This is a genomic window from Microbacterium invictum (assembly GCF_014197265.1).
Taxonomy (GTDB): domain Bacteria; phylum Actinomycetota; class Actinomycetes; order Actinomycetales; family Microbacteriaceae; genus Microbacterium; species Microbacterium invictum.
The window spans coordinates 3,079,975-3,136,801 of the sequence record NZ_JACIFH010000001.1; the positions used below are offsets into that span (position 1 = coordinate 3,079,975).

The following is a 56,827-nucleotide window of genomic DNA, read 5'->3' on the forward strand; positions in this document are numbered from 1 at the left end:
GGATCCCGGCCAATCCGTGGGCCGACGACGTGCGGCGGTTCATCGGGTGGCGCGGGGCATGGCGCGCGTACCTCGACCGGCTCCGCCCCCCGCTGACCATCGGCCACGAGCAGCGACTCGGAAAGCTCGTGCGCGGACGCATGGGCGACCGCGTCGCCGACCGCATGGTCGCCCCCCTCGCGCGTGGGATGTTCGGGCTCGACCCCGACCAGCTCGATGTCGATGAGCTCGTGCCGGGCTTGAACACCGCGTTGACGCGGGTCGGCTCCCTGTCCGGCGCCGTGACGCAGCACCTGCCCGAGCGCCCCGAGCGCGCCACCCTCGCCGGCGGCATGGCACGACTGGTCGATGCGCTGGTCACCCGCATCGCCGAACTCGACGGTGAGGTGCGCGTCGGCGTGCCGATCACCGGACTCGCCCGGACGGGCAAGGGCTGGCAGCTGCGCTCGTCGGAGGCGGAAGAGCCCGTGACGGTGGATGCCGTGATCGTGGCGACCGGGGAGGCCGAGGCCCGTCGCCTGCTGGGTTCGGCCCTGCCGACCCTGGCCGAAGCATCCCGCCCCGTGTCGCTCGTCGACATCGTCACCCTCGTCGTGACCGCCCCCGCCCTCGACAAGCATCCCCGCGGCGTCGCGGTGTACCCGGTTCCCGGCACCTCCACCGCCCTCGCGGTGAACCACCTGACCGCGGCATGGCCGGCACTCGCCGACGCCGCCGGTGCGGGTCGCCATGTCGTTCGCGTGACGCTCCCCACAGAGGAGACTGTCGCACCGGAGCTGCCTGTGGGCGCGGAGCAGGCAATGCTCGCAGCGGTGGCGTCGCCCGGGACGAAGGCGCTGCCTGCGGGCAACGCAGCCGAGACGGCCGCGGCGGAATCGGCGCTCGTCGCCGAAGCGCTCGGTGCCGCTTCGTCGATGCTGGACGTCGACCTGGGGCCGGGTCACCTGAGCGCGGCGCGATGGCTGCGGACGGAGTGGGCGCCCCCGGCATCCACCCTCGGGCACGCGGCGAAGACGGCTGCGGTGCGCTCATCCGTCCACGCGGTCGACGTGCTCGCGGTCGTGGGCGCGTGGGCAGCGGGCAGCGACCTCGATGACGTGGTGGCGGACGCACGCGCGGAGGCGGAGCGTATCCGCCAGCACGTCCTGTGGGGTCGGCCCTAGCACACTCCGCTCTCCGCGTCACCCTTCAGCCGGAAGGATGCCGGAATCGGCATACGGCGTTACCCTTGACACACCAGCACCACCCACCGACTGTGAGGAGACCCCATGAGGGGCAAGATCGGTATCGTCGTCGGCTTCGCCGCGGGCTACGTGCTCGGGTCGAGGGCAGGACGCGAGCGCTACGAGCAGATCAAGACCGGAGTCGAGAAGCTCTGGAACACAGATCCGGTCCAGAAACAGGTCGGCAAGGTCAAGGATTTCGGCGCCTCGGCGGCGATGGCGTTGCCCAGCGCTCTGTGGGACGGTGCGCTGAAGATCGGCAAGGCCACCACGAAGTCGGGGAGCCCGGGCCAGAAGCTCGATGCGGCCCTGCGCGCCGGCAAGGACTCCGCCGAAGACGTCGCGCGCGGAGCCGAGACGACGGCGGACGAAGTGAAGAAGGCGGCGGAGAAGGCCGCCGACGAGGCGAAGAAGGCGGCGGACAGCTGACATGAGCACGCCCCGCGGCTTCCGCGATCGCTCCGACGACGGACTGCTCACCCTGCTGGGTGAGGTCCCCGAGCTGGTTCGCAACCTGGTCACCGCCGAGGTGGACTCGGCGAAGAAGTGGGCCAAGAGCGCCGGCAAGGACGCCGGGATGGGCGGCGCCTGGTTCCTCGTGGCGCTGTTCTTCCTGTTCTGGTCGATTCCGGCGCTGGGGGCGTTCACCATCATCGGACTCGCGTCATGGATGCCGGCGTGGCTGGCCGCGCTGATCGTCTTCATCGTGGCGCTGCTGATCGCGGTGGTGTTCGCGCTGCTGGGGGTCCTGCGCTTCCGGCGCCTGACGCGCGCTCAGAATCCGGCTCAGGCGGTCGCCGCCGATGCCCGCATCGTGAAGGACGTTGTTGATGAGTACTGACACGCCCCTGCCCCGCACTGCCGTGCCGCTGGGGATCACCGATCCCGTCGAGAAGGCCCGCGCCGAGTTGAAGGCGGCGCTGGCGGCGATCGAAGAGAAATCGAACGTCCCCAAGCGGGTCTCGCTTGCCTCGGAGCGTGGCGTGGAGACCGCGCGCCGCTTCGCGCGGCGCAGTCCGATCGCCGCGGCCGCCGCCGCAGTGGGCGCTGCCGCGGTCGTGGGCGCCGCCGTGTGGGGACTCGTGCGCCTCTACACCCGCTGATCCGGCACGCCTCTCAGCGCGTGAGCCGTCGGGGCTCGCGACTCGCGACTCGCGCGATCCATAGGCCGGATACACCGCATGGTCGTGTTCGTGTGCTAGCGGGGTATGCTCGTGGGAAGGCAGTGGCGATGATGCGGATGCTGCCGACGAAGCGAACCCGATTCGGCGTGCTTTGCACCCACGCCGGCAAAGCCTCGTCGGTCGCTCGACACGGGCGTCCGGCGTGGCACCACGAGAATGAGATGAACACACAGCCCCTGGCCGCCACAGCCGTCAAGCCCCTGCGGGGCTGGCGTGTCCTTGTGCCGCGCGGCGGCCCGTGGGGCGACACCGTCGCCGCCGGCCTGCGATCGCAGGGCGCCGTCCCGGTCATCGCCCCGCTCATCAACTTCGCGCCGTCCAACGACCAGGCCACACTCGAGCAGTCACTCGCCGACCTGGCAGCGGGTGCGTTCGACTGGATCACCCTGACCAGCGCCACGACCGTGGACGTGCTCTACGCGTATCGCGCGAAGATCCCGGCATCCACTCGGGTGGCCGCCGTCGGCGAGACCACGGCCACCGCCCTCACGGCCGTCGGCTACCGGGTCGACCTCGTTCCCGACGAAGACAACTCCGCCGCCGGCATGGCCGCCCAGATGATCGCGCTCGAGACCAGCCCCCGGCGCATTCTGACTCTGCGCAGCGAGACTGCCAAGCCCGTGCTCACCCGCCGGCTCTCCGAGGCCGGCCACGATGTGCGCAGCGTGGTCGCCTACCGCACCGTGGGTGTTCCGGCCACCGAGCGCATCGCGCACGACGTGCATTCCGGGAGGATCAACGCGATCCTCGTCACCAGTGGGTCGGTCGCCGAGCAGGTGCGCGAGCAGTTTCCCGAGATTCCCGATGAGACGGTCATCGCCGCCATCGGCCCGCGTACCGCGAAGGACGCCCGCAAGGCGCACCTGCGCGTCAACGTCGTCGCCCCCGAGCTGACCGTCGAGAGCCTCATCACGGCGGTGTCGAGGTTTCCGCTGCCGCACGCGCACGACGAATTCGCCCCCCGCACCGGCGAACTGCCGTTGCAGCGCGGCGAACGCTGATCCTCCGGATCCGTGATTGTTGCGGGTCTGTGAGCAACGCGCGCCGCTGACGCTGGCAGACTGAGGGAATGGTCACGCTGCTGCTCGACTCGACGCAGCTCGAAGTCGTGCTCTCGCCTATCGAGCGACTGCTCTCGTTCCGAAAGTCCTCGGTGCGCATCGAACGCACCCACCTGCGCAAGGTGCAGCTCACCGACGACGCGTGGACCTGGCTGCGCGGAGTGCCGAGCCCGGGAACCCACGTGCGCCCGGTCATGGCTCTGGGCACCTGGAAGTCCGCCGGCGGCGATGACTTCGTGGTGGTGCGCGGTCGCAGGCCCGCCGCCGTCATCGACCTCGACGGCGAGGCCGAGTTCCAGCGCCTGGTGGTCACCACCCGCCACGGGCTCGCGCTCGTGCAGGCGCTGCGACTCGAGACCGATTCATCGCCGACCGACGTGATCGACATCGTCACCGGCGCGATCCCCACTCCATCGGGACGCGGCGCGCGTGCACCGAGGCCCGCGACGGTCTGACCCGTGTCGGCGCCGGCGGGCTCGGCGCGCCTTTCGGCGGCTCAGCTGACGTCGCGGCGCCAGCTGAGCAGGTGTCCCAGCACGAGCAGCACGACCGCGTAGCCGAGCAGCACGAGCCCGCCGCCCCACCACGGCAGCCCGTCGCCGTCGCCGGTCATCAGGGTCGTGTAGATGCTCGCCCCGACCAGGGCGTCGGAGGCGGCGCCAGGCAGATACGAGAGCACACCCGACAGTCCGTCCACCAGTGTGGAGATGGTGCGGACGATGGGCTCGATGAACTGGGTGAACACGATCACTCCGACCACCGCGGCGACCTGATTGCGCACGAGCGCACCGACGCCGATGCCGATCAGCACCCACAGCACGTACGCGATCACGATGCGTCCGAGCATCGCCCAGGTGCCCGAGTCGCCCAGCGCAGTGTCGACGCCGAAGGCGGCCAGGATGCCGGCGCCGGGCCCGACCGTCGCGATCAGCGCGACGACGCCGTACAGCACTCCGACGGCGACACCGGCGAGGGCTTTGCCCGACAAGGCGACTCCGCGTCGGGGTGTGGCCAGGAATGTGGGGGTGAGCGTCTGATGACGGAACTCGCCGGTGACCAGCAGGGTGCCGATGAGCAGGGGGAACACGTAGCCGACGGCCGTGGCGAGGCTATAGATCAGGGGCGGAACCGCTTCGGCGGACATCGCCGGGACGCCGCCCACATCGGCGCCGATCGCTCCGCTGGCGGTACCGCCGAATGCTGCGGCGAGGCCGCCGGCAGTGGAGCCGACGTAGACGACGAGCACGATCGCCAGGATCCACCACATCGAGGTGGTGAACTGCTTGGTCAGCTCGGAGCGGGTGGCGTTCGCGAGGCTCATCGCTGATCCTCACTCTCGTCGGTCGCGGGTTCGTCGGTGGTGGCACGTCCCTCGGGGATGGATGCCGCGGCACCCGCGTCGGCGTCGGCTGCGGCCTCCGCGGCGGCGTGCGCGTCGAACCGGGAGAAGAACTCGTCGGCTTCGACGTCGGAGTCCGTCTTCGTATGGTCGGCATCCCACGTAGCCGGGATGTCATCGGGCGATTCCTCGAGGGCCGCGGCGTTCTCGAGAACTTCCGGGTCATCGGGATTCGCAGCGGGGAGGGTCGCCGCATCTTCGGGAGTCCCCGGCGGCTCCGGGGCGGACGCCGGAACCTCGGAGGGTGCCGGCACCTCGGCTGCGGGGGCCACCGGGGCCATCCCGGCGGCGGACGAGTGCACGCGGGTGCCGTTGACGAGGTCCAGGAAGACCTCCTCAAGCGCGGGTCCCCGACGCTGCAGCGTCGACAGCGCGATCCCGGCGGCAGCGGCAGTCGCACCGACGTCGGCCGGGTCCGAGCCCGGAACCGACAGGCCCGACCGCAGCACCTCGAACTCGATGCCGCGCGCGGACAGTGCCGCCCGCAGAGCGTCACGGTCGGGGGCGTCCACGACGGTCGAGTACTCATCGGGCTCGGTCAGTGCGTACAGCGGGCCCTGAAAGACGAGACGTCCGCGGCTGATGATCATCAGCGCATCGGCCTGCTGCTGGATCTCGGCGAGCATGTGCGACGACACGAGCACCGTGCGGCCCTGTGCGGCCAGTTCGCGGAGGAATCCGCGGATCCACTTGATGCCCTCGGGATCGAGGCCATTCGACGGCTCGTCGAGCACCAGCACCCCGGGGTCGCCCAGCAGAGTGCCGGCAAGGCCCAGCCGCTGCCGCATTCCGAGCGAGTACCCGCCTACCTTGCGGCCGGCCACGTCGGCGAGCCCGACGAGCCCGAGCACCTCGTCGACACGGCGCGGGGCGATGCCCGCCGCCTGCGCGTACACCGTGAGGTGATTGGCGGCCGTGCGGCCCGGGTGGAAGCTCGAAGCCTCCAGCGCCGCACCGACGGTCTGCAGCGGGTGGTCGAGATCGCGATACCGCTTGCCGCCGATCGTCGCCGTCCCGGACGTGGCACCGACGAGTCCGAGCAGGATGCGCAGTGATGTGGTCTTGCCCGCCCCGTTCGGCCCGAGGAAGCCGGTCACCACTCCCGGCTCCACCCGCGCGGTCAGACCGTCGACCGCCATCACAGGCCCGAACCGCTTGGTCACGCCGGCGAATTCGAGCACATGTCCTACTGGCATGGCGGGCCTCTCGTTGTGGGAGTCGTCCGTACCTATCCTGGCGGAACCGGCGGCCACGGACCAAGACTGCGGGGTGCGTCGCGTTCACCCGAGGGAGCGCCCGCACCGGCTCGGGTAACGTTTCGGAGGTGAACGATCCGCAGCCCGATGCCTCTGTCTCCGTCCGTGCCGACGGCCATGTGGGCCATCTGACCCTCAACCGGCCGCGCGCCATCAACGCGCTCGACCTCGGCATGATCGAGCGACTCGCCGCGGCCCTGGACGAGTGGGAGCGCGACACCGACATCGAGATCGTCCTGCTCGACGGCGCGGGCGACCGCGGCCTGTGCGCCGGCGGCGACGTCCGCGGGCTCTACGACCAGATCGTCGCCGGCCACCCCGACGACACCGGCGCGTTCTTCCGCGCCGAGTACGCGCTCAACGCCCGCATCGCCGAGTACCCGAAGCCGATCGTCGTGCTCGCCGACGGCATCACGATGGGCGGCGGCATCGGCCTGGCCGGTCATGCCGCCGTCCGCATCGTGACGGAACGCTCGAAGCTCGCGATGCCCGAGACCCGCATCGGCTTCACCCCCGACGTCGGCGGCACGTGGCTGCTCGGCCGCGCCCCGGGCCGGATCGGCGAGTACCTGGGGCTCACGGGTCAGTCGATGGATGCCGCGGATGCGATCTACGCGGGCTTCGCGGATCATCTGGTGCCCAGCGGCAGCCTCGCCGACCTGCATGATGCACTGGTCACGCGCGCCGATCCCGAGACCCCCACCGAGCTCGTCCTCCTGTTCGACGAGACCGCCGGGCCGTCGCGCCTGGAGGCTGCCCGCCCCTGGATCGACGACGCCTTCGCCGCCGACACCGTCGCGGAGATCATCGAACGACTGCGGGCGCGGCCCGAGCCGGATGCTGCGGCCACGGCATCCATCCTCGAAGAGCTCTCGCCGACGGGTCTCGCCGTCACCCTCGCCGCCGTCCGCCGGGCGCGCGACCTGCCGGACCTGCGCGCCGCGCTCGGCCAGGAGTATGGGCTCGTGCTCTGGTTCGCCACGTCACAGCCCGACCTCGTCGAGGGTATCCGCGCGCAGCTTGTCGACAAGGACCGGAGCCCGAAGTGGCAGCCCGCCGCGCTCGCCGATCTGCCGGATGACATCGGCGCGCAGGCGCTCGGGTACGTGCCGCCGACGCCGCTCTGGAGCTGAGGTGTTCGACTCCCCGCTGTCGGCCTCGGCGTACGAGGTGCTCGCGGTGGCGCCCGATGCCGACGACGACACCCTGCGCAAGGCGTACCGGCGGCGGCTGCGGCAGTCGCATCCCGACACCGGCGGAGACGCCGCCGTGTTCGTGCAGGTGCAGCGCGCGTGGGAGCTGGTCGGCACGCCCGATGCCCGCGCCGCGTACGACCGCGGGCACGGGTTCGGCGCGGCTGCCACCTCGTTCGCCCCGGATGCGCCTCTCTGGCGTCCGCCCGACCGCCCCGCCGACACCCGGCCCCGCGCGCGCTCCTTCGGCCATCCCGGCGGGTGGCGCCGCGAGCGGTACCTCACGCTGATCCGCGAGTGGGCGGGCCGCGGGGTGACGCTGGAGGACCCGTACGACCCGGCGCTCGTGCGCACGGCACCCCGCGAGGTCAAGCGGCTGCTGGCCGACGCGCTCGCCGAAGAGGCGACGGCGCGCATCGTCGGCGATCTCGGCATGGGCTACACGGTCTGGCACGACGTCGCCGCCGACCGGCACGATCCCGAGGTGAAGCTCGACCACATCGTGCTCGGCCCGAGCGGGCTCTACGCCGTGCGGTCTGATGACCTCGGCGGCCCGGTGCGCGTGCGCCGCGGCGAGCTGATCGGCGATTCTGTCGGCGGCGCGCCGATCGCCGAGCTCGTGCGGTCGGCGCGCGCGATCGCGCGGAGCGCCCGGGTGAAATTCAGCGGCGCGCTCATCGTGCTGCCCGACGACGACGTCCCCGCCGCGATCGACGAACTGGGCAAGGTGCGCGGGCTGCCCGTCGCGGTCGTCGCGCGTGGCGCCCTGGCCACCGTGCTGCGGCGCGGCGTCACCGGCGCTCGCGATATCGGTGGCAACGAGCTGTTCGACGTCCGCACCCGGTTGCAGCAGACGGTCCGCTTCGTCTGAGCCGCGGCACTCGCAGCACGCGTGCTACTTCAGGTGGCGCGTGGGTCGGGAATCCGGCATCCATTCCCGGCGTAGGCGCCAACTTTGCGTGTGCGCCCGCACTCAAGGTGGCGCGTGGGTCGGGAATCCGGCATCCATTCCCGGCGTAGGCGCCAACTTTGCGTGTGGATCCCGCCGTCGGCGCCACCTATGCGCGTGACTGGGCTCCATCGCGCGCCCGGTGGCCCACCGGGCGCCCAGAGCACCGCGCGCAATAGGGTGAACGCATGGACCCCGCCGCGTGGACATTCGTGATCCTGGGCCTCGCCATCGTCGCGTTCGTGAGCGGCCGGGTGCCGATGGCCGTCGTCGCGATCGGCGTCGCTCTCGCGCTGTGGGCCACCGGCGTGCTCACCCTGACCGAGGCGTTCGCGGGGTTCGGCGATCCGACGGTGCTGTTCATCGCCTCGCTGTTCGTGGTGAGTGAGGCTCTGGATGCCACGGGGGTCACCGCCTGGGTCGGCCTTCAGGTCGTGTCGCGCGCCGGCCGCGGTCGCGCCCGGCTGACCGTGGTCGTCGGGGTCATGGTCGCGCTGCTGTCCGCATTCATCAGCATCAACGGCGCCGTCGCGGCTCTGCTGCCGGTGGTCGTGGTCGTGGCGGTGCGGGCCGGGATCATCCCCGCCAAGCTGCTCATTCCGCTGGCCTTCGCCGCGAGCGCCGGATCCATGCTCACTCTCATCGGCACCCCGGTGAACATCGTCGTCTCCGATGCGGCGGTCGCGGCCGGAGGGCGGGCGTTCGGCTACTTCGAGTTCGCGCTCGTCGGCATTCCCCTCGTCGCGCTCACGGTGCTCGTGCTGGCGCTGTGGGGCGACCGCCTGCTGCCCGACCGAGTGCCCGACCGCTTCGCCGATGTCGCGCCCGACCCGCGGGAGCACGCCCAGAACCTGCGCAGCAGCTACGCCGTCGACCTCGACACGAACACTCTGTTCAGCGTCAGCGAGGGTGTGGCCGAGGTACTGGTCGCGCCGCGCTCACAGCTGATCGGACGCACCATCTACCCCGGTATGACCACTCGCGACGAGAACCTGGTGATCCTCGCGGCCCGGCGCGGCGAGGACGAGGGTCCGAACGCCTCGCGCGGCAACGCGACGCCCGGTGAGCTCACCCTGCAGGCCGGCGACGCCGTGCTCGTCCAGGGCCCGTGGGAGGCGCTCACTCGTTACACGGCGTCGCCGGACGTGATCGCGGTCACCGCCCCGCAGTCGCTGCAGCGTGCCGTTCCGCTCGGGCGCGGCGCGAAGCGGGCGATCGTCATCCTCGTGCTCATGGTGCTGCTGCTGGCGACCGGTCTCGTGCCGCCGGTCGTCGCCGGGCTGCTCGCCGCCGGAGCCCTCATCCTCACGCGCGTGCTGACGCTGCCGCAGACGTACCGGTCGATCTCATGGACCACCGTCATCCTGATCGCCGGCATGGTGCCGCTGTCGGCCGCGTTCATCTCGACCGGCGCGGCCGGCATCGTCGCGGACGCCGTGCTCTCGGTCATCGGCACCGCGTCGCCGCACCTCGCGCTGCTCGTGCTCGGCGTGATCACCATGGTGCTCGGACAGTTCATCTCCAACGTCGCCACCGTGCTCGTGGTCGCGCCCATCGCCGTGGCGATCTCGCGGGCGCTCGAGGTGAGCATCATGCCGTTCATGATGTCGCTGACCGTCGTCGGTGCCGCTGCCTTCCTCACGCCGATCGCGACGCCGGTGAACCTCATGGTCATGCAGCCCGGCGGCTACCGGTTCGGCGACTACTGGCGGCTCGGGCTGCCGCTCATGGCCGTCTACCTCGCCATCGGAGTGCTCTACGTGCCGCTGATCTGGCACTTCTGAAGAGTGGATGCCGGGGCGGCGTCTACGGGCTCCCGCGTCGAGCGGCTGGTCAACCGAGCAATTCGGGGTCGCTTGTGGTCGCCTCGCGGCGCGGGACCCCGCGACATGTGACCACGTTCCGTTCGCTTGAGATCGCATCGCAGGGTTCGGGGTCGCTTGTGGTCGTCTCGCGGCGCGGGACCCCGCGACATGTGACCACGTTCCGTTCGCTTGAGATCGCATCGCAGGGTTCGGGGTCGCTTGTGGTCGTCTCGCGGCGCGGGACCCCGACACATGTGACCTCGTTCGAAGCCGGGCCGTGCGCACCGGAGCCGCTCAGCCGGCGAGGCCGAACAGTTCCAGCGGGTGCGTGAGGCGCCACCAGGCATCGGGCGGCTCGATGTCGTCGGCCAGCGTCAGCTCGAGGACGTCGGAGTCGAGGGGTCCGGCGTAGGTGACCGATCCGGCCACGTCGCCGGCGGTGCGTGCGTCGTCGAGCGCGAAGGCGGCGTCGATCTGCGCGGTGGCGCCGTTCCACAGCACGATCGAGCCTGCGGCATCCGTCACCAGGTCGGCGCTTTCGCCCCACGCCGTCGACACGGTCCCGGCGACGGTGCCCGCCGGCAGCACAGCGGGTACGGAGACCTCGGCGGCGAGCGCATCGAGCAGTCGCTCGCTCTCGCTGTCGCGCAGCGCGTCGGTGGGCTGACCGAGCACCGCCGCGTACAGGCGCACGGTGGTCTCGTCGACGGTGACCTCTTTGGCCGACAGCAGGTTGTACCACTCCCACAGTCCGCCGGTCTTGACGCCCAGCACCGACGGGTCGTCGAGCAGGTCGTTGGTGTTCTCGACCTCGCCGGCGCCCGGAAGCTCGACCGCCTGGGTGCGCACGATCTCGGCCACCACGGGGTTTGCCAGGGCCAGGTCGGCCAGGGGGAGCAGCGCCGCCGGGTCGGCGGCATTGGCCTCGAGGATGCCGGTCGGCTCGACGACGGTGATCCCGTCGAGGCCGTGCTTGCTGAGCCACTCGCGCGCCGCGCCGGCGAACACCTCGTCGTTCGGCCACAGGTCGGACGCCAGCCGCTCGGCGTAGTTGCCGGCCGACCCGAGCAGGATGCCCTGCAGCAGCTGATACTGCGTGAGGGTGCCGTCGACGGGCACGTCGAGCGCCGATTCTCCGCGGGCGAGGAAGTTCCAGTACTCCACCCGGTCGTCGTAGGTGAAGTCGTAGTCGCGCCCCGGTTCGCCGGGTGCCAGCGGCAACTGCTCGAGGGCCATGAGCACGGTGACGACCTTGGTGATGCTCGCGATCGGAGAGACGTCGGCGGTGGATGCCACGGGCGAGCCGATCCCGTCGACTCCCGCGGCCGCGGACCCGTCCTCGGGCCAGGTGAGCGTCGAGACCGGGGCGGTCACCGGGGCGATCTCAGCGGTGGTGACCGTGGGGGCGACGGCCGTCAGCGGCCAGAGGAGCGTCGCGGCGGCGTAGCCTCCGGCCAGGGCGAGCACCGCGCCGATCGGGACGAGCACGGAGGGTCGCAGTGGTGAGCGGCGCGGGCGCCGCGCCAGCAGATCGGGGCCGCCGGGGGCAGGCGGCCGCAGCGGGCCGAGCGTGTCGACGTCGACCCATGTCAGCGCAGACGACGCTGCCGGCGACGTTCCGGCATCCACCGTCGCAATGCCGAGCGCGTCGAGGTCGTCGGCAGGCGGGGGAGTGGATGCCGCGGCCTCGCGGCGCGCACGCCGCGACAGAGGGGGCGCGTCTTCCAGGGTCACCCATACAAACTACCGTCCCTGCAGAGGCGGCTATACTCGATCCGACAACCACGGGAGTCCGGTGAGCCGGGCTGAGAGGAAGCGATCCACGCTTCGACCGTCGAACCTGATCCGGATCATGCCGGCGCAGGGAGGAGAGAACATGCACGCTGCTGCGTCTGAAACCACCGTCCGCCCCACGGGGAACCGCTTCCGCTGGCGGGTCGTCGACATCGTCGTCGCCAGCGTCCTGGGTGTCGCCTCGGGACTGATCTTCCTGCTGTGGAACATCGGCTACCTCGGGCCGAAGGCTCTGCTCGAGCCGCTGCTTCCCGGTCTGCAGGGACTGCTCGACGGTCCGTGGCTGTTCGCCGGGGTGCTCGGCGCCCTCATCATCCGCAAGCCCGGTGCGGCGATCTACACCGAGACTCTCGCCGCGGTCGTCTCGGCGCTGGTCGGCAACCAGTGGGGCGGGTTCCTCACGATCGAAGCCGGCCTCGTCCAGGGTCTCGGTGCCGAGATCGTGTTCCTGATCGTCGCGTACAAGCTGTGGTCGTTCCCCGTCGCGATCCTGGCGGGCGCGGGCGCGGGCCTCGCCGGCGCCATCAACAACCTGATCCTCTGGTATGCCGGATCCGATGCCACGTTCACCATCGTCTACCTCATCTCATCGGTGGTGTCGGGGGCCGTGATCGCCGGTGGGGGTGCGTGGCTGATCGCCCGAGGGCTGGCCGCGACAGGTGCGCTCGACCGGTTCGCGTCCGGGCGCGCGGTGCGCGAACGCGTCTGACGGATGGCTGTCGACCCGGGTGAGCAGCGCCGCCCCGCGGCGGTCAGCGCCCGGGGGTGGGGCTGGCGGCACGCCTCGCGGCGCGCGTGGGCCCTGCGCGACGTCACCTTCGACATCTCGCCCGGTGAGCGGGTCCTTCTGCTCGGAGCCTCCGGATCGGGCAAGTCGACACTGCTGCACGGGCTGGCCGGCGTGCTCGGCGGCGACGAAGAAGGTGAGGCCGCCGGTGACCTGCTGCTCGACGGCCACCCCGCGGCGGCGGTGCGGGGACGTGCCGGGCTGGTGATGCAGGACCCGGACTCGCAGGTGATCCTCGCCCGGGTCGGCGACGACGTGGCGTTCGGCTGCGAGAACCTCGGCATCCCGCGCGACGAAACGTGGCGCCGCGTCGATGACGCCCTGGCGGCCGTAGGCCTCGATGTACCGAAGGACCGCCCGACCAAGCACCTGTCCGGTGGGCAGAAGCAGCGGCTCGCGCTCGCCGGCGCCATCGCGATGCGCCCCGGACTGCTCGCGCTCGATGAGCCGACGGCGAATCTCGACCCCGCGGGAGTGGTCGAAGTCCGTGACGCCGTCCGGGCACTGCTCGACCGCACCGGCACGACCTTCGTGGTCGTCGAGCATCGCACCGAGGTGTGGCTGCCGATCGTCGACCGCGTGATCGTGCTGGGCCACGGTGGGGTGGTCGCCGACGGCACGCCCAGCGCTGTGCTCGACGCCGACGGCAGACGGCTCGCGGATGCCGGAGTGTGGGTCCCCGGCATCCCTCCCGCCGTTCCGGCGACGCCCGCCCGGCCGGCGGGCGACGTGCTGCTGTCGGGCCGGGGACTGGCCGTCGAGCGGGTGCGGGGTGTGCCCGTGGCATCCGGGATCGACATGGAGGTCCGGGCCGGCGAGGCGCTCGCTATCACCGGCCCGAACGGCGCCGGCAAATCGACCCTCGGGCTCACCCTCGCCGGGCTGCTGCCCCCGGGGGCAGGCGAGTTGCGTGCGGTCGGGGAGCTCGCACGCGGGGTGGGGCACGACCCGGTGACGTGGAAGTCGCGCGACCTGCTGACCCGGATCGGCATGGTGTTCCAGGACCCGGAGCACCAGCTGCTGGCGCGCACGGTGCGGGGAGAACTCGAGGTCGGGCCGCGTGCGCTCGGGCTCGGCGAGGGGGAGACCGCCGCCCGGGTCGACGGACTGCTCGAGCGTCTGCGGCTGAGCGGTTTGGCCCGCGCCAACCCGTACACCCTCTCGGGCGGGGAGAAGCGGCGGCTGACGGTCGCGGCGGCGCTGGCCACCCGGCCGCGCATGCTCGTGCTCGACGAGCCGACCTTCGGGCAGGACGCGGTGACTTGGGCTGAGCTCGTGGCGCTGCTGGCGGGGCTGCGCGACGAGGGCAGCGCCATCGTCGCGATCACCCATGATGCCGCCGTGGTCGAGGCGCTGCATGCGCGACGAATCGAGCTGAGCGGATGACGCTGCTCGACACGCACGCGCGCACCGGCACGTTCGCGCGGATCAACCCCGTCGCCAAGCTCGCCGCCAGTGGGCTCATCGCGCTGCCGCTCATCCTCACCCTCGACGTCGTCTCGGCCGCCGTCGCTCTCGTCCTGGAGATGCTTCTCTTCCCGTTCGCCGGTATCGGCTGGCGGGAGTTCTGGCTGCGCACCTGGCCGGTCTGGCTGGCCGCGCCGCTGACCGCGCTGACGATCGTCCTCTACGGCGAGGCGTCTGGCCAGGTCTACTTCGAGTGGCTGTTCGTGCGGGTCAGCGACGGCTCGATCGCTCTCGCTGCGGCCACCTTCCTCCGCGTGCTCGCGATCGCGCTGCCCTCGGTCGTGCTGTTCATCACGGTCGACCCGACCGACCTCGCCGATGGCCTGGCCCAGATCGTGAAACTGCCGGCCCGATTCGTGCTCGGGGCGCTCGCCGGGCTGCGCATGGTCGGGCTCTTCCTCGACGACTGGCGGGCACTCGAGCTCGCACGCCGGGCCCGCGGGGTGGCCGACCGGGGCCGCATCCGGCGGTTCGCGGGGATGGCGTTCGCACTGCTCGTGCTGTCGATACGCCGCGGGTCCAAGCTCGCGACGGCCATGGAGGCGCGCGGGTTCGGTGCGCCGGTGACGCGCACCTGGGCGCGCGAGTCCACCTTCGGCGCGAGGGAGTGGCTGCTGGTCGCGATGGGTGCGGCGATCGGGCTGATCGCCGTGGGCGCGGCGATCGTCACCGGCTCGTGGAACTTCATCCTCGGGCCGTCCTGAACGGGAGGCGCCCGGGTGTTGCACGTGCCGCGGTGGATGGCGCGGTGAACGCCGGCCAGGCCTAAGCGGCGATGCAGACGCGGACGGCAGCCGGTCGCACCGTGATGCGCGCCCGCGCGACCACGCCGAAGCTGTCGCCGTCCAGCTCGATGCCGTGCGGGGTCTCGAACCGGACGTCGAACTGCCGCCCCTGCGCGTAGGCGAGTGCCTGGAGCTCCGGCGCCGATTGCAGCCAGCGACGGCCCAGACGGGAGCGGTGCGCGACCCCCTGGATCGTGAGGCGTGTGCCGATCCTCGCCCAGCCGAACCTGCCCTTCGGTCGCAGCATGACCACGTCCAGCAGGCCGTCGTCGACCTTGGCGGCCGGGATGAGGAGCATGTTGCCGGTGAGCGTGCCGCAGTTGCCGACGATGACCGTGTGGGCGCGGACCGACCGGCTGTGACCGCCGTCGACGCGGTAGTGGAGGTGGATCAGGCGGTTCGCGATGACCGATCGGGCGATCGGGGTCACGTAGGCGAGCCAGCCCAGCCGCTGCTTCGCCACGGCGCTGGTGTGCTCGGCCATCTCCGCGTCGAGCCCGATGCCGGCCATCACGAGGAACGCGTGCGTGCGCCGCTCGCCGGTCTCGTCCTCGACCTCAGCGACGGCGATGTCGACGGCCCGCGTGGCGCCCGAGAACGCGGCGGCGACGGAGCCTTCGACATCGCTCAACGTCAGACCGAGGTTGCGGGCCAGGAGGTTGCCGGTACCGGCGGGCACCAGCGCAACCGGCGTCCCGGTGGGGTAGACGACCTCGGCGACGGTGCGCACGGTGCCGTCGCCGCCGGCGACGATCACGACCGCCGGATCTTCCGCAAGGGCCGCTTGTGCCGCGCGCAGCCCGGAGTCCTCGGGACTCGTCTCGTACCAGCGCGTCTCATCCCAGCCATGCCGGCGTTCCTGTACCTGGACAGCTCGCCGCACCCGGTCAAGCGACACCTTGACCGGGTTGTACACGACCGCCGCATGGCGTGACTGCATCGGACGAGCCTATGCGGGCGGATCCAGCCGGGCTCCCGATCCGGCATCCAACTTCCGCACCAGCCGGCGCGGCGCCGTCACCCGGTACGACGACTCGATGAGCTCGGCGACCTCCTGCCAGTCGGTGTCGTCGTCGAGGTCGATGCCGAGCCATCCCGACGGGCCGAGGTAGCCGGGTACCCAGAATCGCGGGTCCTGCCGCAGGGCGGGGTCGTCGTCGGGATCGGGCTGCACCATGATCGCCGCGTCGTGCGCGACCCACTCGCCCTCAATGCGCTGCGAACCGCCGAAGTAGACGAACACCTTCTGGGTGAAGAACGCCGGCCGGCCGTGGCTGACCTTCTCGTCGGCCTCAGGCAGCGAGAGGGCGACGCCGCGCACCCGCGCCAGCAACGGGTCGTGCTCGTCGAACATGATCGGATGCGCCATGTCGCCGATTGTCCCACTGCGGCACACTGGTCGCATGACAGGCTCCGCTCGTGGGTGGGTGCTGCACGTCGACCTCGACCAGTTCATCGCCGCCGTCGAGGTGCTGCGGCGGCCCGAGCTCGCCGGCCGGCAGGTCATCGTGGGTGGTCGCGGCGATCCCACCGAGCGGGCGGTGGTCTCGACGGCGTCGTACGAGGCCCGCGCGCTCGGGGTGGGGTCGGGGATGCCGCTGCGCATCGCCGCGCGCAGGGCACCTGACGCGATCATCCTTCCGGTCGACGCCGCCGCGTATACGGCGGCGTCGGAAGAGGTCATGGCCACGCTGCGGGCGCAGCCCGGTGCCGTCGTCCAGGTCCTCGGCTGGGATGAGGCCTTCGTCGGTGTCACGACCGACGATCCCGAAGCCGCTGCGCGGCAGATTCAGGAGGCGGTGCTCGAACGCACGCAGCTGCACTGCAGCGTCGGAATCGGCGACACCCTCATCCGCGCGAAGAACGCGACCGACTTCGGCAAGCCGCAGGGCACCTTCCGGCTCACCGCCGACAACTGGCTCGAGGTCATGGGCAACCGGCCGACGATCGAGCTGTGGGGCGTCGGAAGCAAGATCTCCAAGCGGCTGGCGAGCCACGACATCCACACCGTCACAGAGCTCGCGGCCGCCGACGATGCCGTGCTGGCGGCGGAGTTCGGGCCGAAGATGGGCCCCTGGTACCGCACGCTCGGCCGGGGCGAGGGCTCCGCCGTCGTCGACGACACCCCGTGGGTGGCACGCGGCCACGGGCGGGAGACCACCTTCCAGCGCGACCTCACCGTGCGGTCAGACATCGAACAGGCCGCGCAGGATCTTCTCGCACAGGTGCTCGAGGACGTCGCCGCCGAAGGTCGCCCCGTCGTCGGTGTCGGGCTCAAGGTGCGCTATGCGCCGTTCATGACGAAGACGTTGGTGCACAAGATCGACGCGACGTTCGACCGCGCCGTGGTCACGGCCGAGACGATGAAGCTCGTCGATCGCATCGAGCCCGAGCGGCCCCTCCGGCTGCTCGGCGTGCGGGCCGAGATGGCCATGCCCGACGACGCCCGGGAGGGTCACACCCCGACCCGCGGCGGGTGGTGAACGGCCGGTGCTCGGGGCCCGATGTCAGGTCGCGTTCCACAGGTCGCGGTAGTAGGCGAGGCGCTCGCCGTCGGGCTCGACCCCGTACGCCTCGATGAGGGCGTCCTCCCACCCCGGACCGTAGTTCCACTGGGTGCTCATGGATGCCACGGCGATATCGGCCCAGCGGTCGCCCACCCCGAGGGCGCCGAGGTCGACGTGTGCGAGCCACTGTGAGTATTTGAAGGGTTGAGGGCCAGTCGATATTGGGGTTCAGTGCCACTCGATATTGCGATTCAGGGCCGCCCGGTATTGCCGGTGAGCGCCACCCGGTGATGGCAACGCTCACCGGCGCCGGTCAGGCCGTCCTGGCGGTGTGTTCGCGCATGTTGGTGCTGCCGGTCTCGATCCAGATGGTGTTGTGGACGATGCGGTCCATGATCGCGTCGGCGTGGACTCCGCCGCCGAGGCGTTGGTGCCAGTCCTTCTTCGCGTACTGGGTGCAGAACACCGTCGAGGTGGCGTCGTAGCGGCGCTCGAGCAGCTCGAGCAGCATGCCGCGAACGCTGTCATCGGGGTTGTCGAGGAGCCATTCGTCGATCACGAGGAGCGTGAACGCCGCGTATTTGCGGAGCCACTTCTCCTTCCCCGCGGGCCGGTCGCGGGCGGTGGCCCAGGATTCTTCGAGGTCGGGCATGCGGATGTAGTGCGCCCGGTAGCGGTGCTGACAGGCCTGCTTCGCCAACGCCGATCCGAGGTAGCTCTTCCCGGACCCGGTGAAGCCTTGGAAGACGACGTTCTGCTGCCGGGTGATGAACTGGCAGGTGCCGAGTTGCGCGATCACCCCGCGGTCAAGACCCCGCTGCTCGAGCAGGTCGACTCGCCGCAGGTCCGCGTTCGGGTAGCGGAGACCGGCCCGCCGGATGAGGCCTTCGACCTTGGCGTGGGTGAAGGTGGCGTGGGCGTCGTCGACGGCGAGCTTGACGCGTTCTTCGAACGCCATTCCCAACGTGAGGCTGTCGTCCTGGACCTCGAACGCGTCGACCAGCGACGTCACCCCCATCTCACGCAGCTTCCGCTTCGTCTCCGAGTCGAGCCGGCTCATCGGATGTCACCGGCGTAGTAGTCCGCGCCGCGGACGTATCCGGTCGGCCCCGTAGTCGCGGGTTCAGCCCATGGGCTCCTCCCGTCGGGTTGGTCCTGGTTCGTCTCGAGGATGGGCCGCAGATGCGCGTAGCGCGGAGATCTCACCCGGGACGCGAGGGCGATCCCGGCGGCGGCTTCGACCCGAGCGGCGGAGTAGCGGCGGGTGAGCCGCAACACCGCCAAAGCCGCGTCCAGGCCCTGCTCGTCGACGGGCACGGACTCGAAGATCCGATTCACCACGATCGTGGTGTCCTCCCCGATCCGGCCCGCCCACTCGCGAACACGTTCGGCGTCCCATTGCCGGTAGCGGGGACCGTCGGGCAGATCGCTGTCGTGGGTGCGATACTCGTTCACCATCCCGACCGGAGCGAGCAGGTGGCTCGTCAGCCGCTCCTGCCCGGCGAAGATCTCGACCGTGGTGTCGGTGACCCGCAGATCAACACTCCGACCGATGTTCGGGTAGGGCACGGAGTAGAAGTTGCGCTCGAACACGACGTGCCCGTTCTTCTGAACCCGGCGCCGGTAGAACCACCTCGAGATCTCAAACGGGACCACCGGAAGCGGCCGCAGCAGCGGCTTCTCCTCCGAGTCGAACACGCTCAGCCTTGACCCGGCGCGCTTTTGGAACGGCTCCGCGTTGTAAGCGGCCACGCGTTCGTAGACGACCGCCCGCAACTCCGCCAAGCTCGCGAAGCTTCGGTCGCGGAGGGATGCGATCACCCAGGTCGCGACGTTCCCGACCGTGTTCTCGACACTGGCCTTGTCTTTCGGCTTCTTCACCCGCCCCGGGAGCACCGCCGCGGAGTAGTGCGCCGCGAGTTCCCGATACGCATCGTTGAGCACCACCTCACCTTCCGCCGGGTGCTTCAGCACCCCGGTCTTGAGGTTGTCCGGGACGACACGCGGGACACTCCCGCCGAACCAGTCGAACATCGACACGTGCGCGCGCAACCAGGCGTCCTGCTGCATGTCCAGCGTCGGCTCCACGAACGAGTAGCGGGAGAACGGCAGCGTCGCAACGAACAAGTAGACCCGCGTCTGCTGCCCGGTGACCGGGTCGGTCAGCTGCATCGTCTTGCCCGACCAGTCGACCTCGACCGTCTGCCCCGCCTTGTGCCCCACCCGCGACGCCGCCCCGGAGATGAGGACGTGCTGCTGGTAGGCCTTGCAGAACCTGTCGTATCCCATCGCCGTCGATCCCGCCGCCCGGCAGGCGTCGACATACTCGCCATGCAGCAGCTTCAGCGTCACCCCGACCCGCGCGAGCTCCCGGTGCACCCTGTCCCAGTCCGGCTGCGCGTGAACGCTGTCATGTTCACCACGACCAGGAAACAGCCGCGCATACACGTCCGCTTCCTCGAGCTTGGCGACGTCGTCCCAACCGATCCCTTCCCGGTCGGCGGCGTCGATGACCGCCGCCACACTCGTCCGGGACATGCCCTGCGCGGCGATCTGCCTCCCCGTGAACCCCTCCGCGCGAAGCCGAAGCACCAGCTTCGCCTTGATCTTGCGTACCATCCGAATCACTCCTTCTGCCGTGTGATTGGCCACGCGGCAGAAGGAGCCTAGGAACGGTGGCCCTCAACCCCAATATTCGGTGGCCCTCACCGACACGATCGCGTCGATGAGCGAGTGGCCCTGAACCGCAATATCAGTGGCCCTCAGAGGAGCGAATACTCACCACTGGCCGTCGTCGCCGATTGCTGGTAGATCGCGAAGTTCGTCGGTGTGAAGATCCGGGATGATCGGCCCTTGTAGGGAGTTCATCTCACCCCTTCGTCGGTCGCCACTTGCTCCTCGCAATGTAGTCATCAGCGCTGACACGCCCGCTCGTCGTGAGCGCTGCTTGTCTCTTTACAGCTCCCTGTCGGCGTGCTGTGCTACGTTTGCGGTATCAGACATCGCCCCCCTCTGAGCTTCGGCTCAAGGGGGCGATTTTCATTGTGCGGTATACGTTGAGTTGTGGAGTACACCAAGGATTTCAAGGAACGCGATGAGTTGTTGGATCAGCTTGTCGAGCGTGGTCTCGAGGTCCCAGACCCATCCGCTGCCCTGCGGTTCCTGACCCGCGTTGGCTACTTTCGCTCGGGAGCGTACCGCTACGTTCTGCGCGAGCTCCTGCCTTCTGAGCAAATCAACCCGAAGCTTCGGGAGTTCCGCTCGGACCGGTACGTGGCGGGCGCCAGCTTCGATCACGTCGTTCAGCTCGAGGCTTTCGACTTCAAACTTGCGCGCGTCTGTCTTGAGGGTCTGCTCGACTTCGAAGTACGCGTTCGTGCGGCTATCGCCCACACGCTGGCGGCGCAAGACATCTCGGCGCACACTCGCATCGACTGCCTCGACGAACGGATGTGCAGTCGGCCAGCCAAGGACGGGACGAAGTTCGAGGCGTGGATGGAGACGTGCGAGGCCGCTATCACCGCCGCGGCCGAGGATGAAGATTTCATCGCTCATCACCTTCTCAAGTACCCGGAGCAACCGGTACCGATCTGGGCGCTCACCGAGGCCCTGAGCTTCGGAAAGCTGCCGTTCCTTTTCGAACTGATGAAGACGGAGGATGCGCGCGAGGTCGCCCGATCCTTCGGTTTCGAGCACCCGCGCCCCTTTGGGGCGGTACTCCGAATGATGGTTGATCTTCGCAACACGTGTGCTCACGGTTCCCGCTTGTTCAACCGAGCTTTCAAGCGATCCCTCTCCCTGAAGGTTCACGAGACCAAGGGCGATCTGCTCGACCACGTCGTAGGTGAGTCCTTCACGACGTCGCCCAAGCCGCAGCAGCGTGTGTATATCTATGCCGCGGTGCTCGCTTTCATGCTTCGCTCTCACGACGCCGGCACGAACTGGCATATGACGTTCAAGACGCAGGCGAAAAAATTGGACATCGAGCTGCATGCTCCGGACGGCACGGGCGTGGTCTCGCGAGAGCGGAGCATGGGATTCCCTGTCAATTGGGAGCAATTGCAGCTCTGGAGTGGCGCCAACGCCGCATCGCGGTAGGAGGTCCTCACGCCCGTCTAACAAAGGTTGAGTGGTGGGGCTGGGAGCTTGGGTTCATGTCGCGGTTTCAGATGCTCTCGGATGCGCAGTGGTTGTTGATCGAGGGATGTTACCCCGTCCGACTGGTCGGCCTGGGCGGACGTTTGTCGACGACGCTCGAATTTGAGGCCGATGTGACAGTGGGAAGCGAAGCGCCTGTAAGTCTGTGATTGGCCGACCGGGGGTTGGCTGGCAGGGTTGGTGCCGGTGCGCTTCAGTACCGTCACAGCTGCGGCGCTGGTCGGCATTGGGGCTGCGGTGTTTGCCGCTCTCGGATTGCTGCGTGCTTTCTGCTGTGTCCAGCGCGCGCTATCGCGCCGCACTTGAGGCGCGGGGGATGAATCGCGTGGGTACGCGTCGAATCCCACCGGGACCTCGGCCCTCGGTCACCGCTCGGAGAAGTTCGTTCGCGGCGGCGTGACCGACATCGGTGAGGTTCAGATCGACGGTAGACAAGTGCGGGTTCGTCGCTTCGACCATGACGTCCCAATTGTCGAGACCTACGACCGCCACATCGCGCGGCACGGCGCGACCCCGTTCGGTGAGGGCTTCGACAACGCCGCGCGCGAGCTGGTCGTTCCCGCAGATGATGCCGTCGACATCATGGCCCGAGGCCAGCAGCTGGGTTGCCGCCAGTCGCCCCCAACTCTCCGTCCACTCCCCAAACAGCGGTTCGTGGGCGAGCTCGAGACCGTGCACGGCGAGTTCTGAGCTGATGGCCGACAAGCGTGCTGCAGTGCTGTCGTCGACGTTGCTGGGACCTGACACAAACGCAAGACGGCGGCGGTCGGTGGCCAACAGGTGGCGGGTCGCAGCCGCGACACCGCCGGTGTCATCCGGGATGATCGACACGTCGTCGGCTGAACGGGACCACGCCAGCGCGTAGATGACAGGCACGGGCTGTCGTCCGATCGAATTGCGGGCAGATATTCCGGTGCCCGTGACGAGGATGCCATCCACGTCCCGACGAAGAAGCGAATCGATAAAATGCTGCTCACGAATCGCATCCCCGCGTCCATCGCAGACGATCAGTGCGATCTCGTGCTCTGCCAAGGTATCAATCGCTCCGAGAACGACGGGCACGGTCAGGCGGCCGAACTGATCGCTCGTGATGAGCCCGATCATGCGTGCGGACGCTTTCTGCTGACGGGGAGAGCGGCCCTCATAGCCGAGTTCTTGTGCCCGCTCGATGATGCGACGCCGCGTTGCCTCGTTCACAGAGCCGTTGCCCGAGAGTGCTTTCGATACAGTGCCGACGGTGACGCCGGCGGCCGCGGCGACGTCTTTGGCCGTTACTTTTCGGCCGGTTCCTCCGGTCGGGGTAGGTTCAACCATGGCTGCAGTGTAGCAAGTTAGGAAAGTTTTCCGACCGCCTCCGTGTCGACTTTTCTGTGCCTCTGCCTTGATCTTCACTGTTCGAATACTGTAGCTTCGCACTTGAAGGAAACATTTGCCGATATTACGGAAATATTTCCTAGCTGCATCACTCACGAACAATGGAGTTTTTATGAGAGTACATCCAACTCGAGTCCTCGCGGGGCTTGCGGGCATTGGAATGCTTGCCGCCGCAGTCACCGCGTGTTCTAGCGGTAGCGCAGACGCCCCCGACACCACCGAGATCACGGCAGCCGATACTGGTGCTGAACTCAACCTCTGGGTGCGTCCGGGCAACGAGGCCGTCACTGACGAGGTCGTTGCCGCATACAACGAGACCCACGACAACCAGGTCACGGTCACTCACGTGCCCGCTGACCAGTACATGACGAAGTTCGCGCAGGCCGCGCAGACGGACTCGCTGCCTGATCTGCTGGCAACCGACCTTGTCTTCATGCCCCAGGTGATCGACACCGGCGCGTTGCTCGACCTCACCGAGTTGCTCGAACAAAGCGGTGCCGCCGGACACCTCACCCCCGCGCACATCCAGGCATCCACTCACGACGGCAGCGTCTACGGCGTCCCCTATGTCGCCGACACCAGCCTGTACCTCTATAACAAGGACCTCTTCGAGCAGGCAGGCCTTGACCCCGAAGCGCCGCCGACCACCTGGGAAGGCATCGCTGAGGCCGCGCTCGCCGTGAGCGAACTGGGCGACGACTACCAAGGCTTCTATGTCAGCGGTGGATGCTCAGGATGCCTCTCGTACACGCTGAGCCCACTCTTCTGGGCGCAGGGCGCCGAGGTCGTCGATTCAGAGGGTAAGTTCCACTACGACACCCCCGACGTGCAAGACGCGCTGGCGTTCTTGCAGGGGCTCTCTGACGCGGGCACCATCTCGCCCTCGTCCAAGACCGACACGGGAGAAGGCTTCTTCGCGGTGTTCGCCGCGGGAAAGACCGGCATCAACTTCGCCGGTGGAAACGGCGTGAACACCTCGACGATCGGAATCGACCCCGAGTTCGATTTCGGTCTTGCCCCCATTCCCGGACCGGTTGAGGGAGAGTGGGCCACCTTCTCAGGCGGCGACGCCCTCTCGGTCGCCGGTTCGTCGCAGAACCTCAACGAGGCGTGGGACTTCGTCAACTGGCTCACCTCGCTCAGCACATCCGAAGATGTCTACTTCTCGCTGCCGGCGATCCCGCCGCGCACCGACACGCAGGCGCCGGCATCGCTGGGAGAGCAGTTCACGATTCCCGCCGAGCTCGTCAAGTCCGGCCAGACCTACGTCTCGCCCTGGTACAACGACGTTGTCGCCTCGGCGCAGGGTCCGTGGCTCGAAATGGTGCAAGACGTCATGTTCAACGGCGTCGATCCCGTAAAAGCAACGCAGACAGCGCAGATTCGCGCCGACGAAATCACGCAGTAGCACCTATGGGCCGGTCGGCATCACACCGACCGGCCCTTCCCCTGAGGAGACCCCTTGACTTTCACGGCTGAGCCCACGACAACGTCGCCCCCACCGCATCAAGCCCCCGTCACACCCCGCCCACGCCGACGCGCGTCGGCGGCGCGACGCGAAGCGATCGCCGGCTGGGCATTGGTAACACCGAGCGCCGTGCTGGTCGTGCTGTTCTTTCTGGTTCCGTTCGCACTGACGATCTGGATGTCCTTCTTCGACTGGCCCACCTTCGGTCAGCCGGAGCCTGTAGGCCTTGCCAACTACGCAGACCTGCTACAACAGTCCAGGTTCGGCGACGCGGTCGTTTTCACTCTCACCTACACGGTCATCACCTCGGTCGTGGGAATCGCCCTGTCACTGGGCCTTGCCCTGCTGGTGCGACCGCGCTTTTTCGGCCGCACCGCCAGCCGCGCGGCGCTCTTTGCGCCGGTGACGATCGGGTTCGTCCCCGCGGGGTTGCTGTGGCTTTCGATGAGCAACGCGCGCACCGGGATCTTGCCCTGGATCGCCCAGCAGCTTGGCCTCGCGTCAAGCGACGTCGATTGGTTTGCCGAACCCTCATCCACGCTCGCCATCGTCGTGATCATGACGGTATGGAAGACAGCCGGACTCGCCATGCTCGTGCTGCTGATCGGCATGGACTCGATCTCACCGGAGATCTACGAGGCCGCTCGTCTGGATGGCGCCAATGCGTGGCACACCCTCACCCGGATCACTCTGCCGCTCATTGCCAAACCGCTCTCGCTGGTGATTTTGATAACCGTGACGACGACGTTCTTGGCGTTCGACCAGTTCTACACGATGACCAAGGGCGGTCCCGACGGATCGACCGTGACCGTTGTCTACTACCTCTACAACGCGGCATTCGTCAGCTTTGACCGCGGATATGCCGCCGCCATCGCCGTCGTCATCGTCGCCATCATGGCCGTCTTCACGGTCATACAGGTGCGCTTGCAGCGCGGAAAGGCCGCCTCATGACCCTCCTCTCCACACGCGGCGATGCCGCAACCCGTCGGCGCCCGGAAGCAAAGCGTGGCATTCGCCCCCTTGTGGCCGGGGTGCTTGCGGCGCTCTTCGCCTTTCCCGTTGTCTGGACGGTGATCGGCAGTTTCAAGCCCTTCGCCGAGGCCAACGCGTCGCCGCCGGTCTGGTGGCCGAGCGAGCTGAGCTTCGACAGCTACGAGAAACTCGGCGGGAGCTCGGGATCGCTGTGGCTGTATGTCACGAATTCGCTCATGGTCACCCTCATGACCGTGGCCATCACCACGGTGGTCGCGACCCTCGGAGGCTACGCTTTCGCCCGCTTTCGCTTCCCGGGCAAGGGTGCGCTGTTCGGCCTCACGGTCGGGATGCTTCTTGTGCCCTACCCCGCGTTGCTGGTGTCGCTGTTCACCGTCATGATCTGGTTCGGCCTTACCAACTCCCTGTTCGGGCTGGCGCTGATCTACTCCACGTTCCAGATGCCGTTTGCCATCTACATGATGAAGAACTCGTTCGAGAGCATTCCCGGCGAGATCATCGAAGCAAGCGAGATCGACGGCTGCACCCCGATCAGTGCCCTCTACCGCTTGTTGTTGCCCCTCGTGGCACCGGGCATGGTCACCGTTGCGCTGTTTGCCTTCCTCGCGGGCTGGAATGAGTTCATCGCGGCGCTCGTGTTGCTCAACGACAACGCGATGTTCACTCTCCCGATTGCGCTCGTCAACGCGCAAAGCGGACCCCTCAACACCATCGACTGGGGTGCCCTGCAAGCAGGCATCACCGTCACCATGATGCCCTGCATCGTGTTGTTCATCGCTCTTCAGAAGTACTACGTATCCGGTCTGATCGCCGGTGCAGGAAAGTAGGCGCCGGATGACCATTTCGACCCAGACATACCCCTCACATCGCATCCACACCCCGCACCGAGAAGGGCGGCTGATCGTCACGCCGTCGGGGGTCGCGGGACGCTTTGACTCTCACGCCGTGGACTGCCCGTTCGTCTTTACGGTCGACGGCAGGCGCGGGATGACCTATGTCGGGTGGGATGGCGACGGGTATCAGACAGCCCTGGCATGGCAGCAACCCGACGGCAGCTGGCACCACGAGGCGATCATTCTCGCGCGCGACCCCCATCATCCCCACCGTCGGTTCAACGCCGCCCTCACCTCGATCGTGCGCGACAACGATCTCTGGTCATCCGGCGAGCTTCTGCGCATCGACGGGTGGTACTACGGCACCTATCACGCATATCCCGCCCAAGGCTACGAAGCCGGGCCCGGAATGATCGGGATCGTGCGCAGCCGCGACTTGCTCAGTTGGGAAGACTTTGGCACAACCCTTCACGCGGAGGATGGTGCGCCCTGGGAGCGAGGCGGACTCTACAAGTCGTGGCTCATGCTGGTCGACGGTGTCTTTCACCTCTTTTACAACGCGAAAGAAGTCGATGACTTCGGTTCGATCGCGGTGCCGCCGGCGTGGATTGAACAGACGGGGCTTGCCACATCCACCGATCTCAGGACCTGGACTCGCGTCGGAACTCAGCCGGTCTTGCCCGTCGGTGGCGCCGGGGCTTTCGATGAGAGGTTCGCATCCGATCCTTGTGTCCTGCGCGACGCAGACCACTGGGTCATGTTCTACTTCGGTCTTGCCGGGGACGGTCACGCGCGGGAGGGCTACGCGACATCGCGTGACCTGGTGACCTGGACAAAGTCCGCTGACCTCCTGCTGGACGTCGGAACGCCCGGGGAGATCGACGCGCAACACGCACATAAGCCCGCCGTCGTCTACTGGGACGGGCGGCTTGAGCATTACTACTGCGCCGTCTCCTTGCCCGGTGCACCGTACACACTCGAACGCGCTGCGCGCGGCATTTCCCGGGCAACCAGCGCGTAGCCACCCAAGTGCTCGACACGATCAAAGGAGATCACGATGGTAAGTTCCTCACGCCCACTCATGGCCTGCGCCGCACTCGCAATGGCGGTGGGCCTCGTCAGCGCGACGGGGCAGGCGCCAGCCGTCGCTGCGGCACCCGCGGATGTTCGGGTTGACGAAGCAGCGCAACAGGTAGAACTTGTCTCTGACGATGTCGCGATGGTCATCGACTATCACGATGCTCTTCGTATCACCTCGCTCCGACTGGGCGATGCCGAAGAGGAGCTGGTGCCGATCACATCCGCGCAGGCGTCGTACACCTTCTCCCTTGACTCCGTGGGTCAGGTATTCGATGGGCAGGTCTCGTTCGGAGAAAGTCCCCGCAACCGTTGGACGTCGTACAGGTCTGCGAACGACGAAGACTGGATTGAGCTGCGACTGGGCGATGAGCAGTTCGTTTCTGGCCTCGATGTCTCGGTCTGGGCAGACGGCGGCGGGGTCGTCGCTCCCGCCGCGATGTGGGCCGAGGTGTGGGTTGATGGAGCATGGCAGTCGGTTGCCGGTGCCACATCGGCTCCGGCGACTCCCACGGCTGGTTCGGTCAATGAGCTCAGGTTCATCACGCAGCGCACGGATCGCGTGAGGTTGTGGCTGGAGAAGTCTGGTGGCGCGACTGGGGTGACGGAGATTGAGGTTGTCGGCCCGGCTCAGCAGGTGGAAACGCTCGATCCCGCTCACCCTGCGGTATCTGCAGTTCTTCCGGGGTCTGCGCCGCAGGCCTCGTATACCTACACGGGGGATTCGGTCGCACAAGTGACAGACGGAATCGTGTCGTACACCGAGTCACCACGCAACCGCTGGACGGCATACAAGTCACCCAACGCGTCAGACTGGATCACAGTGGATCTGGGATCGATCATCACGGTGGACGAACTCCACATTGACTTCTTTGAAGATGCGGGCGCCGTTCGTGCACCATCTTCGTACACGGTGGACTATTGGGACGGCGCGGCATGGGCCGCCGTAACCGGTGTTGGCCGCGTGCCGTCATCTCCGACGGGAAACACCACGAACACCGTGAGCTTCGACCCGGTGAACACCTCACAGGTGCGGTTGACGATGGTGCACGCCGGGTCGTATCGCAGCGGAGTGACCGAGCTCGTTGCCGCTGAATCCGGCACGCCCGTGGGGTCAACGTGGGTCGGTACGCATGACCTTTCTTCGTCGCCGACGCTGACTGTTTCCGGATCGTCCGTCGTGTTCAGCGACGTGAGCTACGGTGGGATCGTCTCGGAAGAATGGTCGTTCGACGTGGCGCCTGAAGGTATCTCCGTGGAGATCGATCGCACCTTCGATGTTGCGACGAACGTGAGAGACCAGACGTTCGTTGGGCTTGGGTTTCACGAGAAAGCGTTCGACGCCGTGCAGCGCGTCGAAGACGGTGGAAGCCTCATTCTGCTTGATGCCAACCGTGACACGAACAGATTCCTGTCAGCAGAGCCGCTGCCAGAGCACCCGACGGGAAGCTGGTTCGGCAATACGCAGTACGCGATCTACACGACCGATGTCGACCTCGTCGACAAGGCCAACGACCGAATTCTCAGCATCCGCGCTGCCTCTAGTGGGGAGAAGGGTCTCGTGATGCATCGCGACCCGAACCCGGCTGGCGAGCGCTCGTTAGAACTGGACTTCGCGGTGGCTCCCACCCTGTCGCACCCCTCCGGGACCTACCTGCCCCTGGCCGTCTTTCAGACCGAGCGCTTCAGTCAGCCCAGTGTGGCCGCCGAACACACGGATTCGATAGCGATGACCTTCTCGGGCGATCGACCGTTGGCACACTACTACGACACACTCGAGATTCCCGCTGCCATGGGAATGAGCTCGGAGACCATCTCGGGCATGCTCAACGACCTCCTGCGCTCCTCTGTGATTGACCTCAACGTGGGAATGGGCGACACGGACGTGAGTGGCATGGGTCCGTACGAGACGTGGTGGTATGCCCAGAACGCGACAGCCCTGCAGGCTTCGGGGGACGAGGGCTACCTCAACACGCTCAAGAACTTCGTTCGATTCATCAAGAACGAGAACTACCCGATCCATGGCACCGGACAATTGTGGGCGGTGAGCGCGCGGAACACCTCGTGGTACAAGGACTACTTCTTCGACACGTACGGTCAGTATGTCGCGGGCGTTGCGTCGATCTACCACCTGTCGGGCGATGACGAATGGTTGCTGGAGGTCGCACCGAGCGTTCGGGACTCTCTGGACTGGGTTCTTGCGCGCGACACCAACTCCAACGGACTTGTCGAGTCGTTCGGCGTCGGCATCACACAGTGGGATGATCAGACACAGATCGGCCAAGAGAGCGCGTACGCCAATATCTTCCTCTACAAGGCACTGAACGACTGGGCGCAACTCGAAGAGGATGTCTTTGCAGACGCCACCCTCGCAGCCCAATATCGTGCTCGTGCCGATCAGATCTCGACCACACTCAACACCGACACTACGGCCGGCGGCTTCTGGTCATCGACAACGAACTCGTACGTGCACTCGCGTGACCTTGCAGGCAACGTCCGAGGCGACGTCGCGCACGTGCACGACAATGCGACAGCTGTGAGCTTCGGGGTTGCGGATGAGTCACGAGCGGAAGCCATCATGGACGAATACAGCTCGTTCTACGACAGCAACGCGCTTACCCTCTTCCCGGCGCAGCGACTCAACTACACCGGCGGAGAGAACACCAACGCATTCCCCTCATACCTCAACGGCAACGTCTTCCCGCAGATGACGCTTGAGATGATGAGTGCCTATGTGAGTGTCGGGGAGTATGAACGCGCGACCGATCTGCTCGCTGAACTCGCGGCGCAGTACGACATCGATCAACTCGTGTACAACACGTACAACTGGGACATGTCCGTCGACAGGCGGCGAGAGCCATGGTTCGCGGCAAACGCACGTCCTGCCGCAGGACTGTATACGCAGCTGTTGGGCATCAGGCCAGCGGCAGACCACCTCGTTTTCGGTCCAATCCCACACAGCGACCTCGATGGTGCCGAACTCAGCTACCACACCCAAGGTCACCAGTTCGATCTCGCGATCGTTGACAGCGACACTCGTACAGTCAACACGGACCAAAGCGGATACCCCGTCGTTTTGCAGTGGCGTGATCTCGCCCCCCACACCGACTACGACGTTCAAGTCACCAACCCCACGACGGGAACCACCGTCGTGACCGTGACCGCAACAGCCGAAGGGGAACTCTCGTACTCCTCCGCACAGGTCGGCGAGACGGAGTACTCGATCTCGCTTACGCCCTAGCTCGGAGTATCCGTCTCCAGGAGTAGGAGGAAATCTCGTAGTCGAAGCCGTCGCTACTCAACAAACGAGACACGGCCGGCGCGCCAGTTCTCGAAGTGCTCAGCTTCGAGCGTGAACCACGCTGCGTGCTGAGGCGTCCGCTCGATTCCGAGATCAGGCACGAACTCAGCGACAGCATCGGTTGCAGATCCTTCGTTGTCGAACAGGGTGCCGTCGAGATCGAAGCCGACCGCTCGCCAACGCATCACCGAGTCGTTCATCCAGCCATCGTTCCTGAGGGCGGCACCGTCGCCATAGCGTCACTCTGGCTGGAGAAGCTCGTCGACGTAGCGCGACCTGCTCGCTGCGACAGCGTCTCGCCAGACAATGGCGGTGCGGATGTGGATGCCTGTCAGGTCGGCAAGGACGACTGGGTGGAGCTGCGCGGCAAGCGATGTGAGCGCCCCTCTGCGAGCTGGCGCGACCGTGACGCCGATTTCTCTCAGTCGCCGGGTCAGCGTGGTGTTCGCGAGTGGATAGCCCGGTCGCGTTCCAGGGAGGAGCCAGACGCCATCGTGGACGTCATGAAGGAGCCGTCGTGCAGTGCGAGCAGCGATCACGGCCTCTGCCACGATGCCGAGTTCGTTCGGGAGGTAGAGGTGTTCTGAGCCGATCCGAATCCGCGCCAACCCATTGACGGAGTCGACCCGGTCAAGGGTGATCCGTGCGATGCGGTGAGGGTGGATCCCGTAGAGCAGCACCAGAGCGGCGGCGAGTCTTGTGCCTGCCAGGATGTCGTCGTTCCGGAGGACGTCTGCGAGAAGTCGCTGGCGTCTCTCGTCCGACAGGCCGCCGATAGTCGGTGCGGGAGGATGCGCGCGAAATACCGACAGGTCGCGGGCAAGTCTATTTCGGCGCGCCCACCGCAGGAATCCCTGGACTCGGTGCCGCTCGGTGCCGGTGGTCGACCAGTGATCTACTTGGCCCTGCGTCAGCTGTTCGAGCGATGTTCCCTCGCGCTCGGCCCACTCAAGTAGGTCCTTGATAATCCGTAGCTCACGACGCCGAGACCCGGCGAGGCTGCCTGATATCGGTCCCGGCTTTGCTCGTAACTCGCGAAGGTGTTTCCAGTTCGCGTACTGCGTGAACGCGGATCGAGCGACGGGATCTGAGATCGTCTGCGCAGCCTCCGATATCCATCTCTCGAACCGCTGCAGGTGATAGTCGACGGTGGCTAGGAGACCGTATTGCACGAGAAGTGCACGCACGTGTCGCGTGGTTTGCTCAGGACCGAGAGCATCTATTGCGGTGTGTGCGATGGGTCCCGGCTCTGCGAGGACATTGCGCAAGAGCAGGAGCGAGCGTGGGCGGAGGAAGGCGCTCACGGTTCGCCCGTCCGCGCCGCTCAACAACGCGTCCCGCAGCGCCACTGCCGACGGGTTGGCCTCGAAGATGCTCGCTGGGAACATCTCGGTTGCAAGATCGATGATGGTGCACCGATCGCAGAGCCCTGTCTGCCGCAGTTTGCGATGAGTTCCGCAGCGTGTGCAATCGCGGAAGCTCGACGGGTGCTTCTTGAAGCACGTTCCGCACAGCGGTTCACCGTCCACGCGTCCGCGGACATTGCGGGACTGGCCGCAAGAGACGCAGGTGTCTGTGGGACGGTCGCTGCAGGAACCGCAGAGCGGAGCGCCCGCTTCATCCCGCGTGTGGACCAGGCGGACTGTGCCGCAACGTGCGCACGTGACGCGCTTGCGCCGGCAACCCTCACAAACGGCGCGCGGCGTTCCTGCGAAGCGGCACGGTTCGACGCGGCCGCACTTCGAGCACGTGTCGACGGCGCTCATGAGCCGACACGACCCGCACACAGCACCGGTCGGACCGAAGGCCGCCACAATTCGCCGCTGCCCGCACATTGTGCAGTCGGCGATCTGCTCGGGGTCGGACTTCCAGCACCACTGGCAGAGCTTTGTTCCGTCCGGGAGCTGACGAGAGATAGTGCGTGGCTGGCGACATCGATCACAGTCTTGGCGGCGTCCGTTCCGGTAGCAGCGCGCGCAGACTCGAGCTCCATCGAGCACGTTCGTAAGCGGTCTGCCGGACTGGCAGACGGCGCAGACGAGGGGCCGCAGCTGCGGATAATGCACCGCGAGCACTGCGTACAGGCGTGCGAAGGCGGCGTTGCCCTGCGAGGGGTGGGCGAGCCAGACTGTGCTGTTCTCGACGCAGTCCAGAGTGAGTCGAAGTTGCTCGGTTTCCGACGCCGATGCGGCGAGCAACCCATCATCGATGACGGAGGCAGCCAGCTCCGGGACCTCGCGGCGCAGAACGGTCAGCAGGATCGCGCTTCGCCGTGACCGCATGCTGTTCCAGCAGCGAAGGCAGAACGTCCGGCCGGCGGCTCTACGAGGATTCAGTACCGAGTTGCCGCACTCCGCGCACGAGTGGAATCTCCTGGTCGCTCGCTTGGCGCATGTCCCACAGAGCCGCAGATCGCCCACGTTAACGAAGGCCGCTGCAAGCTCCCTCTCACAGGACGGACAGCGCGGCAGTCGAACGGCCGAATGAGGGACGTCGATGGCGACGATGATTCTCTGCAGAGCGCGCGGCATCTGCGCACTGCCGCTGACGAGAAGCGTGGGGTCGGCGACAAGTGCAGCCAGAAGCCGGTCGGCATGCGCTGGCTTTGCCAGGACTCCGGCGGCGGCCTCGCGAACGCGCCGAGGTTCAATCGCTGGATCTGCCTCGACGATCCGTTTCGTTATGTCGTCGAGCAGTTCATCAAGCGTCGCCATCGGGAAGGATGCGTGCCCGCTTGGGGCGAGCGCCGGTTGTTCGCAGCGCATCATTCGCACGCTCTGGAGCGGCGTGTTCTGTACCGGTTCTCTCGACCGCGGCACCGAGGTGGACCGGACGGATGAGATCGTCGGCGCCGCAGTGCAGGATGTCCATCAATGCCACGAACGCGTGCAGATTGAGTCGTTCAGGTGCTTCCGTCACCAATCGATACACCTGGCTCGACGACATCTTCACACCACGCTCCGTCAACGCGCGATGCATATCCGTTGTCTTGTACATTCCCGCCGCGGCCATAAGCTCCCGCAGCCGCCACTCGTAATCGATGATCTTCACGATTCACCCTCTCTCGATCCCGAGACGACACGACGTACCGCGTCGAGCATCATCTTGTTCTTAAAGTCGCTGCTGACTCCCGTGTAGATCGCCGTCGTCGACTGATACGCGTGCCCGAGCTGCTCCTTAATGAAGACCGGGTCGACGCCATCTTCGGCGAGATGGGTTGCGTAGCTGTGGCGCAGCGCATGCGGGGTCAACACATCGTCGAGCTTGAGTTCATCCCGGTAGTAAGCGAATCGCTCCGAGACATCCCGAGGCTTCATCCGTGTCCCTCGTTCGGTGACGAAAATCGCGTTGGTCGGTCGGGTGGACTTGATCATGAGCGGCCGTACTTGATCCAGATAGTCCTGCAGAGCGTCGACTGCCCACTGGTGAACCGTTGCCACCCCGCGCCGCTTGGGAGCCCCGCCGCTGGAGGACTTGCCCATCCGAACCTGAACGATGCCCATCCCGGCGAACTGCGGCGCGTGCGGGGTGCGGAGAAGGTCGGTGGTATCTAAATGGCACATTTCGTTCGCGCGCAGCCCCCACCCGTAGAGCACCTTGAACATCGTCGCGTCGCGATAGGCGAGCGTCGCGCCCTTCCTCTTCTGCTCGAGACGGAGATCGACTTCTCGATCGACACGATCGAGAAGCATCTGCAGCTCACGGCGAGTCAACGGGCGGCGACCTGGCGATCCTTCAAGGTCGACCAGATGACGAAGCGTGTTCTCCTCGTGCGACACCTGCACCGGGTGCTCACCGAATCGCTCTTCGCACTCGGCCACCCACCCGTAGTGCGGGGAGCACAAGTAGGTGCAGAACGAGCGGATCGCTTGTTGATAGCCGCGACGTGTCGAAAGCACGAGCCCGCGGGTAACGAGCTCCACCATCCACTCGTCGAACATCGCCGCCGACCACCGCCACGGCCATTCACCACAGAACTCTCGGAACGCCCGTACCCTGCCCACAGTCCCGGACACGGAGCTCTGCTTCAGGCCGCGTCCGCCCTTCATCTGGGCCGACCACCCCTGGATCATGCCATCGAAGACCGTCTCCTCCTCGTGCAGGAACCGCACACCAGAGGCCAGGTGAAGCGATGCCGACCCGAACGGCACGCCCTCTCGAGTCATCGCATTCCTTCCGTTTAACGCTCTAATCATGCATTAAACGGGCGTGGCTTTGCTAGATCGGCCTTCATGTCGCGGACAGCGCCAGGTCAGCTTCTGCGAAGATGGTGGCCAGATCAGGCTGAACTCATGCGAAATCCTGCGTTTAACGGAACTTCGTACGGTTGAGGGTGTTGGGGCAGCAGGCGTCCGCGTGGCACACGACGAACAGGTCGACCTCGGGCGCGGTGCGCAGCGCTTCGGGCACCTCGATGCCGCGGGTCGCGGCGGCGCGCAGGCGCGAGGGCACGGTCCACTCGAACGGACAGCCGGTCACCGGCAGTGCCTCGTGCAGCGCCCGCAGCGCTTCGCCGACCGCCCGCACGGCAGTGGCCGGTTCTGCGAGCCACCGCGGGTCGACGGCCGACAGCCCCGGGATCGCCCGGGTCACGAGCCATTCGTGGCTGTCGTCGCCACCGGCATCCACCACCTCCGGCACCCGGATGTAGCGGCCGGCCCACGCGAGCCGCTCGGCCTCACCGGCCATGGTCGTCTCCGCATTGCGTGGCCCGTACTTGATGAACCGGCCGTCATCGGTACGGAAGGTGAGCCCGCCCAGCTCGTTCGCCCAGACCGGGGTCAGCCCCGCGCCGCGTGCGAGGCGGGCGACGGGTTCGGGTACCGGCATCCACTCGGTCGGGATCGTCATGCCTCCATCTTCGTGGCGGCACGGCGAGCGGAGGCACCGCGGCACCGCAGTCCGGCCGCACGGGTCGTCAGCGGGTCAGCAGGCGGGGCGTGGGGCCTTCGAGACGTGCGACCGCGATCTTAAGCTCGGTGATCTCGCCCTCGACGCGGCCCAGGCGGGTCTCGACGTTGTCGAACCGCACTCCGAGTCGAGCCTCGAGCCTGTTCATGAGATGCGACATCAGCGCCCACAGTCCGCCGAACAACGTGGCGGCGAGCATCGCGCCGGCGATGATTACGCCGATGACGTCTGGGCTCACGGTCATGCCCCCATTCTGCCCCCGATCGGCGGGGTGCACCAGGAACGGTACGCGCGCGGCCGATGCTCGTGACGCGGGAATCGTCGAACTGTGGACAACCCGAGCGGACGGCCACCTGGGGAGGAGGCGACGCCTACCTCTGCAATACCGCGCGCAGCAGCAGTGCGTGGTTGTGCTCCTCGTCGTGCGTCGCAAACAGCAACGTGACGGTGTCGTGCCCCGCCAGCTGCTCGCGCAGCGCGTCGACGGCCGCCCCGTCCGCGATCTCGGCGCGATACGCCGCCTCGAAGTCGGGCCAGCTCATCCCCTCGTGGTGGAACGCCTTCCGCAGCTCGCTCGACGGAGCCACGTCCTTGTCCCACAGATCGACGGCGGCGCGCTCCTTCGACAGCCCTCGGGGCCAGAGCCGGTCGACGAGCACCCGATACCCGTCGGTGGATGCCGGATCCTCATACACGCGCTTCACAGTGATCTCCACGGCACCAGTCTGCCCCCGTCCACGGCCGGCGGGTAGTCTGGTCGCAGGGGACCCGGCTTGGCACGCAGTCCCGCGTAGTGTGGGACGCAATACCAGTTTCACGACGCACGACCAGTTCGAAGGAGAACGCATGGAGATTGCCGGATCATCCGCTCTCGTCACCGGCGGTGCCAGCGGCCTGGGCCTGGCCACTGCCCGCCGTCTCGCCGCCGCCGGTGCGCACGTGGTGATCGTCGACCTGCCTTCGTCGGCCGGAGCCGACATCGCCGCAGAGCTCGGCGGTACGTTCGCCGCCGCCGATGTCGTCGATTCCGACCAGGTCGGGGCCGCCGTCTCGCAGGCGGCCGAGCACGGCCCGCTGCGCATCGTCATCAACTGCGCCGGCATCGCCCCACCCGCCAAGGTGCTCAACCGCGATGGCGACCCGTCGCCGCTGGCCGACTTCGAGCGCGTCGTGCGCATCAACCTGGTGGGTACGTTCAACGTGATCAGTCAGGCGTCCGCGGTGATCGCGAAGACCGCCCCGACACCATCGGGCGACCGCGGCGTCATCGTCAACACGGCGTCGGTCGCCGCGTTCGACGGCCAGATCGGCCAGGCTGCCTACTCCAGCAGCAAGGGCGGCGTCCACGCGATGACCCTGCCGATCGCCCGCGAACTGGCCCGCTACGGCATCCGCGTCTGCACGATCGCCCCGGGCATCATGCAGACGCCCATGCTCGCCGGTCTTCCCGAGGCGGCCCAGGCGAGCCTCGGCCAGCAGGTGCCCTACCCCTCCCGCGTCGGGCAGCCCGATGAATACGCCAACCTGGCGCTGCAGATCATCGATAACGGCTACCTCAACGGCGAGACCATCCGCCTCGACGGCGCCATCCGCATGGCCCCGAAGTAGACCGCTTCGCCCCGACACCCATCCCAGAGAAGGAGACCCGTGAGCGACCCCATTCTGTTCAGCGTCGACGACGGCCTCGCCCGCATCACGCTCAACCGTCCCGAACGACTCAACGCGTTCAACGCCGACCTCGCCCACGCGTGGGCGCGCGTCACCGTCGAGGCCACCACGCGTGACGACGTCGGCGCGATCGTGCTCGACGCCGCGGGCCGGTCGTTCTGCGCCGGCGGCGACGTGCTCGACATGGCGCACACCATGGGCTCGGGCGCCGACATCCACGCGCTCGCCGATGTGATCAACACCGGCATCCGGGCCCTGACCGAGTCGTCGGTGCCCGTCGTGGCCGCCGCGCACGGCACCACCGCAGGCGGTGGCCTCGGCATCCTGATGTGCTCGGACTACGCGATCGTCGGTGAGAACTCGAAGATCGGCAGCCTGTACGCGAACATCGGGCTCACCCCCGACCTGTCGGTCTCGGCGCAGCTCGCGCACGCGATCGGGCAGCGGCGCGCACTGCAGCTCGTGCTGCAGGACAGGCTGCTGTCGGCCCAGGAGGCGCTCGAGTGGGGCCTGGTCGCCGAGGTGGTCGCACCCGAACGCGTCCAGGCGCGTGCCGACGAGGTCGCCCGGTTCTGGCTCGCCGGCGCCTACGGCGCGTACGGCCAGGCCAAGCGCCTGATCCGCTCACAGCCCGAGCGCGCCTTCGCCGCGCAGCTCGACGAAGAGGCAAGGTCGATCGGCGCCGCATTCGACACCCCCGACGCTAAAGCACGTGTCGCGGGTTTCGCCGCGGCATCCACCCGCAAGGAGAAGGCATGACCCCCGACGAGATCCGCACCGACAAGCCGCTCGCCGGCAAGACCATCCTGATGTCGGGCGGCAGCCGCGGCATCGGCCTCGCGATCGCCCTGCGCGCCGCGCGCGACGGCGCGAACATCGCACTGCTGGCCAAGACCGACACCCCGCACCCCAAGCTCGAAGGCACCGTGCACACCGCCGCCGAGCAGATCCGCGCGGCGGGCGGCCGGGCGCTGCCGATTGTCGGCGATGTGCGCAACGACGACGACATCACCGAGGCCGTGCTCAAGACCCAGGGCGAGTTCGACGGCATCGACATCGTCATCAACAACGCGTCGGTCATCGACCTGTCGGGCTCGCTCGACCTGTCGTCCAAGAAGTACGACCTCATGCAGGACGTCAACGTGCGCGGCACCTTTCTGCTCTCGCGCACGGCGCTGCCGATCCTGAAGGAGTCCGGCAACCCGCACATCCTGTCGCTGTCGCCGCCGCTGAACACCACTCCGAAGTGGCTCGGCGCGCACACCGGCTACTCGCTCGCGAAGTTCGGCATGACGATGGCGACACTGGGCATCGCGGCGGAGTTCGCGAAGGACGGCATCGCCGCCAACACCCTGTGGCCCGCGACGACCATTGCCACCGCCGCGGTGAAGTACGCGCTCGGCGGCGACCGGATGATGAAGGTCAGCCGCACGCCCGAGATCTACGCCGACGCGGCCTACGAGGTGCTGGTGCAGCCGGCGCGCGAGTACACCGGCCAGACGCTGATCGTCGAGGACGTGCTGCGGGATGCCGGGATCACCGACTTCTCGGGCTACGCGGCGACGCCGGGAACCCCCGACTCGGAGCTGTACCCCGACATCTTCCTGGACTGAGGCGCGCGGCGCCGGGCTCGGCGCGCTGGGCGCGCTGGTCTCGTCGCCGAGCCGCATAGTCAAGTGCGAGCCGCATAGTCACATGCGGCCAAACGTATGCGGCTCGGCCAAGAGTATGCGGCTCGGCGCGGCGACGAGGCCTACGCCAGCCCGAGGGCGACGAACGCATTCCAGACGCCGTCGTCGAGCACCGAGGTCGTGACGCGCCCGGCGCGCGCCTGCAGCTCGGGGTCGGCGTTGCCCATGGCCACCGCGGTGCCGACGACGTCGAACATCTCGACGTCGTTCCAGCTGTCGCCGATGCCGATGGCGTCCGCCGCGTCGATCCCGAGCAGATCGAGCACCTCGACGATCGCGGCGCCCTTGTTCGTGCCGAGCAGGGCGATTTCGCCGTTGGACCCGCCGGGCATCGGGATGGAGCCCGGGATCACGTGGAACCGGTCACCGAGGTCTGCCTGCGCGCGGTCGAGGCTGTCGGAGCGTTCACTGATGAATGTGGTCTTGGCCACCTCGTCGAGGTCGACCTCGGCCAGCGGCCGGTAGCTGATCATCGGCGCCGGCTCGTCGCCGTCGTCGAGGCCGAGCTCTCGCAGCTGGTCGGCGTGGCGCTCGCGCAGCTGCCGGAAGAAGTCCGCGGCCAGCTCGCCGATGCCGTCGCTGGCGAAGACCGCCTCGTGCGTCTGCAGGAAGTAGTGGATGCCGTGCTCTTCGAAGTAGGCCACGAGGCGGTCGGTGTCGGCCCGGGGCATCGGATGCGACACGACCAGCTCGTCGCCGCGCGTCGCGAACGCGCCCCCGTTGGTGATTGCGCCGTCGAACCCGATCTCGCGCACCCTCGGGTGGATGTCGCCGTCGGACCGGCCGGTGCACAGATAGACGAGATGGCCGTTCGCGCGCGCCGTGCGCACTGCTGTCACCGTAGACGGTGCGATCACCTGTCCGTGCTCGAGGATCGTGCCGTCGACATCGAGGAAGGCGATGCGCTGAGTCGTCATGAGTAGTGAGAGTCCGATCTGATCGTGCGGGATGCCGCGATCCACGCTACCTGGGCAAGCTGAACGGGTCGTGGCCGTCGGCGTCCCGCCGCCGCGAACGGGACGCGGGTCAGGTCAGCGGCTTGCGCAGGAAGACCTGCTCGATGCCGTCGCCGGTGGGCACGCGCTCGGTCTCGCCGTAGCCCTCGCGCTCGTACAGCCGCAGGTTCGCCTCGCTGAGCGACCCCGTGAACAGTTCGGCCTCGCGCGCGCCGGCATCCCGCCCGGCCTGCTCGACGGCGGCCAGCAGTTGGGAGCCGATGCCGCGGCCCTGCTGGTCGGGGGCGATCGCGATGCGACCGATCAGCAGCAGGTCGCCGTCACGCCGCGCGCGCACTGCGCCGACGATGCGGGCACCGGCAAGGGCGATGCAGCCGAGGTTCTCGGCCAGTTCGGCCTCGAGCTCCTCGAGCGTCTGGGTCAGCGGGGGCATGTCCGGTGAGCCGTAGATCAGCGCCTCCTGCACGAATGCGGCGCGCTGCAGGGTCAGCACCTCGCCGGCGTCACCGGCCCGGATACCGCGGATCTCGAGCTCGTCACTGGTCACGGCACCACTCTGACAGAGACGGCGGCGCCACGGGCAGGGCCTCCCCGCCCGTGACGCCGCGTCACGTCTCGTCACGCCGTCAGGCTGGCACCGTTCGTGCGGATGACCTCGGCGTACCAGTCGAACGACTTCTTCTTGAAGCGCTCGAGGGTGCCCGAGCCGTCGTCGTTCCGGTCGACGTAGATGAATCCGTACCGCTTGCTCAGCTGCGCCGTCGACGCGCTGACCAGGTCGATGCAGCCCCAGGTCGTGTAGCCGAGCAGGTCGACGCCGTCTTCGATGGCCTCTCCGACGGCGTCGAGGTGGGCCTGCAGGTAGGCGATGCGGTAGTCGTCGACGACGGTCTTGACACCGTCGATCTCGACGAGCTCGTCCTTCGCGCCCAGCCCGTTCTCGACGATGAACAGCGGCTTCTGCCAGCGGTCCCAGAACTGGTTGAGGACGATGCGCAGGCCGATCGGGTCGATCTGCCAGCCCCACTCCGACTCCTTCAGGGTCGGGTTCTTGACCCCGCCGAAGAGGTTGCCCTGCCCCTGCTCGCCCTGCGACCGGTCGGCCGTCTCGCAGATCGACGAGTAGTAGCTGAACGACACGAAGTCGACGGTGTGCTCCTTCAGGAGCGCTCGGTCCTCGTCGCTGATCTGCAGCTCGACCCCCTGCTCGCGCAGGCTCCGCAGGTAATAGCCGGGGTACTCGCCGCGCACGTGGATGTCGCCGAAGGCGAGGTTCACCCGCTCGGTCGTGAGCGCCGCGAACACGTCGTCGGGGTTCGGCGTCAGCGGGTAGACGGGCATCGACAGCACCATGCAGCCGACCTGGGCGTCCGGTGCGAGTTCGCGGGCGATCTTGGTCGCGAGGGCCGAGGCCACGAGCTCGTGGTGTACGGCCTGGTACAGGTCGGTCTTGGACAGCTGATCCTTCGGGGTGTTGATGCCTCCCGACATGAACGGCGCATGGATGACCGAGTTGATCTCGTTGAAGGTCAGCCAGTACTTCACACGGGCGCCGTAGCGGGTCAGCAGCGCCCGCACGTAGCGCTCGTAGAACCCGATGAGGTCGCGGTTGACCCAGCCGTCGTAGGTCTCGGCGAGGTGCAGCGGAGTCTCGTAGTGCGAGATGGTGACCAGCGGCTCGATGCCGTGGCGCTCGAGCTCGTCGAGCACGCGGTCGTAGAACGCGAGGCCGGCCTCGTTGGGTTCGGTCTCGTCGCCCTTCGGGAAGATGCGGCTCCAGGCGATCGAGAAACGGTAGGTCGTGAACCCCATCTCGGCGAACAGGGCGATGTCCTCGGCGTACCGGTGGTAGAAGTCGATGCCGACCTGCTTGAGGTTGTCATCGGTGGGCCCCTCGGTGCGGGGCGTCATGATGCCCTCGGGCATGACGTCCTGGATCGACAGGCCCTTGCCGTCTTCGAGGTACGCGCCTTCGAGCTGGTTGGCGGCGGTCGCGCCGCCCCAGAGGAAGCCCTCGGGGAACGGGGTGGTGGTCATGATGATGCTCCTCTACTTCGCGGGGATGGCGGACTCGACGGCGACGGCGAAGTACAGCGGGTCGCCGTGTGCGATGGGGCCGGATGCCGGGGTGCCGACCTCTGGGTACAGGTCGGGGTTGGTGATGATGACCGGGGTCGTCAGGTCGTAGCCGGCGCGCTCGATCGCGTCGCCGTCGAAGGTGAGCAGCAGCTCGCCTGCCTGCACCCGCTGGCCCGAGGTCACCTTCAGGTCGAAGTGCTCGCCGTTCAGCTTCACGGTGTCGATGCCGATGTGGATCAGCAGCTCGGCGCCGTCGGCGTGCCGAAGACCGATCGCGTGACCGGTGGGGAAAGCGGCGACCACCGTCGCATCGAACGGCGCGTAGACGGCACCAGAGCGGGGCTTGATCGCGACGCCCTGCCCCAGCGAGCCGTCGGCGAACGCGGCATCCGGGGTCTCGCTCAGCGGCACCACCGTGCCGTCGAGCGGGCTCAGCACGGCGACGTCGTTCGCCTCGGCGGCGACGGTCTCATCCTCGGCGGGTTCGGTGAACCCGACGATCGTGGTCAGGAGGAACGGGACGACGATCGCGACGAGCAGGCCGATGCCGAGCATCACCATGTTGCCGTTGCCGAACAGCGCCGGGAGTGCGAGACCCGAGGGCACGACGAACGAGGTCGAGAAGACGCCGCCGATGGCGATGATGGCGCCGCCGATCGCGCCGCCCACGATGCCGAAGGCGAACGGCCGCTTCAGCGGCAGGTTGATGCCGTAGATCGCCGGCTCGGTGATGCCGGCGAGGAAGCCCGACAGCGTCGCAGGGGCGGCGAGCGACTTGAGGCTCTTGTTGCGGGCGCGCAGCCACACGCCGGCGACCGCAGCGGCCTGGGCGAGCACCGCCGCGAACACCGGGCCCAGCAGCGCGATCTGACCGGTCGTCTGGAACTCGAGCGTGAACAGCGGCACGAGCCCCCAGTGCAGGCCGAAGATCACGAAGACCTGCCACAGGCCGCCCATGATCGCGCCACCGGCCCAGGGGGCGTGCTCGAAGACCCAGCCGATGCCGCCGCCGAGCCAGCCGCCGATCAGGTCGGAGATCGGGCCGACGACGACGAACACGAGCGGCACAGCGACCAGCACGACGATCATCGGCGTGACGAAGCGCTTGATCGCGCCCGGAAGCTTCGCGTAGAGGAACTTCTCGGCATGGCTTTGCAACCAGACGATGACGATGATCGGGATGACGCTGGAGACGTAGCTGACCATCGTGAACGGGATGCCGAAGAAGGTCAGCCCCTCGGCTCCGACCAGGCCCGTGATCGTCGGGTAGACCAGGGCGCCGGCGATGGCGAGGGCTGTCCACTCGTTCGCTGCGAAGTAGCGGGCCGCCGTGAGCGCGAGGGCCATGGGCAGGAAGTTGATGAACGCGTCCGAGAGCGCGTACAGGACGGTGTAGGTCGTGGTGTCGGTCGCGATCCAGCCGAATGTCGCCGCGGCGGCGAGGAACGCCTTGAGCAGGCCGGTGCCGGCCAGCGCCCACAGGACTGGGGTGAAGATCGACGAGATCATCGAGATGAAGCGGTTGAAGAGGTTGCCCTTTGGGGCATCTTCGGCGGGAGTCGCCGTGTGCCCGGCGGTGCCGAGCCCCGAGGCCTTGCCGATCTCGGCGAACACATCGGGCACGTCGTTGCCGATGACGACCTGGTACTGGCCGCCGGCCTGGGCGACCGTGACGACACCGGGCGTCGCTTTGACGGCCGCCGTGTCGGCCTTGCTCTCGTCCTTGAGGACGAACCGCAGCCGGGTCGCGCAGTGCACGAGGGACTGCACGTTCTCTTCGCCGCCGACGCCGGCGAGCACGCCGGCCGCGGTCTTCGCGTAATCCGCCATGGGGATCCGCCATCCTTTCGCCGCACCACTGCGGCTTGTTCAGATTCATCCGGAATCCGGACCGGCATCCGCTTTCGGGCAACAAAAAAACCTGAACTCGGATGCCGCCGTTCGGCGACGTGAGTTCAGGTTTTGCCCGCTGGTGCGGTAGCAATCCAGATTGCAGGACGAGGTCCTGCGGGGCTCAGGTTACCACAGAGCCGGGATCGCTGCGGCGGGCGATCTGCGACCGGAGGCGCTCGACGTGGACGATGACGTAGAGCAGCTCCTCGTCGGTGAGGTCCGACCCGGTCGCCTCGCGCACATAGGCCTTGACGTCCTCGGCGATCGCGTACGAGCGCGGATAGCTGTGCTTGGCGAACTCGAAGAACGAGGTGTCGCCGCTGGCGAGCATCGACCGTTCGACGAGCCGCTGCAGCAGGAATTGCACGTGAAGGATGAAGCGTGCGTAGTCGTGGCTTCCGGTGTCGAGGGTGACGCCGAGGCCGTTCTCGACCGTCTGGGCGACGTGCTGCACGCGACGGAACAGCAACGCCGCGGTGCCGTTGGGCTCATCGCGCGTCGCATTGAGCACGTGCATCGACAGGAACACCGCCTCCTCGGCGGGCAGCTCGCGGCGCAGCGAGGCGCCGATCGAGTCGGCCATGGCCTCAGCGGCAGCGAACTCCTGCGGGTGCAGCACCCGCAGCTCGGGCATCGAGGTCGCTGGGATCCGCACCCCCTTGTCGAGCCGCTCGAGCACGAACTGGATGTGGTCGATGACCGCGATCGCCAGCCGCCGGCCCAGGTGCCGGCCCAGGATGCGCTCGGCTTCGTCGACGGCGCGGGTCACCGCCTCGATGATCGGATAGGGCACGTCGGTGAGCAGCCGGCGCTCGCGCTCGCCCTCGGCGCCAGTGTCGAGGATGAACGTCTTCTCGACCTTCGCGGGATCGATCTCGTCGGTCGGCTTCAGCCCGAATCCGAGCCCGCGGCCCATCAGCACGCGCTCGCCGCCGTCCACGTCGATCGAGATGACGACGTTGTTGTTGAGCACTTTGTGCACGTCGGTGCTCCGGTGCACGGCCGCACCCCGCGCTGTGCTGTGGCCGTCCCTGCCCATGGATGCAGTCTATGGTGACTTCGTGACCCCGACCCCGCCGCGATGCCCGAGCTGACGGCGCTCGCGTGGGTGCTGCTGGGCGTCGGCGCCGTGGTCATCGGGCTGTCGAAGGCGGCGCTGCCGGGAGCGGCGACGATCGCCGTCGCGCTGTTCGCCGCGGTGCTGCCGGCGAAGCAGTCGACCGGCACGATCCTGCTGCTGCTCATCGTGGGCGACGCGTTCGCGATGCTGGCCTATCGGCACCACGCCGACGTGCGCACGCTCGTCCGGCTCATCCCGGCGGTGGTTGCGGGCATGATCGCGGGCGCCGTGTTCCTCGCGTTCGCGCCGGATGCCGCGGTGCGCCAGGTCATCGGCATCCTCCTGCTGCTCGTGGTCGCCGTCACGCTGTGGCGGCGTGCAGCTCAGGCGCGCGGAACCGGACGGCCCGGAGGCCGAGCCGCGCCCGACGGTGAACCACGGGCCGATACGGTGGGCGAGCGACGGATCGCGGCCGCCGCCTACGGCAGCATCGGCGGGTTCACCACGATGGTCGCCAACGCCGCAGGCCCGGTCATGTCGATGTACTTCCTCGCCATGCGATTGCCGGTGCAGGCCTTCCTCGGGACGGCCGCGTGGTTCTTCGCCATCGTCAACCTCGCCAAGCTCCCGTTCTCGATCGGACTCGGCCTGATCACGGCCGAAGGCGTACTGATCGCACTCGTCCTGGTGCCCGTGGTCATCGCATCGGCATTCGCGGGCCGGTGGATCGCGCGCCGCATCGACCAGCTGCTGTTCGAGCGCATCATCATCGTGCTCACCGTCGTCGGTTCGGTGTACCTGCTGCTGCCGCGGTGAGGCTGCCGCGGTCGGCATCCGCGCCGGGCGTTCGCGCAGGTGAGGTCGGTACCCTGGAGTCCATGACCGAGCCCACACCCGTGCGCCAGACGAAGCCGCGCACCGCACCGCCCCGTCAGGTGCGCCCGCGCACGGAGGGCTGGGAGCAGCAGAAGGACGAATCGGGCCGGCCGCTGCTGCAGTTCGCGAGTCCGAAGCGCGGCAAGCCGCCGGTGCACCTGGCCGACCTCACGCCCGAGCAGCGGGTCGACACGGTGAAGGAACTCGGGATGCCGGGGTTCCGCGCCGCGCAGCTGGAGAAGCACTACTTCACCCACTTCACGTCGGATCCGGACCAGATGACCGACCTCCCGGCATCCAGTCGGGAAGAGCTCGTCGGCGGCATGCTGCCGACCCTGCTGACCGAGGTGCGGCGCCTCGAGACCGACCGCGGCGACACGATCAAGTTCCTCTGGAAGCTGCACGACGGCGCCCTCGTCGAATCGGTGCTCATGCGCTATCCCGGCCGCATCACGCTGTGCGTGTCGAGCCAGGCCGGCTGCGGCATGAACTGCCCGTTCTGCGCGACCGGTCAGGCGGGACTGACCCGCAACATGTCGGCCGCCGAGATCATCGAGCAGATCATCCGCGCCAACCGGCTCATCGCCGACGGCGGCCTGGGCGACCCGCGGCGAGTGGGTCACGAGGGCGAGCGTGTCACCAACATCGTGTTCATGGGCATGGGCGAACCGCTCGCGAACTACGCCCGCGTCATGCAGGCGGTGCGCGTCATGACCGACAAGAAGCACGGCATCGGCATGAGCGCGCGCGGCATCACCGTCTCGACGGTGGGCCTGGTGCCGGCGATCAACAAGCTCGCCGCCGAAGAGATCCCGGTGACGTTCGCGCTGTCGCTGCACGCCCCCGACGACGAGCTGCGCGACGAGCTGATCCCCGTCAACTCGCGGTGGAAGGTCGACGAGGCGCTCGACGCCGCCCGCGGCTACTTCGAGAAGACCGGGCGGCGCGTGTCGATCGAGTACGCGCTCATCAAGGACATGAACGACCACCCGTGGCGCGCCGACCTGCTCGCCGACAAGCTCAACGCCCGCGGTCGCGGCTGGGTGCACGTGAACCCCATCCCGCTGAACCCGACGCCCGGCTCGGTGTGGACCTCCAGCGACGTCCCCGTGCAGAACGAGTTCGTCCGCCGGCTCAACGCCGCCGGCATCCCCACCACCCTCCGCGACACCCGCGGCAAGGAGATCGACGGCGCCTGCGGCCAGCTCGTGGCCACCGAGGACGACCAGCACGCCGCCGAGGACATCCCGGTCGGCTGAGCCTCCGGCATCCGGGTCCGCGTTCGCGTTCGTCTCGCAGGACATTTCGGCGATCCCGGGCGTGTCCACCACCGTGAGTGGATGCCGGAGCAGAATCCCCTGCGAACCGAACCGAACCGAACCGAACCGAACCGAACCGACGCGCCGCCCGCACCCCTCAGCGCGGGCGCTAGCGTTGAGGGATGGTCAACTATCGCTATCTCGGCAACAGCGGATTCAAGGTCTCGGAGATCACCTACGGCAACTGGGTTACGCACGCCTCACAGGTGGGCAACGAGGCGGCGATCGCCACGGTGCACAAGGCCCTCGACCTCGGCATCACGAGCTTCGACACCGCCGACACCTACGCCAACACCGCCGCCGAGGTCGTGCTCGGCGAGGCGCTGAAAGGGCTGGACCGCACCGACTTCGAGGTGTTCACGAAGGTCTACTGGCCGATCGGAAAGAAGGGCCCGAACGACGCAGGCCTGTCGCGCAAGCACATCTTCGACGGCATCCACGGGTCGCTGAGGCGCCTCGGCGTCGAGTACGTCGACCTGTACCAGGCGCACCGATACGACTACGAGACGCCGCTCGAAGAGACGATGCAGGCGTTCGCCGACGTCGTCCGCCAGGGCAAGGCCCTCTACATCGGCGTGAGCGAGTGGACCGCCGAGCAGCTGCGCGACGGCCACGCGCTCGCGACGCAGCTCGGCTTCCAGCTCGTGTCGAACCAGCCGCAGTACTCGGCGCTGTGGCGCGTCATCGAAGGCAAGGTCGCGCCGACCAGCCAGGAGCTCGGCATCTCGCAGATCGTCTGGTCGCCGATGGCGCAGGGCGTGCTCAGCGGCAAGTACCTGCCCGGCGAGCCGGTGCCGGAGGGTTCGCGCGCCACCGACGACAAGAGCGGCGCGCGGTTCATCTCGCGCTTCATGAACGACGACGTGCTCACCGCGGTGCAGAAGCTGAAGCCGATCGCCGAGCAGGCCGGCCTCACGATGCCGCAGCTCGCGGTCGCCTGGGTGCTGCAGAACCCGAACGTCGCCGCCGCGCTGGTGGGAGCCTCGCGCCCCGAGCAGCTCGAGGACAACGTGAAGGCCTCCGGTGTCACACTCGACGCCGACACCCTGGCCGCGATCGACGACGCCCTCGCCCCGGTCGCTGTCACCGACGTCGAAGAGACCTACACGGTCTCGCCGAAGTCGCGCCCCTGATCGGACGCCTGTCGAGCCGACATGGCGACCACGAGCGCCGGCATCCTGCTCTACCGTCTCGATGACGAGGGCGGGGTGTCGGTGCTCGTCGCCCACATGGGCGGTCCGTACTGGGCGGCGAAGGAAGACGCCGCGTGGTCCATTCCCAAAGGCGAATACGACGAGGATGAGCCGGTGCTCGAGGCGGCCCGGCGCGAGTTCCGCGAGGAACTGGGTGTCGACCCGCCCGAGGTGGACTACGCCGAACTCGGCACGTTCGCGTACTCGTCGGGCAAACGCGTGACGGTGTTCATCGCCGACGGAGCGGACTTCACGGCGTCCGACTTCACCTTCGGCGAGTTCGACCTCGAGTGGCCGCCGCGCTCGGGAACGACACGCTCGTTTCCCGAGGTGGACCGAGTCGAATGGATGCCGGTGGACGACGCGCGCACCCGTCTCGTCAAAGGTCAGCGGCCCGCCCTCGACAAGCTGATCGAACTGCTGCGCGAGGTGTCCTGAGGGCCCCTTGCGGATGCCGCTCGGCAGCTCGAGACTGGCTCCGGGAAGGGAACCGACATGGCACACGGAGACATCACCCACATCGACATCCCGGTGGGTGACCTGACGAAGGCGACGCAGTTCTACTCGAACCTGTTCGGGTGGCGGATCGCCGAGATGGAGGGGTTCGAGGGCTACCCGATGTGGCAGGCGCCGAACCAGGTCAGCGGCGGCGGACTCGCCCCGCGCTCGGCGGAGTTCACCCAGCCACGCTCGTACGTCGAGGTCGACTCGATCGACGACACGGTGGCCAAGGCCCAGGCAGCGGGCGGGTCGGTCGCGATGGCGAAGGAGAACATCACCGACACGAGCTGGTGGGCGGTCATCGTCGACCCCGACGGTAACCACATCGGCCTGTTCGAGGGCGTCGTCGGCGGCTGATACGCGTATCGCCGCTAGCCTGCGGGGGCGAGCTCGCGTCGACGCATGAGGACGAGGGATGCCGTCGCGCCGGCGCCGGCGGCAAGCGCGAGCCACCAGAGTCCCCGCGCCAGGACGTCGTCGCCGTCCACCGTCGGCGCGGCGGCGACCGGTGACAGGTTCGATACCCAGTCGGGGAAGCCGAAGAGCGGGCCGAACAGGCCGACCGTCATGCCCAGCAGCACGAGAGTCCACCCGACCGGGATCGTGAGCCGCGGGGCCAGCACGAACACGAGCGCCGTCACCACGAGGAACACCGCAGCGGCGAGCGCCTGCCCGCCGCCGGTGACCACGACGTCGCGCATGAGATCCCACTCGCCGCTGCGCCCGGCGATGCCGACCGCGGCGCCGCCGACGGCCGCGGCGATCACGAGCACGATCGCGCACGCTGCCACCGCGAGGTAGCCGGCCAGCCATCTCGTCCGAGCGACCGGCGCGGCGAGCACCGGCTCCGCCGAGCCGCGGGTCTCTTCTTGCCGCGCCCGGCACACGACCTGCACCGCGGCGCAGGCGGCGAGGATTCCGAGCATCGTGAAGAAGGTGGTCACGGTGGCCTGCTCGATGTCACCGGCGCCCGCGATCTGAGCGAGCATGTCGGCGATCGCCGGGTTGTCGGCCCCGACCTCCTCGACGATCGAGGCGAGCGAGGTGGAGAGCACACCGACCAGCAGGCCGCCGATCGCCCACCCGAGCACCGCACCGCGGGTCAGTCGCCAGACGAGTGCGAGCGGACTCGCCAGGACGATGGATGCCGCGGCGCGGCCGTGCCGGGCCGGCACGAAGCCCGCCCCGAGATCGCGTGCCGAGGTCAGTGCGAGGGCGGCGGCGGCCAGCATGAGGCCGCACCCGACGCACAGTGCGATCGGCCAGCGTGCGTCATCGGCGAACGCCCGGGTGTTCTCGGCCCACCCGATCGGCGACAGCCAGGTCAGCCACGAACTCTCCATACGCGTGAGGTCGTCGCTGGGGGTGCCGATCGCGTTCCCCGCGCCCGCGACGACGAGCGCGCCGACCGTGACCCAGACCGCGAACGCATTGGCGCCGTGGGCGGTGCGGAACAGCTGCGCGCCGAGTAGGCCCACGCCGAGGAAGGCGACGCCCGCGCCGCCGACTGCGAAGCCCGTGACGGCGGCGCCGGCAGCATCCACCCCTGTCGAGGCGAACGCGGCCGTGACCAGGACAGCGAGCACGACGTTGGCGGACAGCCCGTGCAGGGCGGTCGCGACCACCGGCGCGATGCGCCCGGCGGGTGTGGCGCCCACCAGCTCGGCACGGCCGTCCTCCTCTTCGGTGCGGGTGTGTCGGACCGCGAGGAACGTGCTCATGAGTCCGGCGAGCAGGGCGAGCCACGGGAAGATGAGGAAGACCATGAACGCGGCTTCGTCCGAACCGGACGGCAGGCCGCGGAACAGCAGGATCACGGGGTTTGCCAGGGCGGCGGCGAGGAGACTCACCCGGTCCTGCTCTGTGCTGAACGACTCGGCGACGCCGACATAGGAGAGGAACGCGAGCAGGGCGGTGCCGATCGTCCACATCAGCAACTGCGGCCAGTCTCGACGCAGCCGCTGGCCCCAGAGAATGCCGAGCGTGCGCATCACGAGTCCATGGGTCCGGCGGCCGCGTCGCCGTAATGGCGGAGGAACAGCTCTTCCAGAGACGGCGGCGTGATGCGCAGGCCCTGCACGCCACGGGCGGCGAGCTCGGGCAGAATGCCCGGCACGGCGTCGCTGTCGACGGTGAAGCGGACCCGGCCGTCCTCGACGACCACATCGTGCGCCTTGGGGAGGGCACCGGCACCCGCGCCCTCGAACGAGACCTCCGTGCGGGTGAGATGGCGCAGCTCGACCAGCGAGCCGGACTCGACCACGCGCCCCGCGCGGATGATCGACACCCGATCGCAGAGCTGCTCGACCTCGGAGAGGATGTGGCTGGACAGGAGCACGGTCGCACCGGCATCCCGTACCCGTGCGATCTCGCGCCGGAACACGACCTCCATGAGCGGGTCGAGCCCGCTGGTCGGCTCGTCGAGGATGTACAGGTCGGCCGGCACGGCGAACGCGGCGATCAGCGCGACCTTCTGCCGGTTTCCTTTCGAGTACGCGCGCCCCTTCGTCCGCGGATCGAACTGGAACGCCGCGCTCAGCCGCTCCTTCTCGGTGCGATAGTCGGCATCACGACGGCCGGCGCCGCGCAGGCGGGCGAGCAGGTCGACGGCCTCACCGCCGGACAGGTTCGGCCAGACCGACACGTCTCCCGGTACGTACGCGATGCGGCGATGGAGGGCGACTGCCTCGCGCCACGGGTCGTGCCCGAACACGCTGATCCGGCCGCTCGTCGCGCGGGCGAGGCCGAGCAGGATGCGGATGGCAGTGGTCTTGCCCGCGCCGTTGGGACCGAGGAAGCCGTGCACCTGACCCTCGTCCACGGTGAGGTCGAGACCGTCGAGGGCGTGGACGGGTCCATACTGCTTCGTCAGCCCCTGTGCCTGGATGACGGGGTCGCGAGGAGTGCTGGTCGCGGTGCTCACGGACGGGAGCGTACGCCCGTCGATGAACCCTGAACAGAGGCGTCAGCGCTTCTTGCGCGGCGCCTCGGAGACATCGAGCTTCTCGTGGAGGCCGCCGAGCGACGACCACGCACTGGTCTTGCCCTGCGCGGCGTGCTCCGCACCGCGGACCGCGCGCTCGTCGGCCCATTCGTTGAGCACGTGGCCGCGGTGGCCGCGGACGTGCTCGAGCACGACGTCGGGCAGACCCGCTGCGCGGCGGGCGTCGCGGGCGACGATGAGCTGCTCGAGCAGGTCGACGTTCTTCGTCGGCGCGCCGGTCGAGGTCTTCCAGCCGCGGCGGCGGTGGCCGTCCATCCACTTCTCGTAGGTGTCGATCGCGTACTTCGAGTCCGCCTGGACGACCAGGTCCTTCACATCGGCGTGGTCTTCGATGGCCTTGAGCAGACCGAGCAGCTCGCCGATGTTGTTGGTGCCCACCGGCAGAGCGCCCGCGGCCCAGTGGCCGTCTTCACCCACCCACGCCCAGCCGGTCGGTCCGGGATTGCCCTTGCAGGCGCCGTCGGTGGCCACGGTGTACGGCTTCTCAGTCACCCCTCGACGCTACCCGGACGCAGGCCGTTCCGCGTTCCGAGCGGATGTGCCCGGAACGCGTTGTCCCGATGCATATGGTGGACGAGTGACTGCGACGACCGCTGCCCGCGATGCCGTCCCGGCTGCGCGGCTGCAGCGGCGGCGCCTGCGATCCCGCGTCGGATCGCTGCTGGCCCTGGCGCTGACGGTGGCCGCCGTCGTCGGGCTCGGCTGCGGTCTGCTGGCGGCATCGGCGCTCGCCGGGCAGGATTCGATCCGCGCGGCCCTGCCCGATCCGACGACCCCCGAGGGTTGGCTGCAGGTGCAGACCCGTCCCGCCGACGACCGGCAGGCGCAGCAGGACGCCGCCGAGGCCGTCATCGCCGCCGCGCTGGGCGACACGGTCGAGGTGGAGGCGGTGACCCTCGGCGAGACCGGCTCCGACCTGGAGCGCGTCGCCTGGCGGATCACGCCGGCCACATCCGAACTCACGCCGCAATCGGTGCAGCGACTCGCGGACGGCCTCGAGCGCCTGCCCGATCAGTTCCGCTCGTCGCCGGCGGCGCAGAACGGCAGCATCGCGACGGGGTCCCTCACCCCCGCCGTCGCGGGGATCGCCGCAGCGACCCGTGCGACGGCCGCCATCCTGCCGGTGCCGATCGCCCTGCTGGGTGCGCTGGGCTGGTTCGCGGCATTGCAGCTCGCGCGTCTGCTCGGGATGTCGCGGGCCGGCGAGACCCGGCTGCTGCAGGCACGGGGGCTCGCGCGAGGTCAGCGGGCCGGCCTCGCCGCGCTCGATGCGCTGCTGGTCACGGTGGCCGGTGCCCTGGTGGGTCTGGTCGTGGCCGGCGCGGTGCTCGCCGTGCTGTGGGGTGACGCCGGCATAGCGGGGCTGGCCGGCACGTGGCCGACCGTCGTGGCCGGTGGGGCGCTGCTGGCGGCGACCATCGCCGCCGGCCAGTTCGTCGCGAGCACCGCTCCCACGCGTGCCGCGGCGGGGCGAATGGCGCGTGCCGCTTCACCGGCGCTGACCGTGCTGCTGCTCGCGGTCGCCGCCGTGCTCGTGTGGCAGGCGGCGACCACGCCCGGGACGTCCTGGGACTCCTGGTCGGTCGCGGTGACGATGCTCGCGCCGACCGTCGGTGTGGCCGCCCTCGCCGTCGCCGCGCTCGCCGCGTTCGGACCGGTCGCCGCGTTCGCCGCCCGTCGTGCCGCACGCGGTCGCGGTCTGTCGCCGGCCTACCCGATCCGGCAGGTCGCCCGGCGCGTGCCGGCGTTCTCGGTCGGCGTCGTCCTCGTCGTCATCGCAATGGCCGGGGCGACCCTCGCGGGTGCCTACGGGGCGACCTGGTCCACCGCCACGACGCAGTCCCAGCGACTGGCTGCGGGCGCGCCGCTGCGGGCGAGCGTCGACCCGGTCACCCCGGCGGCGCTGGAGCAGGCGACGGCCCTCGGCCCGGCCGCACCGGCGTACACGGCATCGGTGGTCACCGGCGAGGTGGGCGCCTCTCTGATCGCCGTGCCGGCCGACCTGCTTCCGGCGGTGCTGCCCGATCTGCCCGCTCTGGCCGCCTCCCTGGCCACGACGCTGGCAGACGACCTGCGGGGTCCGATGCTGCCCGACGAGGCCACCGGCGTGCGGCTGACGGGCACGATCGCCGGAGACCCCGACGCCGCCGCGGCCGCCACGGCGCTGGCCTGGGTGATGGATGCCGCGGGGACACCGGCATCCATCCCCCTCGTCCTGGAGACGCAGGACCGCACATTCACGGCGACCGGCGAACTGCCGGGCGGCATAGGCCCCTGGCGGCTCACGGCCGTCGAAGTCGCGCGCGGCAATGCGTATCCGTGGGACCGCGTGGCATTCATGGACCTGCGGATCGTCGCCGTGACCGGAGCATCGGAGGCCGACCTCGGGATCACCCCCGTCAGCGCGGCGACCGTGCACCCCCCGAACGCCGCCGACGGCGCCGCCGTCCGTTCCGCCCTCGTGTGGAGCGCGGCCGGCACCGACGCACCGCGAGTGCCGGCCGTCATCACCGAGTCGCTGGCGGAGCAGCTCGCCCTCGCCCCCGGGGATGACCTCGATCTGCGCGTGGACGGCGGCGGGCGCCACTTCGCCGCCGTCGTCGCCGACGTCGTGCCGGCGCTGCCGGGCATCGGCTCGGGTTCGGGAGTATTCGCGTCGCTGCCCACCCTGGTCGAGGCCGGCACCCCACTCGAACCCGCCGACGTCGCCCCCTCGCCGCCTCTGCCCGGTGAGGTGTGGGCCGTCGGAGATGCGACCGCGTTGGCCGAAGCGCTCGACGCGCCCGTCACCGTGCCGGACGACCCCGCCCAGGCGGTCGCCGGCGAGCTCGCCGAGCTGTGGCGCGTGGCCGCGATCGGCGGCGCCGCGCTGACAGGAGTGGCCCTCGTCGCCCTGCTGTGGTCACTGACCCGGCGCCGCGGGGGAGAGGTGCTCGTTCTGCGCACGCTCGGCCTCGCCCCGCGGGCCATCGCCCGTCTGCGCACCATCGAGTCGGGCATGGTCGTGCTGCTGTCGGTCGTGCTGGGCGTCGCCGGGGGACTCGGCCTGGCGGCGCTGCTGATTCCGCGCCTGGCAGCGCGGACCATGCCGGGTGAGCAGGCCACCCCCGCCCTCGCCGTCGACCCCATGCCCGTGGTACTCGCCGCCCTCGTGCTGCTGACCGCGTTCGCGATCGCCGCCGCCGGCATGACCGCCGTCGTGCGCGTGCAGGGCGCGACGACCCGCGTCGAGGAGGCGGCCCCGTGACCACCGCCCGCCTGATGCTGCCGCACCTGCGTGCCGGACTCGGCTCGATCCTGACGGTCGCCGCGATCGTCCTCACGCTGACGGCGGGCGCGGTCTTCGCACCGATCGCGGTGACGGGCATGCTCGACGCGTCCACGCGGCATCGCGTCGAGGCGCTGAGCCCGGCGGTCCGCGATCTCGGGGCATCGGGGCCGTTCACGCCGTGGCCGGGCTCGGGTCCGCAGCCGACGGCCTCGCTGCCCGAGGAGTACCGCGCGACGTGGGGGCTGTGGGACAGCAGCATCCGCACGATCCGTGACGAGATGCCCGGGGACCTCGCCGACGTCTTCGGTGAGGCGGAGTACTACACGCGCTACGGCGAGCCCGGGGAGTTCAACGGCACGACGTATGTGGCCCTCGATCCGCGATTCGCGGAGCGCATCGACGTCGGCGACGGGCGGCTGCCGGAGCTCACGGTCACCGAACCGCAGTGGGAGGAGCTGTTCGCCGACGCGTGGGATGACACGGGTCAGCCTGCCGAGGGGTTCGAACCCGCTCTTCCCGCCATCGAGATCGTGCTCTCGGCCGCGTCGGCCCGCGAGGTCGACTGGGCGATCGGCGAGACCCGGACGGTAGGCACCGAAGCGACCTGGCAGTTCCCGCTTCCCCTCGTCCTGGTGGGCACCTTCGATGCGGTCGACGCGGACGACCCGTACTGGACCCGCGGCACCGGCGTGCTCGCCCCGTCGATCGGCTTCGACCCGGACGGTGTGCCCTATGTGCGAACGACCGGCTACGTCCCGCCGGACATGCTGCCGATGCTGCGCTGGCTCGCGCCGATCACCCAGACCGACGTCTGGTATCCCGCCGAGGTCGAGAAGTTCACCGCGGACGGCGCACCCGAGCTGCTCGCCGCCCTCCGCGGCTTCACGTCGCGCGCGCAGCCGCTGACGTTGCCGGACGGATTCACGTACGCCTCGCTGACCTTCCAGTCGGGGACCGTCGACGCACTGGAGGACGCGGTCGCCGGCAACGCGTCACTGGTCGCCGTCATCGGCATGCTGCTGTCGGGTCCGGTCGGTGTCGCCCTGGCCGTGCTCCTGCTCGGCTGCCGGCTGCTGTGGGAGCGCCGCCGTGCGGGCGCGGCGCTGCTGTCGGCCCGCGGCGCCTCGGATCGGCAGCTGCGGGCGCTGCTCGCGCTCGACGGGCTGGTGGCCGGCGTCATCCCCGCCGTCATCGGTGCGGGGATCGGTCTCGCCGTGGCCGCCCTCATCGTGCCCGGGCAGTCGGCGAGCCCGGCGATGCTGGTCCTGCCGGTCGTGCTGGCGCTGCTGCCCGGGGCGTCCGGCGTGGTCGTGGCAGCGCAGCACCGCGGTCGCGGGCGCGCCGACACGCGGCGGTCGTCGGTCTGGCGCCTCATCATCGATATCGGCATCGTGCTGCTTGCCGCCCTGGCGACCGCGCTGCTGGTGCTGCGCGGCACGGCCGCGACGTCCGAGCAGCTCGACCCGCTCGCCGTGGCCGCCCCGTTCCTGCTGTCGCTGGCCGCGTGCGTGCTCACGCTGCGGCTGTATCCGGCGGTGCTGCGCGTCGTGCTCGCCCGGCAGCAGCGCCGGCCGGGATTCACCGGCCTGGTGGGTGCGGCGCGGGCGCTGCGCGACCCCGCGACAGGCACCGCGCCGGTGCTCGCCCTCATCGTCGGGGTGTCCTTCGCGGTGGCCGGCGGCATCCTGCTCTCCATCGTCCAGAACGGAGCCGAGCACGCCGCCCGCGCAGCCGTCGGTGCCGACCTGCAGGTCCAGGCGCTGCGCCTCACCGACGAGGACATCGCCGCGG

52 protein-coding genes, 1 pseudogene and 1 riboswitch (2 of these 54 running past the window's edge) are annotated in these 56,827 nt (G+C 68.6%); of the genes and pseudogenes, 29 read left to right on the forward strand and 24 right to left on the reverse strand.

Going from position 1 to position 56,827, the window contains the following annotated elements; translation table 11 throughout:
* The 6 genes from BKA10_RS14290 to BKA10_RS14315 all read left to right on the forward strand — a co-directional run.
* A protein-coding gene (locus BKA10_RS14290) for a protoporphyrinogen/coproporphyrinogen oxidase (protein ID WP_183500580.1) crosses the window boundary here: on the forward strand, positions 1-1,163 show its 3' portion. Its footprint begins 352 nt before the window's first position; the window shows 1,163 of its 1,515 coding nt (coding positions 353-1,515); its start codon lies off the left edge, out of view; its stop codon occupies positions 1,161-1,163.
* 105 nt (positions 1,164-1,268) lie between these two features.
* A complete protein-coding gene (locus tag BKA10_RS14295; protein WP_183500581.1) occupies positions 1,269-1,652 on the forward strand; it encodes a hypothetical protein in 384 nt (127 codons plus the stop codon).
* Between the two features lies 1 nt (position 1,653).
* The gene (locus BKA10_RS14300) at positions 1,654-2,064 is read left to right on the forward strand and encodes a phage holin family protein (protein ID WP_183500582.1); all 411 of its coding nucleotides are present in this window, start codon (positions 1,654-1,656) and stop codon (positions 2,062-2,064) included.
* Positions 2,054-2,326, forward strand: a complete 273-nt coding sequence (locus BKA10_RS14305) for a hypothetical protein (protein ID WP_183500583.1) — start codon at positions 2,054-2,056, stop codon at positions 2,324-2,326. The genes BKA10_RS14300 and BKA10_RS14305 overlap by 11 nt, the downstream gene beginning before the upstream one ends.
* A 242-nt stretch (positions 2,327-2,568) precedes the next feature.
* Entirely contained in the window at positions 2,569-3,408 is an 840-nt protein-coding gene (locus BKA10_RS14310; RefSeq protein ID WP_183500584.1) for a uroporphyrinogen-III synthase, read from the forward strand.
* Between the two features lie 68 nt (positions 3,409-3,476).
* Complete coding sequence (locus BKA10_RS14315) at positions 3,477-3,923, forward strand: hypothetical protein (RefSeq protein WP_183500585.1); 447 nt, start codon at positions 3,477-3,479, stop codon at positions 3,921-3,923.
* Between the two features lie 41 nt (positions 3,924-3,964).
* Here BKA10_RS14315 and BKA10_RS14320 read toward each other — a convergent pair whose 3' ends face one another.
* Together BKA10_RS14320 and BKA10_RS14325 are read right to left on the reverse strand one after the other, a co-directional pair.
* A complete protein-coding gene (locus tag BKA10_RS14320) occupies positions 3,965-4,789 on the reverse strand; it encodes an ABC transporter permease subunit (RefSeq protein ID WP_183500586.1) in 825 nt (274 codons plus the stop codon).
* Positions 4,786-6,063 (reverse strand): ATP-binding cassette domain-containing protein, encoded by a 1,278-nt coding sequence (locus BKA10_RS14325; protein ID WP_183500587.1) that lies wholly within the window; start codon positions 6,061-6,063, stop codon positions 4,786-4,788. The genes BKA10_RS14320 and BKA10_RS14325 overlap by 4 nt, the downstream gene beginning before the upstream one ends.
* A 128-nt stretch (positions 6,064-6,191) precedes the next feature.
* Between BKA10_RS14325 and BKA10_RS14330 the strand changes: the two genes are divergently transcribed.
* From BKA10_RS14330 to BKA10_RS14340, 3 genes are all read left to right on the forward strand, one after another.
* On the forward strand, positions 6,192-7,256 hold the full coding sequence (locus tag BKA10_RS14330) for a 3-hydroxyisobutyryl-CoA hydrolase (RefSeq protein ID WP_183500588.1): 1,065 nt from the start codon (positions 6,192-6,194) through the stop codon (positions 7,254-7,256).
* Position 7,257: 1 nt separating this feature from the next.
* Positions 7,258-8,187: a DnaJ domain-containing protein gene (locus BKA10_RS14335; RefSeq protein WP_183500589.1), complete on the forward strand. Its 930-nt coding sequence runs from the start codon at positions 7,258-7,260 to the stop codon at positions 8,185-8,187.
* A gap of 266 nt (positions 8,188-8,453) precedes the next feature.
* On the forward strand, positions 8,454-10,049 hold the full coding sequence (locus BKA10_RS14340) for an SLC13 family permease (RefSeq protein ID WP_183500590.1): 1,596 nt from the start codon (positions 8,454-8,456) through the stop codon (positions 10,047-10,049).
* A 315-nt stretch (positions 10,050-10,364) separates the two neighbouring features.
* Here the strand turns inward: BKA10_RS14340 and BKA10_RS14345 are convergent, their stop codons facing one another.
* Positions 10,365-11,804 (reverse strand): D-alanyl-D-alanine carboxypeptidase family protein, encoded by a 1,440-nt coding sequence (locus BKA10_RS14345; RefSeq protein ID WP_241740141.1) that lies wholly within the window; start codon positions 11,802-11,804, stop codon positions 10,365-10,367.
* Positions 11,805-11,844: 40 nt separating this feature from the next.
* A riboswitch (TPP riboswitch) is annotated at positions 11,845-11,954 on the forward strand.
* On the opposite strand from BKA10_RS14345, the gene BKA10_RS14350 reads away from it, so the two are divergent.
* From BKA10_RS14350 to BKA10_RS14360, 3 genes are all read left to right on the forward strand, one after another.
* Entirely contained in the window at positions 11,947-12,573 is a 627-nt protein-coding gene (locus BKA10_RS14350; RefSeq protein WP_183500591.1) for an ECF transporter S component, read from the forward strand. It overlaps the preceding riboswitch by 8 nt.
* Positions 12,574-12,576: 3 nt before the next feature.
* On the forward strand, positions 12,577-14,037 hold the full coding sequence (locus BKA10_RS14355; protein WP_183500592.1) for an ABC transporter ATP-binding protein: 1,461 nt from the start codon (positions 12,577-12,579) through the stop codon (positions 14,035-14,037).
* On the forward strand, positions 14,034-14,822 hold the full coding sequence (locus BKA10_RS14360; protein ID WP_183500593.1) for an energy-coupling factor transporter transmembrane component T family protein: 789 nt from the start codon (positions 14,034-14,036) through the stop codon (positions 14,820-14,822). Before BKA10_RS14355 ends, BKA10_RS14360 begins: the two co-directional genes overlap by 4 nt.
* Before the next feature lie 61 nt (positions 14,823-14,883).
* On the opposite strand, the gene BKA10_RS14365 is transcribed toward BKA10_RS14360, so the two are convergent.
* Together BKA10_RS14365 and BKA10_RS14370 are read right to left on the reverse strand one after the other, a co-directional pair.
* Positions 14,884-15,843: a diacylglycerol/lipid kinase family protein gene (locus BKA10_RS14365; RefSeq protein ID WP_183500594.1), complete on the reverse strand. Its 960-nt coding sequence runs from the start codon at positions 15,841-15,843 to the stop codon at positions 14,884-14,886.
* Positions 15,844-15,852: 9 nt separating this feature from the next.
* A complete protein-coding gene (locus tag BKA10_RS14370) occupies positions 15,853-16,272 on the reverse strand; it encodes an MmcQ/YjbR family DNA-binding protein (protein WP_183500595.1) in 420 nt (139 codons plus the stop codon).
* Positions 16,273-16,306: 34 nt separating this feature from the next.
* Here BKA10_RS14370 and BKA10_RS14375 point away from each other — a divergent pair, with 34 nt between their 5' ends.
* Positions 16,307-17,386 (forward strand): DNA polymerase IV, encoded by a 1,080-nt coding sequence (locus tag BKA10_RS14375; RefSeq protein ID WP_183500596.1) that lies wholly within the window; start codon positions 16,307-16,309, stop codon positions 17,384-17,386.
* A 24-nt stretch (positions 17,387-17,410) separates the two neighbouring features.
* Here the strand turns inward: BKA10_RS14375 and BKA10_RS14380 are convergent.
* The 3 genes and pseudogenes from BKA10_RS14380 to istA form a co-directional block, all read right to left on the reverse strand.
* Positions 17,411-17,596 (reverse strand): annotated as a pseudogene (locus tag BKA10_RS14380) (aminoglycoside 3'-phosphotransferase); the annotation flags it as partial.
* Between the two features lie 127 nt (positions 17,597-17,723).
* Entirely contained in the window at positions 17,724-18,470 is a 747-nt protein-coding gene (locus BKA10_RS14385; protein ID WP_183498614.1) for an ATP-binding protein, read from the reverse strand.
* Entirely contained in the window at positions 18,467-20,029 is a 1,563-nt protein-coding gene (gene istA, locus BKA10_RS14390) for an IS21 family transposase (protein WP_183498613.1), read from the reverse strand. Before istA ends, BKA10_RS14385 begins: the two co-directional genes overlap by 4 nt.
* A gap of 444 nt (positions 20,030-20,473) precedes the next feature.
* Between istA and BKA10_RS14395 the strand changes: the two genes are divergently transcribed.
* Entirely contained in the window at positions 20,474-21,508 is a 1,035-nt protein-coding gene (locus tag BKA10_RS14395) for an Abi family protein (protein WP_183500597.1), read from the forward strand.
* A 348-nt stretch (positions 21,509-21,856) separates the two neighbouring features.
* Here BKA10_RS14395 and BKA10_RS14400 read toward each other — a convergent pair whose 3' ends face one another.
* Entirely contained in the window at positions 21,857-22,960 is a 1,104-nt protein-coding gene (locus tag BKA10_RS14400; protein WP_183500598.1) for a LacI family DNA-binding transcriptional regulator, read from the reverse strand.
* Between the two features lie 142 nt (positions 22,961-23,102).
* Between BKA10_RS14400 and BKA10_RS14405 the strand changes: the two genes are divergently transcribed.
* The 5 genes from BKA10_RS14405 to BKA10_RS14425 all read left to right on the forward strand — a co-directional run bounded on the left by BKA10_RS14405 (position 23,103) and on the right by BKA10_RS14425 (position 30,554).
* Complete coding sequence (locus BKA10_RS14405; RefSeq protein WP_183500599.1) at positions 23,103-24,350, forward strand: ABC transporter substrate-binding protein; 1,248 nt, start codon at positions 23,103-23,105, stop codon at positions 24,348-24,350.
* Between the two features lie 189 nt (positions 24,351-24,539).
* Positions 24,540-25,361: a carbohydrate ABC transporter permease gene (locus tag BKA10_RS14410; RefSeq protein ID WP_183500600.1), complete on the forward strand. Its 822-nt coding sequence runs from the start codon at positions 24,540-24,542 to the stop codon at positions 25,359-25,361.
* Complete coding sequence (locus BKA10_RS14415) at positions 25,358-26,230, forward strand: carbohydrate ABC transporter permease (protein ID WP_183500601.1); 873 nt, start codon at positions 25,358-25,360, stop codon at positions 26,228-26,230. The genes BKA10_RS14410 and BKA10_RS14415 overlap by 4 nt, the downstream gene beginning before the upstream one ends.
* Before the next feature lie 7 nt (positions 26,231-26,237).
* Positions 26,238-27,257 (forward strand): glycoside hydrolase family protein, encoded by a 1,020-nt coding sequence (locus BKA10_RS14420; protein ID WP_183500602.1) that lies wholly within the window; start codon positions 26,238-26,240, stop codon positions 27,255-27,257.
* A 36-nt stretch (positions 27,258-27,293) separates the two neighbouring features.
* The gene (locus BKA10_RS14425; protein ID WP_183500603.1) at positions 27,294-30,554 is read left to right on the forward strand and encodes a discoidin domain-containing protein; all 3,261 of its coding nucleotides are present in this window, start codon (positions 27,294-27,296) and stop codon (positions 30,552-30,554) included.
* A 53-nt stretch (positions 30,555-30,607) separates the two neighbouring features.
* On the opposite strand, the gene BKA10_RS14430 is transcribed toward BKA10_RS14425, so the two are convergent.
* The 7 genes from BKA10_RS14430 to BKA10_RS14460 all read right to left on the reverse strand — a co-directional run bounded on the left by BKA10_RS14430 (position 30,608) and on the right by BKA10_RS14460 (position 36,241).
* Positions 30,608-30,814 carry an HAD family hydrolase gene (locus tag BKA10_RS14430; RefSeq protein ID WP_183500604.1) on the reverse strand — a complete coding sequence of 69 codons (207 nt, stop codon included), beginning with the start codon at positions 30,812-30,814 and terminating at the stop codon, positions 30,608-30,610.
* Positions 30,815-30,853: 39 nt separating this feature from the next.
* Positions 30,854-33,328 carry a site-specific integrase gene (locus tag BKA10_RS14435; RefSeq protein WP_183500605.1) on the reverse strand — a complete coding sequence of 825 codons (2,475 nt, stop codon included), beginning with the start codon at positions 33,326-33,328 and terminating at the stop codon, positions 30,854-30,856.
* The gene (locus tag BKA10_RS14440; RefSeq protein ID WP_183500606.1) at positions 33,315-33,665 is read right to left on the reverse strand and encodes a helix-turn-helix domain-containing protein; all 351 of its coding nucleotides are present in this window, start codon (positions 33,663-33,665) and stop codon (positions 33,315-33,317) included. Before BKA10_RS14440 ends, BKA10_RS14435 begins: the two co-directional genes overlap by 14 nt.
* Positions 33,662-34,780: a tyrosine-type recombinase/integrase gene (locus BKA10_RS14445; protein WP_183500607.1), complete on the reverse strand. Its 1,119-nt coding sequence runs from the start codon at positions 34,778-34,780 to the stop codon at positions 33,662-33,664. The genes BKA10_RS14440 and BKA10_RS14445 overlap by 4 nt, the downstream gene beginning before the upstream one ends.
* Positions 34,781-34,922: 142 nt before the next feature.
* On the reverse strand, positions 34,923-35,465 hold the full coding sequence (locus BKA10_RS14450; RefSeq protein WP_183500608.1) for a phosphotransferase: 543 nt from the start codon (positions 35,463-35,465) through the stop codon (positions 34,923-34,925).
* A 67-nt stretch (positions 35,466-35,532) separates the two neighbouring features.
* Positions 35,533-35,769, reverse strand: coding sequence for a hypothetical protein (locus tag BKA10_RS14455; protein WP_183500609.1), 237 nt, complete (start codon positions 35,767-35,769; stop codon positions 35,533-35,535).
* A gap of 127 nt (positions 35,770-35,896) precedes the next feature.
* Positions 35,897-36,241: a DUF488 domain-containing protein gene (locus BKA10_RS14460; RefSeq protein WP_248199213.1), complete on the reverse strand. Its 345-nt coding sequence runs from the start codon at positions 36,239-36,241 to the stop codon at positions 35,897-35,899.
* 130 nt (positions 36,242-36,371) lie between these two features.
* Here BKA10_RS14460 and BKA10_RS14465 point away from each other — a divergent pair, with 130 nt between their 5' ends.
* The 3 genes from BKA10_RS14465 to BKA10_RS14475 are packed head-to-tail and all read left to right on the forward strand — an operon-like array spanning position 36,372 to position 38,806.
* Positions 36,372-37,133 carry an SDR family NAD(P)-dependent oxidoreductase gene (locus BKA10_RS14465; RefSeq protein ID WP_183500611.1) on the forward strand — a complete coding sequence of 254 codons (762 nt, stop codon included), beginning with the start codon at positions 36,372-36,374 and terminating at the stop codon, positions 37,131-37,133.
* A 39-nt stretch (positions 37,134-37,172) separates the two neighbouring features.
* Positions 37,173-37,952: an enoyl-CoA hydratase/isomerase family protein gene (locus BKA10_RS14470; protein WP_183500612.1), complete on the forward strand. Its 780-nt coding sequence runs from the start codon at positions 37,173-37,175 to the stop codon at positions 37,950-37,952.
* Positions 37,949-38,806 carry an SDR family oxidoreductase gene (locus tag BKA10_RS14475; protein WP_183500613.1) on the forward strand — a complete coding sequence of 286 codons (858 nt, stop codon included), beginning with the start codon at positions 37,949-37,951 and terminating at the stop codon, positions 38,804-38,806. Before BKA10_RS14470 ends, BKA10_RS14475 begins: the two co-directional genes overlap by 4 nt.
* A gap of 140 nt (positions 38,807-38,946) precedes the next feature.
* Here the strand turns inward: BKA10_RS14475 and BKA10_RS14480 are convergent, their stop codons facing one another.
* The 5 genes from BKA10_RS14480 to BKA10_RS14500 all read right to left on the reverse strand — a co-directional run bounded on the left by BKA10_RS14480 (position 38,947) and on the right by BKA10_RS14500 (position 44,851).
* Complete coding sequence (locus tag BKA10_RS14480) at positions 38,947-39,801, reverse strand: Cof-type HAD-IIB family hydrolase (RefSeq protein ID WP_183500614.1); 855 nt, start codon at positions 39,799-39,801, stop codon at positions 38,947-38,949.
* Between the two features lie 109 nt (positions 39,802-39,910).
* Positions 39,911-40,387, reverse strand: coding sequence for a GNAT family N-acetyltransferase (locus BKA10_RS14485; protein WP_183500615.1), 477 nt, complete (start codon positions 40,385-40,387; stop codon positions 39,911-39,913).
* Between the two features lie 71 nt (positions 40,388-40,458).
* Complete coding sequence (locus BKA10_RS14490) at positions 40,459-41,877, reverse strand: glycoside hydrolase family 1 protein (protein WP_183500616.1); 1,419 nt, start codon at positions 41,875-41,877, stop codon at positions 40,459-40,461.
* A gap of 12 nt (positions 41,878-41,889) precedes the next feature.
* Entirely contained in the window at positions 41,890-43,749 is a 1,860-nt protein-coding gene (locus BKA10_RS14495) for a beta-glucoside-specific PTS transporter subunit IIABC (RefSeq protein WP_183500617.1), read from the reverse strand.
* 184 nt (positions 43,750-43,933) lie between these two features.
* Positions 43,934-44,851: a PRD domain-containing protein gene (locus tag BKA10_RS14500; protein WP_183500618.1), complete on the reverse strand. Its 918-nt coding sequence runs from the start codon at positions 44,849-44,851 to the stop codon at positions 43,934-43,936.
* A 42-nt stretch (positions 44,852-44,893) separates the two neighbouring features.
* Between BKA10_RS14500 and BKA10_RS14505 the strand changes: the two genes are divergently transcribed.
* The 5 genes from BKA10_RS14505 (at position 44,894) to BKA10_RS14525 (ending at position 49,118) form a co-directional block, all read left to right on the forward strand.
* Complete coding sequence (locus tag BKA10_RS14505; RefSeq protein WP_183500619.1) at positions 44,894-45,688, forward strand: sulfite exporter TauE/SafE family protein; 795 nt, start codon at positions 44,894-44,896, stop codon at positions 45,686-45,688.
* Positions 45,689-45,750: 62 nt separating this feature from the next.
* On the forward strand, positions 45,751-47,007 hold the full coding sequence (rlmN, locus tag BKA10_RS14510) for a dual-specificity RNA methyltransferase RlmN (RefSeq protein WP_183500620.1): 1,257 nt from the start codon (positions 45,751-45,753) through the stop codon (positions 47,005-47,007).
* A gap of 182 nt (positions 47,008-47,189) precedes the next feature.
* The gene (locus BKA10_RS14515; protein ID WP_183500621.1) at positions 47,190-48,200 is read left to right on the forward strand and encodes an aldo/keto reductase family protein; all 1,011 of its coding nucleotides are present in this window, start codon (positions 47,190-47,192) and stop codon (positions 48,198-48,200) included.
* Positions 48,201-48,221: 21 nt separating this feature from the next.
* Positions 48,222-48,698, forward strand: a complete 477-nt coding sequence (locus BKA10_RS14520; RefSeq protein WP_183500622.1) for an NUDIX hydrolase — start codon at positions 48,222-48,224, stop codon at positions 48,696-48,698.
* Between the two features lie 57 nt (positions 48,699-48,755).
* Positions 48,756-49,118 (forward strand): VOC family protein, encoded by a 363-nt coding sequence (locus BKA10_RS14525; RefSeq protein ID WP_183500623.1) that lies wholly within the window; start codon positions 48,756-48,758, stop codon positions 49,116-49,118.
* Positions 49,119-49,132: 14 nt separating this feature from the next.
* Here BKA10_RS14525 and BKA10_RS14530 read toward each other — a convergent pair whose 3' ends face one another.
* From BKA10_RS14530 to BKA10_RS14540, 3 genes are read right to left on the reverse strand one after another with little or no spacing between them, the layout of a single operon-like run.
* The gene (locus BKA10_RS14530) at positions 49,133-50,752 is read right to left on the reverse strand and encodes an ABC transporter permease (RefSeq protein ID WP_183501228.1); all 1,620 of its coding nucleotides are present in this window, start codon (positions 50,750-50,752) and stop codon (positions 49,133-49,135) included.
* Complete coding sequence (locus BKA10_RS14535; RefSeq protein ID WP_248199210.1) at positions 50,752-51,684, reverse strand: ATP-binding cassette domain-containing protein; 933 nt, start codon at positions 51,682-51,684, stop codon at positions 50,752-50,754. The genes BKA10_RS14530 and BKA10_RS14535 overlap by 1 nt, the downstream gene beginning before the upstream one ends.
* A 42-nt stretch (positions 51,685-51,726) precedes the next feature.
* On the reverse strand, positions 51,727-52,257 hold the full coding sequence (locus BKA10_RS14540) for an RNase H family protein (RefSeq protein WP_183500624.1): 531 nt from the start codon (positions 52,255-52,257) through the stop codon (positions 51,727-51,729).
* 85 nt (positions 52,258-52,342) lie between these two features.
* Between BKA10_RS14540 and BKA10_RS14545 the strand changes: the two genes are divergently transcribed.
* Both BKA10_RS14545 and BKA10_RS14550 read left to right on the forward strand, forming a co-directional pair.
* Positions 52,343-55,012 carry an FtsX-like permease family protein gene (locus BKA10_RS14545; RefSeq protein ID WP_183500625.1) on the forward strand — a complete coding sequence of 890 codons (2,670 nt, stop codon included), beginning with the start codon at positions 52,343-52,345 and terminating at the stop codon, positions 55,010-55,012.
* Positions 55,009-56,827 carry the 5' portion of an FtsX-like permease family protein gene (locus tag BKA10_RS14550; RefSeq protein WP_183500626.1) on the forward strand. Its footprint extends 947 nt past the window's final position, so 1,819 of the gene's 2,766 nt are visible here — the first part of the coding sequence; its start codon is at positions 55,009-55,011; its stop codon lies off the right edge, out of view. Before BKA10_RS14545 ends, BKA10_RS14550 begins: the two co-directional genes overlap by 4 nt.

Excerpts from the sequence above, each read along its gene's own strand:
- BKA10_RS14295 (WP_183500581.1), top strand. The coding sequence starts at position 1,269 with ATGAGGGGCAAGATCGGTATCGTCGTCGGCTTCGCCGCGGGCTACGTG.
- BKA10_RS14300 (WP_183500582.1), top strand. The coding sequence starts at position 1,654 with ATGAGCACGCCCCGCGGCTTCCGCGATCGCTCCGACGACGGACTGCTC.
- BKA10_RS14305 (WP_183500583.1), top strand. The coding sequence starts at position 2,054 with ATGAGTACTGACACGCCCCTGCCCCGCACTGCCGTGCCGCTGGGGATC.
- BKA10_RS14310 (WP_183500584.1), top strand. The coding sequence starts at position 2,569 with ATGAACACACAGCCCCTGGCCGCCACAGCCGTCAAGCCCCTGCGGGGC.
- BKA10_RS14315 (WP_183500585.1), top strand. The coding sequence starts at position 3,477 with ATGGTCACGCTGCTGCTCGACTCGACGCAGCTCGAAGTCGTGCTCTCG.
- BKA10_RS14320 (WP_183500586.1), bottom strand. The coding sequence starts at position 4,789 with ATGAGCCTCGCGAACGCCACCCGCTCCGAGCTGACCAAGCAGTTCACC.
- BKA10_RS14325 (WP_183500587.1), bottom strand. The coding sequence starts at position 6,063 with ATGCCAGTAGGACATGTGCTCGAATTCGCCGGCGTGACCAAGCGGTTC.
- BKA10_RS14340 (WP_183500590.1), top strand. The coding sequence starts at position 8,454 with ATGGACCCCGCCGCGTGGACATTCGTGATCCTGGGCCTCGCCATCGTC.
- BKA10_RS14350 (WP_183500591.1), top strand. The coding sequence starts at position 11,947 with ATGCACGCTGCTGCGTCTGAAACCACCGTCCGCCCCACGGGGAACCGC.
- BKA10_RS14355 (WP_183500592.1), top strand. The coding sequence starts at position 12,577 with ATGGCTGTCGACCCGGGTGAGCAGCGCCGCCCCGCGGCGGTCAGCGCC.
- BKA10_RS14360 (WP_183500593.1), top strand. The coding sequence starts at position 14,034 with ATGACGCTGCTCGACACGCACGCGCGCACCGGCACGTTCGCGCGGATC.
- BKA10_RS14365 (WP_183500594.1), bottom strand. The coding sequence starts at position 15,843 with ATGCAGTCACGCCATGCGGCGGTCGTGTACAACCCGGTCAAGGTGTCG.
- BKA10_RS14370 (WP_183500595.1), bottom strand. The coding sequence starts at position 16,272 with ATGGCGCATCCGATCATGTTCGACGAGCACGACCCGTTGCTGGCGCGG.
- BKA10_RS14375 (WP_183500596.1), top strand. The coding sequence starts at position 16,307 with ATGACAGGCTCCGCTCGTGGGTGGGTGCTGCACGTCGACCTCGACCAG.
- BKA10_RS14385 (WP_183498614.1), bottom strand. The coding sequence starts at position 18,470 with ATGAGCCGGCTCGACTCGGAGACGAAGCGGAAGCTGCGTGAGATGGGG.
- istA (WP_183498613.1), bottom strand. The coding sequence starts at position 20,029 with ATGGTACGCAAGATCAAGGCGAAGCTGGTGCTTCGGCTTCGCGCGGAG.
- BKA10_RS14405 (WP_183500599.1), top strand. The coding sequence starts at position 23,103 with ATGCTTGCCGCCGCAGTCACCGCGTGTTCTAGCGGTAGCGCAGACGCC.
- BKA10_RS14415 (WP_183500601.1), top strand. The coding sequence starts at position 25,358 with ATGACCCTCCTCTCCACACGCGGCGATGCCGCAACCCGTCGGCGCCCG.
- BKA10_RS14420 (WP_183500602.1), top strand. The coding sequence starts at position 26,238 with ATGACCATTTCGACCCAGACATACCCCTCACATCGCATCCACACCCCG.
- BKA10_RS14425 (WP_183500603.1), top strand. The coding sequence starts at position 27,294 with ATGGTAAGTTCCTCACGCCCACTCATGGCCTGCGCCGCACTCGCAATG.
- BKA10_RS14430 (WP_183500604.1), bottom strand. The coding sequence starts at position 30,814 with ATGAACGACTCGGTGATGCGTTGGCGAGCGGTCGGCTTCGATCTCGAC.
- BKA10_RS14435 (WP_183500605.1), bottom strand. The coding sequence starts at position 33,328 with ATGGCGACGCTTGATGAACTGCTCGACGACATAACGAAACGGATCGTC.
- BKA10_RS14445 (WP_183500607.1), bottom strand. The coding sequence starts at position 34,780 with ATGACTCGAGAGGGCGTGCCGTTCGGGTCGGCATCGCTTCACCTGGCC.
- BKA10_RS14450 (WP_183500608.1), bottom strand. The coding sequence starts at position 35,465 with ATGACGATCCCGACCGAGTGGATGCCGGTACCCGAACCCGTCGCCCGC.
- BKA10_RS14455 (WP_183500609.1), bottom strand. The coding sequence starts at position 35,769 with ATGACCGTGAGCCCAGACGTCATCGGCGTAATCATCGCCGGCGCGATG.
- BKA10_RS14465 (WP_183500611.1), top strand. The coding sequence starts at position 36,372 with ATGGAGATTGCCGGATCATCCGCTCTCGTCACCGGCGGTGCCAGCGGC.
- BKA10_RS14475 (WP_183500613.1), top strand. The coding sequence starts at position 37,949 with ATGACCCCCGACGAGATCCGCACCGACAAGCCGCTCGCCGGCAAGACC.
- BKA10_RS14480 (WP_183500614.1), bottom strand. The coding sequence starts at position 39,801 with ATGACGACTCAGCGCATCGCCTTCCTCGATGTCGACGGCACGATCCTC.
- BKA10_RS14490 (WP_183500616.1), bottom strand. The coding sequence starts at position 41,877 with ATGACCACCACCCCGTTCCCCGAGGGCTTCCTCTGGGGCGGCGCGACC.
- BKA10_RS14495 (WP_183500617.1), bottom strand. The coding sequence starts at position 43,749 with ATGGCGGATTACGCGAAGACCGCGGCCGGCGTGCTCGCCGGCGTCGGC.
- BKA10_RS14500 (WP_183500618.1), bottom strand. The coding sequence starts at position 44,851 with ATGGGCAGGGACGGCCACAGCACAGCGCGGGGTGCGGCCGTGCACCGG.
- BKA10_RS14505 (WP_183500619.1), top strand. The coding sequence starts at position 44,894 with ATGCCCGAGCTGACGGCGCTCGCGTGGGTGCTGCTGGGCGTCGGCGCC.
- rlmN (WP_183500620.1), top strand. The coding sequence starts at position 45,751 with ATGACCGAGCCCACACCCGTGCGCCAGACGAAGCCGCGCACCGCACCG.
- BKA10_RS14515 (WP_183500621.1), top strand. The coding sequence starts at position 47,190 with ATGGTCAACTATCGCTATCTCGGCAACAGCGGATTCAAGGTCTCGGAG.
- BKA10_RS14520 (WP_183500622.1), top strand. The coding sequence starts at position 48,222 with ATGGCGACCACGAGCGCCGGCATCCTGCTCTACCGTCTCGATGACGAG.
- BKA10_RS14525 (WP_183500623.1), top strand. The coding sequence starts at position 48,756 with ATGGCACACGGAGACATCACCCACATCGACATCCCGGTGGGTGACCTG.
- BKA10_RS14530 (WP_183501228.1), bottom strand. The coding sequence starts at position 50,752 with ATGCGCACGCTCGGCATTCTCTGGGGCCAGCGGCTGCGTCGAGACTGG.